Genomic DNA, 55,136 nt, shown 5'->3' on the forward strand with positions numbered 1-55,136 from the left:
ACCGGGGGGGAGGGGGAGACCCCCCCAAACAAAAGAGGAAGCCAGGGCGGACCCACCCCCCCCCCCCCCCCCCCCCCCCGGCCGTCGAACGATCGGTGCCGTCAGGCCACGATCAGAGAGATGCCGTACGCCACCGCCGCCGCGCAGGCCGCGAAGCAGACGTACGCGCCGGTGACCGCGAGGGTCGCCGATCCGCCCTGGGCCGTGGCCCTCTCCTGACGGGAGAGACCCATGATGCCGAGGGTGAACAGGGCCACGAGGCCCACGGTGACCACGAGGCTGACGCCGAAGACGGAGCCGAGCGCTTCCCAGTCGATTGTCATGGTGAGGCTTCCTTAACGCTGGGGTGCGGGCTCAGACGGCGGCCGGCGGGGCGGCCGGTTCCGTGACAGTGGCCGGGGCCGGGATGGTGGCCGTGAGGCCCTCGGGCAGCGTGCCCGTGGGCGGCGGGGTCACGGCGGCGATCGCCGTGGTCACCACGCCGGCCGGCTCGTCGGAGTCGATGACGTTCGACGCGTCCACGACCTCGCGCCGCGAGATCTTCCAGATGGCCGCGCTGGAGGCGATGAGGAAGACCGCCACCAGTGCCGTACCCCAGTCGCCGAGGTTGGTGACCGACTCGGCCAGGGCGCCCACCAGGGCCGCCGCCGGGAGCGTCAGGCCCCAGGCGACGAACATGCGGGTGGCCGTGGACCAGCGGACCACGCCGCCCTTGCGGCCGAGGCCCGCACCCATCACCGAACCGGAGACGGAGTGCGTGGTGGAGAGGGAGAAGCCGAGGTGGGAGGAGGCCAGGATGACGGTGGCCGCGCTGGTCTGGGCGGCGAAGCCCTGCTGCGGCTGGAGGTCGGTCAGGCCCGTGCCCATGGTGCGGATGATGCGCCAGCCGCCCAGGTAGGTGCCGAGCGCGATGGCGAGGCCCGCCGAGAGGATGACCCAGGTGGGCGGGTCGGAGTCGGGTGCGACGACGCCGCCTGCGACCAGGGCGAGGGTGATGATGCCCATCGTCTTCTGCGCGTCGTTGGTGCCGTGGGCGAGCGAGACCAGGCCGGCCGAGGCGATCTGCCCGGTCCGGTAGCCCTTCGCGGCGGCCTTGCCGTCGGCCTTCTTGCCCAGGGTGTACGAGAGGCGGGTGGCCAGCATGGCGGCGACGCCCGCGACGATCGGCGCGGCGACCGCCGGGATCAGGACCTTCGTGACGAGCGCGTCACCGTGGACCGCGCCCGTGCCCGCCGAGGCGATGGTGGCGCCGATCAGACCGCCCATGAGGGCGTGCGAGGAACTGGATGGCAGACCCACCAGCCAGGTCAGCAGGTTCCAGAGGATCGCGCCGACCAGGGCGGCGAAGATGACCTCGGGACGGATGCCGGTCTCGTCGACGAGACCCTTGGAGATCGTGTTGGCGACCTCCACCGAGAGGAAGGCGCCCACAAGGTTCAGCACGGCGGACATGGCCACCGCGACCTTGGGCTTGAGTGCACCGGTCGAGATGGTGGTGGCCATCGCGTTGGCGGTGTCGTGAAAACCGTTCGTGAAATCGAACGCGAGTGCGGTGATAACCACAATCGCGAGGATCAGCGAGAAGTTTTCCATTTACCCAGGCAATCGTTCGAAGTCATTGGTGAGTTGAACGTAAGTAACCTGGGTGAACGGAAGATGAACTGAACAGGGCCGCACGGTGACCGGAGTGGGCGTCTCTTGCTACGCCGTACGCCCCGGACCCCATGCGGCCCATGTGTCTCAGGGCTACGACCCCCGGGCGAACTTCTTCAGCCGGCTCGCGGACCCGTTGAAGAGATTCTGGTCACCCGGCAGGCCGCCCTTGTTGTCGTACTGCCAGAACGTCCAGAACGACCATCCGACAGGCAGGGCACCCGCGTCCGCCGAGTGGTAGCGGGCCACCCACAGCGCGTGGTTCGAGGCGAAGGCGCCACTGCCGCCCGTGCAGGCGTTCCACCAGTGGGCGGTCGTGTAGATCACCGGACGGCGGCCGGTGAGCCGCCGCACCTCGTCGCTGAACGACATGATCCAGGCGACCATGCCTGCCCGGCTCAGGCCGTAGCACTTGTGCTTCCTGTCGTACGGGTTGTATTCGATGTCGAGCGCGGGCGGCAGCGTCCAGCCGTCCCCGGACCAGGAGCCCCCGTTGCGCACGAGGTACGCGGCCTGGGCCCTGCCCGACGACCTGTCCGGCAGCGCGAAGTGATACGCCCCGCGGATGATGCCCGCGGCGCGCGCGCCGTCGTACTGCTCTGCGAAGTGCGGGTTGCGGTAGTCGGTCGACTCGGTCGCCTTGATGTAGACGAACTCGGCGCCTTTGGCCCTGGCCTTCGGCCAGTCGACGTTCTTCTGGTGCGACGAGACGTCGTGCCCCTTGGGCAGGCCCGCCGCCGACGCCGGCGCCCCGGCGAGCGCCATGCCGCCCACGGTGAGAGCGGCCACGGACACGGCCAGAGCGCGGGTTCGATGACGGGCTGGTGTGCGGTCACGGGCCATGTGTCCCCCGGAAATGGCGTCGCGCAGAACAAAGCCCAGACAGTACTGGAAGGAAGTCGTATTACGGGTGATCTGAGCACAAGCACCAAGAGAGACATGCGTATACCGACATGAGGCCTTTCGGAGGCGGGGCATCCGCCCCGAACAGCCCCGGCCCGAGGCGGCCCGGCACCGCGGGCTGGCAGGATCGCGGCATGGCCGAGGAGCAGCAGGAACCGCGGGACGTACGAGGCGCCGAGTCGTGGGGGACCGGCGTGCGCGCCGACGAGGCCGACGCCTGGGAGGAGTTGGTCGCCACGGCCCGCCGTACCGTCTCCGACGGCCTGGTCGTCGGCACCTCCGGCAACGTCTCGGTGCGCGTCGGAGACACGGTCCTGGTCACGCCGTCGGGCGTACCCTACGGCCGCCTCACGCCGGACGACATCACAGGCGTCGACCTCGACGGACGCCAGGTCCTCGGCAGCCTGGTCCCCACGAGTGAACTCCCCATGCATCTGGCCGTCTACCGCAGCACCGACGCCCGCGCGGTCGTCCACACCCACGCGGTGCACGCCACGGCCGTCTCCACCCTGGTCCCCGAACTCCCGGCGATCCACTACATGGCCGGCGCGCTCGGCGGACCCGTCCGCGTCGCCCCGTACGCCACCTACGGCACCGACGAGTTGGCCGAGAACATGCTCCACGCCCTCGCCGACCGCTCGGCCTGCCTCCTCCAGAACCACGGCACGATCGCCTACGGCGCCACCCTCACCCAGGCCTACGACCGCACGGCCCAACTGGAATGGATGTCCCACCTGTGGCTGACGGCCCGCTCCCTACCAAACCTGACCCCCAACCTCCTGACGGAGGAACAGGTGGCGGAGGCGGGGGAGCGGTTGCGGGGGTACGGGCAGCGGGGGTGAAGGGGTGGCCGGTCGCGCAGTTCCCCGCGCCCCTGGGGAGTTGCGGGCACCCGCGTGCGGGGGGACTGCGCCGCATGCTGCCGGTCTGCGGCCGCGGGCCCGTGGTGGCCGGTCGCGCAGTTCCCCGCGCCCCTGGGTGGGGACGGTGTACGGACCTTTGGACGCGTACGGCGTGCAGGGGGCGGGGTGGGGGGTGTCCGCCCGCAGCGGCCGGCGTCCGGAACCGAGCACTGCTCAAGAAACCGAGCCGCCGGACCGAGGACGGACACCCCCCACCCCGTCCCCGACCCACCCACCGAACCCGAAGCGATTAGGGGCGCGGGGAACTGCGCAAAAAACGCCCGCCCCCACCGAACCCGCACAGGCACCCGCACTCGCCCACTGGCCCATCCCCGCCCGCACCGCGACACTGAAAGGCGTGCGCAGTGTCAAAGCGACGGCCGCCGCCGTCACCGCAGCCCTGGCAGCCGGCGCGGCCGGAATCGTCGCCGGGAGGATCGCAGGCGACGCCGGACTGAAGGCACCACCGGGCCGCCCGCTGCCCGGCGAACCCCGGCTCACCGTGCACGCCACGGCGGCCGGCCGCATCGCCCTCACCCGCGACCTCGCCGCCCTGCGCCCCGGCACCTACGGCCTCCTCGGCGACGCCTCCCACGCGACAGTGGGCCCCGTCCTCGCAGAGGAGCACCACTCCGCCGACACGGTCGTCCGCCGCCTGGAACGCGTCACCCACGGCACCCTGAGCCCCGGCGACAAGGTCTGGCTCACCCCGAACGCCTACGTCGGCGACCCGAAATCCGCCCTCGGCATCGACCACACCGACGTCGACCTCCCCGGCGAACTCGGCCCGCTGCCCGCCTGGTTCGTCCCCGGCGCACGGGACACCTGGGTCATCACCGTCCACGGCCTCGGCTCGACCCGCGAACACGCCCTGAACATCCTGGAGTTCCTGCACCACCACCGCTTCCCGGTCCTCGCTCCCGCCTACCGTGGCGACGAAGGCGCCCCCCGCCCGCCAGACGGTCTGAACCACTTCGGTGAGACCGAGTGGCGAGACCTGGACGCGGCGATGCGCTACGCCGTCAGCCACGGCGCTCGCCAACTCGTGCTGCACGGCTGGTCCGTCGGCTCCACGATGGCCCTGCGCGCCGCCGCCCGTTCCGGCCTGCGTGACCGCGTCAAGGGGCTGGTCCTGGACTCCCCGGTCCTCAGCTGGGAGCTGGCCCTGCGCGCACTCGCCGCCGCCCGCCACACCCCCGGCGTCCTCCTCCCGCTCGCGGTACGCGCGGCACAGGGCCGCGCCGGCCTGCCCAGCGACGACACGGGCCTGTACACCGACCCCACGACCACCGACCACACCGCCACCACCACCGCCCCCGCCGACCGGACCGACGCCGGCCTCACTCACGACAGGCCCCCGCCGCCGACGCTGATCTTCCACGGCCCGGACGACACGGTCGCCCCCTGGGACCTGTCCCGTCGTCTCGCCGCCACCTACGCCGACCGGATCACCCTCCACACGGTCCGTCAGGCCCCGCACGCGGCGATGTGGAACGCCGACCCCGGCGCCTATGAAGAGGCACTTCGCCGCTTCCTCACCCCTTTGATGTGACATCCCGGCACCCCAGCGGCACCCCAGCGGCGCCGCAGCGACACCCCGGTTCCGCAGGTTCCGTTTAAGCGCGTACTACTGGCCTGATCTCGGTGTATGCCCCTCCGCGCGGCCCCGGCCCTGGCCCTGCCCGTGGCCCGCGGTGACATTCCGTTTGGGTTTTCGGACCGTCAACCGGAAGACTGCACCCGTGACGTCCCGTATCCCGCGCGACTCCAGGCTCCGACTCGTCCGCCCGCGACCCCTGGCCGCCGCCCCCTCAGCCGTGAACCAGCGGCGCCCACGCCGCCCCGCGCCGCGCCCGCCGGAAGGCACCCCGGCGCCCGCGGTACTGGCCAGAATGGCGCGCTCCGGTCTGGCCGACGCGGCCCGCGTCGCCCACTGGGCCGACGACGCCCTCCGCCCCGGCGGAGACGGCAAGGGCACCCTCTCCGACGAGACAGCCGCGCGCGCGGCGGAGGCCCTCGGCCTGACCGCGGCCAGGATCCGCGCCGCCTGGGACACCGCCCGCCTCGCCGGACTGGTCGAGGTGCACGGCGACACCGCACGCCCCGGCTGGCGGCTGCGCGCCTGGGACCGTGACGACAGCGCCGTACTGCGCGGCTGGGTCGCGCTCTTCGACGCATGGTCGCTCGCCTTCCCCGAACCCACGGACCGCGAGCCCGCCGCCGTCGCCGAGGTCGTCTCGGCCATGCCCCAGGTGCTCTCCTTCCTTCAGCTGTCCGCCGGGCCCGTCCCCGTCGAGCAGCTTCTGGACCTCCTGGAACAGCGCGTCACCGAACTGCGCACTGCCCGCTGCGAGATCCCCTACGGTCCCCAGCCGGAACCGGAGACCGAGGCGGCTGCCCCGCAGGACGCCCCCCTGGCCCCCCTCCTCGACTGGGCCCTGCGCGCCCTCGCCTCCGTCGGCGCCCTGACCTACGGCGACGGCCAGGCCACCCTCACCCCGCTCGGCAGCTGGGCGGTGTGGGTCAAGCTGGAGCAGATCTGCGTCGCCGCGCAGAGCCCCGCCGGCAACATCGAGGTCGCCGCCGACGAGATGCTCCGCGGCTGCGCCCAACTGCGCCCCAACGCGGCCCGCGCCGAGTACCGGGCCTGGCTCGCCGCCCGCCCCGTCGGCAGTGCCGTCACCGAACTGCTCGGCGCGGCCCGCGGCGACGACGCCCTGCTGCGCGGCCTCGCCTTCGAGGCCCTGCGTGTGGTCGGCGCCCCCGCCGAGCCGGACGTCCGCTCCGTGGCCGACGAGCCCACCCTGCGGCCGTACGCCCTGCTGTGGCTGGCCGAGCACGAGGGCGTCGACCCGGAGGACGCCCACGAGGTCCTCACCCGCGAGGAGGCCACCTGGCTGTGGGTCGACACCGCGGCCGCCGTCGCCGACCACGGCGAGGCCCCGATGCTGGTCCGGCACCTGGAGTCCGCGCTCCAGCCCACCGTCCACGCCCTCCTGAACGAGGTCCGGGCCGTGGGCCACCCGCGCACCGTGCAGGTCCTGGTCGCCCTCGCCGCAGCCCACCCCGACCCGGCCCTCGCCAAGGCCGTACGCCGTGCCGCCTTCCAGGTGCACACCGGCGGCAGTTAGAGGCCGCGCTCAGCCCGCCGTCTCTGGGGCGTACGTCCCGAAGCTCCACACGTTGCCCTCGGCGTCCCGGGCCATGTAGTCCCGGGAGCCGTAGTCCTGGTCCGTCGGGGGCATCAGGATCTCCGCGCCGTGCTCCACGGCACGGCGATGATGTGCGTCGACGTCGTCCACGACGACGTAGACCCCGGACGGGCCCGCGTCCTTCATCACCTTGTCGTAGACGCTGCCGGTGCCCTTGGAACCGAGCATCACCGCCCCGTTGCCCTGTACCAGCTCGGCGTGTGCCACCAGGCCGTCCTCGCCCTCGTACACCGCGAGTTCGGTGAATCCGAAGGCCTCCGTGAGCTGCTTGACCGCCGCCCTGGCGTCCGCGTACCGCAGGGTCGGGTAGATGCTGGGGCGCCCACCGCTTGTGCCTGTCATGCCGATCACTCCTTTGTGATCAGAAAACCGGGGAATCCATTCACGGCCCAGTCTGGCAGCGACCACTGACAACCGCCTCTGAGCAGGGCGGACGGTTCAGCGGAAGGTGTCGCACCGAGCCATGTCCCCGGTCCGGTAGCCCTCCCTGAACCACTGCTGGCGCTGCTGCGCCGACCCGTGCGTCCACGTCTCCGGCGTCACCCGCCCCTGGAACCGCTCCTGGATCCGGTCGTCGCCCACGGCCGCCGCCGCGTCCAGGCCGTCGGTGATGTCGGCCTCGGTCAGGCTCGTGATCAGCGGCCGCCCGGTCGACTCGTCCTTCGTCGTGGTGGCGTGGTGGGCCCATACCCCGGCGTAGCAGTCGGCCTGCAGCTCCACCTTCACCGAGCTGCTGTCCGCGCCCGTACCGCCGTCCTGCGACCGGCTCAACGTGCCCGTCAGGTCCTGCACGTGATGGCCGTACTCGTGCGCGACGACATAGGCCTGGGCGAACGGCCCTCCGCTCGCCCCGAACTTCGACCGCAGTTCGTCGAAGAACTCCAGGTCCAGATAGACCTTCCGGTCGCCGGGGCAGTAGAAGGGCCCCACCGCCGAGGTCGCCGACCCGCACGCGGTACCGACCTGCTGACTGAAGAAGACCGTGGGGGAGGCCGTATAGCCGGCGCGGCGGCGCTCGAACTCCTGGTCCCAGTAGTCCTGCACGCTGTTGACCACCGCCACCATCCGGCAGTCGTCCCGGGTGTTCACGTCCTGCCCGGTACGGCAGTTCTGCTCGACCTCGGTCAGGCCCGACGCGGTGGCCGCTGGCTGTGCACTGCCGTCGGTGAGGCCGAGCTGGTCCGGCCCGACCCCGAGGAACAGCCCCAGCACCAGCGCGATCAGTCCGACGACACCGCCGCCGACGGTGGCCCGGCCGCCCGGGATGCGGCTGCCCCGCACGTCCTGCACCTCGGAGGTGTCCAGCCTGGCATCGTCGTCGAACTGCATGCGGACTCCGCCCTCTGCGCGCACCGGCCCCTGCAGGGCATCTTCGCCCGGCCGCCCGTCCCCGGCCTCGGACATACACCCGGACGAGGGACGGCGACCCGGACCGATCGGATGCCCGCAGGGAGACCAACCGAACACCCGAACGCAGAAAAAGTGCTTGCACGGCCCCGTTAGACTTGGCCCATGGCCATTCTCCTCGCGCATTAGACGGCGGGAACGTCCTCAGCCGCCCATCCCGCCACCAACCCGCCCTGGAGTCTGTCCGTGATCTCCGCCTCCGGTATCGAGCTGCGCGCCGGCGCCCGAGTCCTCATCGAGTCCGCCACCTTCCGGGTCGCCAAGGGCGACCGCATCGGCCTGGTCGGCCGCAACGGCGCGGGGAAGACCACCCTGACCAAGTGCCTCGCAGGCGAGGGCATCCCCGCCGCGGGCCAGATCACCCGGTCCGGTGAGGTCGGCTACCTGCCCCAGGACCCCCGCACCGGCGACCTCGACGTGCTCGCCCGGGACCGGATCCTCTCCGCGCGCGGGCTCGACGTCCTGCTGAAGAAGATGCGCGACAACGAACAGCGCATCGCCAACGGCAGCGGCGCCACCCGGGAGAAGGCGATGCGGCAGTACGAGCGCCAGGAGACCGAGTTCCTCACCAAGGGCGGGTACTCCGCCGAGGCCGAGGCCTCCACCATCGCCGCCGCGCTGAACCTCCCCGACCGGGTACTGGGCCAGCCCCTGCACACCCTCTCCGGTGGTCAGCGCCGCCGTATCGAACTGGCCCGGATCCTCTTCTCCGACGCCGACACGCTGCTCCTCGACGAGCCGACCAACCACCTCGACGCCGACTCGATCATCTGGCTGCGCGACTACCTCAAGTCGTACCGCGGCGGCTTCATCGTGATCTCCCACGACGTCGACCTGGTCGAGACGGTCGTCAACAAGGTCTTCTACCTGGACGCCAACCGGGCCCAGATCGACGTCTACAACATGGGCTGGAAGCTCTACCAGCAGCAGCGCGAGGCCGACGAGAAGCGCAGGAAGCGCGAGCGGCAGAACGCCGAGAAGAAGGCCGCCGCCCTGCACTCGCAGGCAGACAAGATGCGCGCCAAGGCCACCAAGACGGTCGCCGCCCAGAACATGGCCAAGCGCGCCGACCGGCTGCTCGCCGGACTCGACGCGGTGCGCCAGCAGGACAAGGTCGCCAAGCTGCGCTTCCCCGAGCCCGCGCCCTGCGGCAAGACCCCGCTGATGGCGGAGGGCCTGTCGAAGTCGTACGGCTCGCTGGAGATCTTCACCGACGTCGACCTGGCCATCGACAAGGGCTCACGCGTGGTCATCCTGGGCCTCAACGGCGCGGGCAAGACCACCCTGCTGCGCCTGCTCGCCGGGACCGAGCAGCCGGACACCGGCGCGGTCGTGCCCGGACACGGTCTCAAGCTCGGCTACTACGCCCAGGAGCACGAGACCCTCGACCCCGAGCGCACGGTCCTGGAGAACATGCGGTCGGCGGCCCCCGACCTCGACCTCGTCGAGGTGCGCAAGACGCTCGGCTCGTTCCTGTTCTCCGGTGACGACGTCGACAAGCCGGCCGGGGTCCTCTCCGGCGGCGAGAAGACCCGTCTTGCGCTCGCCACCCTGGTCGTCTCCTCGGCGAACGTACTGCTCCTCGACGAGCCCACCAACAACCTCGACCCGGCCAGCCGCGAGGAGATCCTCGGCGCGCTGCGCACCTACAAGGGCGCGGTCGTCCTGGTGACCCACGACGAGGGCGCCGTCGAGGCGCTCCAGCCGGAGCGGATCATCCTGCTCCCGGACGGCGTCGAGGACCTGTGGGGCGCCGACTACGCGGATCTGGTCGCCCTGGCCTGATCGAAAGCGTGCCCCAGCAGCACCCCACGACATGATCCAGACGTGCTCCACGACGTGATCCAGGTCGTGATCCACGGCGTATGGATCATTCGGCCGATCCGTGATCCATCATCTGTGTGAGATCTCCTCGTACCGAGGTGTGTCCTACATCCATTTCGCGGCCGGGTCCTTTATCGACAAGGGCCCGGCCGTCGCACGTCTCTGACCTGGTACTTCACAAAAGAACCCGTTCGGCGGTACGAACGCATCTGCGTGGAATCACAGATTCCGTATGTGGGGACTCGCTCCTGTCGTCAAAACCATGTCTTACGGACCTTGCCGAATGGGTGGCCATGAACGCCTGGAGGGGTGATCATGAGGGGACCAGAGCGCACTTCGCATGAGGAGGCACGGGTGGCCGAGACTCTGAAGAAGGGCAGCCGGGTAACCGGCGCCGCGCGCGACAAGCTCGCGGCAGACCTTAAGAAGAAGTACGACTCCGGTGCGAGCATTCGGGCGCTGGCCGAAGAAACCGGCCGCTCGTATGGCTTCGTGCACCGGATGCTCAGCGAATCGGGCGTCACGCTTCGTGGGCGTGGCGGAGCGACGCGGGGCAAGAAGGCCGCATCGTCCTGAACCGGGCGGCCCATCGGCTTCGATGGTGACCACCCGGTCGGTCAACCGACCGGCCGGGTGGTTACTGTGCAGTCACTTAGCAATGCTCTGCTGACCGCACGCATCGGAGGCGCCCCATGGCTACGTCCACTCAGGATGGCCAGGAACTCGTTCCCCTGCTCGACAAGGACGGCGTACGGCTCACCGTCGAGGACTCCCTCGCCACGGTGACGCTGACCAACCCGGCCAAACGCAACGCGCAGAGCCCCGCTCTGTGGCGAGCGCTCGCCGAGGCGGGCCGGCTCGTGCCGGGCTCCGTCCGTGTGGTGGTGCTGCGCGGTGAGGGCAAGTCCTTCTCCGCGGGGCTCGACCGGCAGATGTTCACGCCCGAGGGGATCGAGGGCGAGCCGTCGTTCATCGACCTCGCCCGCAGTGGTGACGCCGAGATCGACGCCGCCATCGCGGAGTTCCAGGAGGGCTTCACCTGGTGGCGGCGCAGTGACGTCGTGTCCATCGCCGCCGTACAGGGGCATGCCATCGGGGCGGGTTTCCAGCTCGCCCTCGCCTGTGACCTGCGCGTCGTCGCCGACGACGTGCAGTTCGCCATGCGCGAGACCAGCCTGGGCCTGGTTCCCGACCTCACCGGCACCCACCCTCTGGTGGGCCTCGTCGGTTACGCCCGGGCGCTGGAGATCTGCGCCACCGGGCGCTTCGTCACGGCCGGGGAGGCGGTGAGCACCGGCCTCGCCAACGTCGCCGTCCCCCTGGACCAGCTCGACGGTGCCGTACGCGAACTGGCGGCGGCGCTCCTGTCCGCCCCCCGCGATGCAGTCATCGAGACCAAGGCGCTGCTGCGGGGTGCCCAGGACCGCACCTACGACGAGCAGCGCGGCGCCGAGCGGGCGGCTCAGACACGCCGGCTGCGGGATCTGGCCGGCGTCGGCGAGTAGGTCCTCAGACCTCCACGGCCGTCACCAGCACCGCCACCGTCGGACGGTCCGACAGCGCCTCACCCACGGCGGCGCGGACGTCCCGGGCCACGTCCAGGGCCCGGCGGCCCGCGCCCGCCGCCAGTTCCACGCGGACATGGCGGCGCGCAAGGGAGCCGTTCCCGGTCTCCCGCTCCCCGATGTGCACCGGGCGCCCCAGCAGCCCGGTCAGCCGGACCGCACCGGGGACCGCCAGCGCGGCCGCGGCGGCGAGGGCCTCATCACCCGGGCCCGCCTGTGCGGGTCGTGGCGGCTCGGGCCGCCATACGGGAGACGGCCCGGCGTCCGCGTCCAGCAGGGCCGTCACCCGCAGGTCCACCGCGCCGAGCTCCAGCCCCAGCAGGTCGGCCGCCGCCCGCGCGAGTGCCGTGCGCAGCAGCTCCGACGTCACCGGCAGCGGCTCGGCGGGCGTCGCCTCGAACTCCGCGGTCAGCCGCAGCGGGCCGGGCGGCAGCGCGCCGGGCGGCGGCGGTACGACGGGCTCATACGTGTCCTGCGGATCGGCGAGACCGGTCCGCAGCACGCCCAGCCGTACGTCCCGCAGGCCTTCCACGGCGACCCGCACCACCGCGTGAGCCGCCTCCTCCGAGATCCACGCCCCCTCGCGCGGCCCGCCCAGGGGCAGCAGCCGCCCCGGTCCGAGGTGATGCCGTACCGCCCGCGTCCACTGATCCGCCGTCATTCCTCCAGCCTGCCGCATCTCCGGCGCGCGATCGCGCAACCGCACTTACGGTGGTCGAAGGACGATGACCGGAAAGGATGGACGGCGATGACCGACATGACGCAAAGCCCCGAGGTGGAGACGTCCGCGCAGCCCCGCAAGGCCATCAAACGCGGCGGCGGCGACCCGGCGACACGAGGGCGGACCACCATCGCCGACGGTGTCGTGGAGAAGATCGCCGGGCTGGCGGCACGCGACGTCCTCGGCGTGCACGCGATGGGCAGCGGGCTGAGCCGCACCTTCGGGGCCGTACGGGACCGGGTGCCCGGCGGTTCGAAGTCCGCCACACGCGGGGTCAAGGTGGAGGTCGGCGAGGTGCAGACCGCGCTCGACCTGGAGATCGTCGTCGACTACGGCGTCTCGATCGCCGACGTGGCCCGCGCGGTGCGGGAGAACGTGGTCGCGGCGGTGGAACGGATGACCGGCCTGGAGGTCGTCGAGGTCAACATCGCGGTGAGCGACGTGAAGCTGCCCGACGAAGAGGACGAGGAGCCGGAGACCCGGCTCCAGTAGCCGGACCATACCTTCGGGGACCTTAAGGAGCGCACGATGAGCATGGCCGTGGTCGGCATGATCGCCGGCATGGCGCTGGGATTCGCCGGGTATTTCGGCGGGTTCGGTGCCTTCCTGCTGGTGGCGGCGCTGGGCGCCATCGGCTTCGTCGTCGGCCGGTTTCTGGAGGGGGACCTGGAGGTCGGCGACATCTTCCGCACTCGTGACGACCGGCGTGACCGGCGGCGATGACGGCCGTGAGCAGTGAGGCCGGTGCGGCGGGTGAACTCCGTGGACCTCTGACTGCCGCCGCCGTCCCACCGGGTGAGCGGGGCGCGACCCGAATCGCCGACCGCGTGGTCGCGAAGGTCGCCGGACAGGCGGCCCGCGAGGCGCTCGGAGACCTTCCGGCCGAGGCCGCGCCCCCTTCCGCCACCGTCACGGTCCACCACGGCACCGCCCGTATCCGCATGCACCTCGAACTGGCCTACCCGTCCGACATCGGAGAGCGTTGCCGCGCGGTGCGTCAGCAAGTGGTCGAGCGGGTAGTCGCGTTGGTGGACATGGAGGTGTCGGAGATCGCCGTCCAGGTGGAGCGGCTGCATCCGGCACAGGCGTACGGCGCGGCACAGGGGAGGACGCGATGAGCGAGCCCCAGGGCTCCGAGGGCACCACACAACGACTGCCGGTCATCGAGCGGGCGGCGGAACCGGACGGGCGCGGCCAGTCCGCGTCGGCCGCCGCGTACGGACCACCACCCCTCCTGGAGGGCGGGGCGGGCGGCGGACGCCGCTTCTGGTCGGCGCGCAGGGTCCCGGCGGGCATCGTCGCCCTGCTGCTCCTGCTCGTCGCCGGTCTCTTCCTGTACGACATCGCGGCCGTCCGGGCCGACCGTCCCGCGATGCACTGGCGCCGCGAACTCTCCCGCCAGCTCGCCGAGCGCCCCCTGGACGACCCCTGGGTCCTGGTGGGTGCGGGCGTCGCCGCCGCTCTGGGCCTGTGGCTGGTCCTGCTGGCCGTCACACCCGGTCTGCGCGCCGTCCTCCCGATGCACCGCACCCACTCCGACGTCCGCGCCGGCCTCCACCGGCACGCGGCCGCCATGGTGCTGCGCGACCGCGCCATGGAGGTCGCCGGAGTCCAGTCCGCCCAGGTACGGATGAGCCGGACGAAGGCCGACGTCCGCGCGGTCTCCCACTTCCGCGAACTGGACGACGTACGCGCCGACTTGGACGTGGCGCTCACCGAGGCGATCAGGGCACTGGGCCTGGCCCGGCCCCCGGCGCTGTCGGTGCACGTGGCACGGACGACCAGGAAGGGCTGAGGCCGATGCTCAGGACCGTCAACCGCGTACTGATCGGCCTGGTGGGCCTGGTACTGCTCGTCGTGGGCGGCTCGGTGCTCGCCGTGGGCCTCGGCCTGAACCCGCCGTCCTGGTGGATCCACGACGGCAGGCACGACGTGCTGCTGAGCGACGCGGAGCGCACCCGCTGGAACGGCGACGCCTGGTGGTGGCCCACGGTCATCGCCGCCCTGGCTCTCGTGGTGCTCCTGACCCTGTGGTGGCTCACCGCGGTGCTCCGCAGGCGACGGCTCACCGAGGTACGCGTCAACACCGGCGACGGCGAGGGCGCGCTCCTGAGGGGCCGCGCCCTGGAAGCCGTACTGGCGGGCGACGCGGGGCAGTTGGACGGCGTCCAACGGGCCCAGGTCGGCCTGACCGGCCGCCCCGACGCCCCGGAGACCCACGTACGCCTCCTGCTGGAACCGCATGTGGACCCGGCGGAGGCCCTGCACCACCTGACGACACAGGCCCTGACCCACGCCCGTGATTCGGCGGGGCTGGAGTCGCTTCCGGCGGAGGTCCGCATGACCGGCGTCAAGCACAAGGCGGAAAGGGTCAGTTAAGGGTATTCAGGGGCGCGGGGCTGTATCGATTTGCGGCTCCGCCGCGTGGGCGCGACAAGCCCCCACCGGCCGGCAGCTAGAACCCATGCCGCATCCCCCCGTCCACGGGCAACATGACCCCGGTCAAATAGGACGCAGCCGGCGACAACAAAAATGCCGCCGCCCGCCCGAACTCCTCGGGCGTCCCGTACCGCCGCAACGGAATCCGGGACTCGTTCGCGGCCCGGGTGGCCTCCGGGTCCGCGGACAGCCCGTCCAGCTCGCGCACGCGATCCGTGTCGATCCGGGACGGCAGCAGCCCCACCACCCGGATGCCCCGCGGCCCCAGCTCGTCGGAGAGGGACTTGGCGAACCCGGCGAGACCGGGCCGCAGCCCGTTCGAGATGGTCAGCCCGGGAATCGGCTCGTGCACCGACGCCGACAGGACGAAGCCGATGACGCCCCCGGCGTCGAGCTCCGCCGCGGCCGCCCGGGCCAGCCGGACCGCTCCCAGGAACACGGACTCGAACGCGGTCTGCCACTGCTCGTCGGTGTTGTCCGCGACGAAACCGGGCGCGGGCCCGCCGACGCTGATCAGCACCCCGTCGAACCGCCCGAAGTGCTCCCGCGCCGCGGCGATCAGCTGCTCCGGCGCCGACGGATCGGCGTTGTCGACGGCCACCCCGACGGCGTTCGGCCCCAGCTCGGCCGCCGCGGCGACCGCCCGCTTCTCCTCCCGGCCGGTCAGCACGACCTTCGCCCCGTCGGCGACCAGCTCGCGCGCGGCCGCGTTGCCGAGCCCGCGGGTCGCTCCGGTGACGACGTACACACGGTCCTTCAGTCCAAGATCCATGGCCCCTATCCTGCCTCCTCGCCCTCGTACAGGGTGAGGGCGGTGTTCACCAGTCCGATATGGCTGAACGCCTGCGGGAAGTTGCCGAGCTGGACGTCGGCCGCCGGGTCGTACTGCTCTGACAGCAGGCCCACGTCGTTGGCCAGGCCCAGCAGCCGTTCGAACAGGTCCCGCGCCTCCTTCGTGCGGCCCGTCATGTGCAGGGCGTCGGCGAGCCAGAACGAGCACACGAGGAACGTGCCCTCGCCCCCCGGCAGCCCGTCCACGGGCGTCTCCTCGGCGCTGTACCGCCGTACGAACCCGCCGTGGTCCAGCTCCGCGCGGACCGCGTCGATGGTGCCCACGACCCGCGGGTCGTCGGGCGGCAGGAAGCCGACGCGGGGGATCAGCAGCAGGGACGCGTCGAGTTCGCGCGAGCCGTAGTACTGGGTGAAGGTGTTGCGTTCGGGGTCGTAGCCCTTCTCGCACACCTCGCGGTGCACCTCGTCGCGCATCGCCCGCCAGCCGTCCGGGTCGCCGCGCAGCTCGGGGTACTCCTCCAGGGTGCGCACGGCCCGGTCGGCGGCGACCCACACCATCACCTTCGAGTGGACGAAGTGCTGCCGGCCGCCGCGCACCTCCCACAGCCCCTCGTCGGGCTGCCGCCACACCTCGCGCAGGAACTCCAGGAGCGCGCACTGCAGGGACCACATGTGCGCCTTGGGCGGCAGACCCGAGCGCCGGGCCAGCGACAGCGAGTCCATGACCTCGCCGTACACGTCCAGTTGGAGCTGGTTGACGGCCTCGTTCCCGATGCGTACGGGCTTCGAGCCGCCGAAGCCCGCCAGCCACGGCAGTTCGGACTCGGGCAGCCGGCGCTCGCCCGCGAGGCCGTACATGATCTGCAGGTCGGCCGGGTCGCCGGCGACCGCGCGCAGCAGCCAGTCGCGCCAGGCCCCGGCCTCCTCCTGGTAGCCGCAGGACAGCAGGGCGCCCAGGGTGAGGGTCGAGTCGCGCAGCCAGCAGTAGCGGTAGTCCCAGTTGCGGACCCCGCCCAGCTCCTCGGGCAGCGAGGTCGTGGGGGCGGCGACGATGCCGCCGGTGGGGGCGTAGGTGAGGGCCTTGAGGGTGATCAGGGAGCGGACGACGGCGTCCCGGTGGGGGCCGTCGTAACGGCACCGGGCCGCCCAGGCCTGCCAGTCGGCGACGCTGGCCCGCAAGGTCTCGTACGGGTCGATCAGCGGCGGGCGGGGTTCGTGCGAGGGGTGCCAGGTGAGGACGAAGGCGACCTTCTCGCCCGCCTCCACCGTGAACTCCGAGTGCGTACCGAAGTCCTCGCCCCAGGTGCGCACGGCGGGCTCGCTGCGCAGCCACACCGAGTCGGGCCCCGCGATCGCCACCCGGTGGCCGTCGGAGCGGCGCATCCACGGCATGACCGAACCGTGGTCGAAGCGGAGCCGGAGGGTGCTGCGGACGGTCACCTTCCCGCGCAGCCCCTCGACGACGCGTACGAGGTCGGGGGCGAGGTCGCGCTGCGGCATCAGGTCGGTGACCCGCACCGCGCCCTCGTCGGTCTCCCACTCGGTGTCCAGCACGAGAGTGTCGGGGCGGTAGCCGCGCCTCGTGCACCGGTCGGCGTTGGCGGGAGCGATCCGCCAGTGGCCGTTCTCCTCGTCGCCGAGCAGCCTGGCGAAGCAGGCCGCCGAGTCGAAGCGGGGCAGGCACAGCCAGTCCACGGAACCGTCCATGCCGACCAGGGCCGCGGTCTGTTCGTCGCCGATGAGGGCGTAGTCCTCGATACGGGGGTGCACGCAGTGCGGGTTCCCGGCTGGTCACGGGGCCAATCAGGGGTGCGGCCGGGGGAGTGACGCCGTGGTGCCGGAGAAGATCACCCCCCCCCGGGCGCGCCGGGGTCTGGTTCAGCACCCACAGGCCGATCAGTGTCGCCGGCGCCCGTCGCCGATCTCGACCTCCTGGCCCTTCGCCCTGGTCCGCACCCGCCGTCCGGCCGACGCGCCACAGGTCTTCCGGCGCCCGGGCCGCCATGTGACCCGGTATCCGTGGGAGCTGCTGCCCGAGCCGGAGCGCACGTTCGTCTACTGGCGGGACCGTCCGGGAAAGTGAGCGCCGCCGAGGGGGCCGGCCGCAACGGCGAGGTTCACACCGAGGCCGGTTCCGCCGCCGTGGCGCTGTCCTGCTCCGCCTTCTCCCGGCGCTCGCGAAGCTCACGCCGCACCAGGATCACCCAGCCGATCGGCACGCCCACGGAGAACAGCCACCACTGGATGGCGTAGGCGTAGTTCAGTGCGGCGTCCTCCATGCCGGGGTCGCTGCCCATCAGTTCCGGGCTGTCGCCCTTCGGCGCGGGCGCGGTCTGGGCGATGTAGCCGCCGAGCACCGTCGCGCCCAGCCGCTTCGCCTCCTGCTCGCTGTTGATCAGCATGACCTGCCGGTCCGGCAGGCCCTTGAGGTTCTTGATGCCGCTCGCCGCGGTCGTCTCGTCGGGCATCAGCCGCCCGGTGACGGTGACCTCCCCCGCGGGCGGCGCCGGGATCTTCGGGAACGCGGTCTGGCTCGGACCGTCCGAAGGGATCCACCCCCGGTTGACCAGCAGCACCTTGCCGTCGTCGAGGACGAACGGGGTCAGTACGTGGTAGCCGACCTCGTCGTCGGAGTTGGTGCGGCGCCGCACGACGACCTCGTCCTGGGTGTCGAAGTGCCCCTTCGCGGTCACGCGGCGATACCGGTCGTGGGTGGTCACCGTGTGTCCGGGCGAGGTCATCCGCTCCACGGGCACCGCCTTCGCGGACAGCGAGTCGGAGACCAGCTCGTTGCGGGCGGTGCGCTCCTCGTAGCGGTGCATCTGCCAGATACCCAGCCTGATCATCGTGGGGATGAGAAGGAGGGCGACCAGTGTGAGGATCACCCACTGCCGGGACAACAGGAAGCGGTACACCCCACGACCGTACAACTCGGACCTTGCGGTGCTCGCACAGGGGTGTGGCAGGACGCGGCGGCCGGTGCCGACCCTCCGCTGTGCGCGAGGCGCAGCGACTGCCGCCGTTGCGGGCGGCGGCGCTGTCGACTTGCGGGTGCCCGATCCGCCCTTGACGATGCGGTTTATGACACGTTGCGAAGTGTGCGGCAATGACTACGAGCTGGCGTTCACCGTCGAGACACGGGACGGGGCACGCCACGTCTTCGACTCGTTCGCCTGCGCGATCCATCGCATGGCCCCGATCTGTGAGCACTGCAGGGTCCAGATCATCGGCCAGGGTGTCGAGGTGGACGGCCACTGGTTCTGCGGCGCGCACTGTGCCCGTGCGGAGGGCAAGGCCGGCATCGTGGACAAGGTCGGCTCCGCGGTGTAGGCCGACGGGTCCCTTGGCGTACGGGGCCGGGTGGGCAGCGGATCGACGCCCGGGGAGCCTCCGACGCCGGCCGGTGAGCCGTGGCCGCCGCGCGGGCGAGAGGGCGCCGGGCGAGTCGTACGGCAACCACCCGCCCGTCGCCTACCACCCGCCCGTCGGCAGTCCCTTCCCGGCGACCGGTCACCCCTCGCGACCGGTGCTCCCGCCCGTCCGGTGGCCCCTCGCGCACGGTCGCCCCGCACGTCCGGTCAACCCTCCGACGCCGGCTCCACATCCCTGAGGAGCTGCCCGAAGGCCGCCTCGTCGACGACCGGGGTCCCGAACTGCCGGGCCTTGACGACCTTGGAGGTGCCCGAGTCCGGGTCGTTGGTGACGAGGAGGCTGGTCAGCCGGGAGATGCTCCCGGCGACGTGCAGCCCCGCCTCGACCGCCCGGTCCTCAAGCAGTTCGCGCTCGGTCGAGGTGTCCCCGGAGAACGCGACCCGCATGCCCTGTTTGAGAGGCTTGCTGTCCTCGTACCGCCCCGGGTTCGGGTACGGGCAGGCGGGCCGCTTGCGGGCGGGGCGCCAACTGGTCGGCCGGTAGCTGCTGTAGCCCGATTGCTGCCGGGGCACCGCGTGGTCCGTCCACTCGGTCAGCGGCCGGCACTCGTGCAGCGGCAGCCGTACGCTGCGGGCGGCCGCGGCGTGCAGGCTCGGCCGGAACGCCTCCGCGAGCACGCGCGCGTCGTCGAGGGCGTGGTGCGCCCGCTGTTGGACGACGCCGAAGTGGGCCGCGAGCGACTCCAGCTTGTGGTTGGGCAACGGGAGCCCGAGCTCCTTGGACAGCACGATGGTGCACAGCCGTTGACGTACCGGCGCCTCACGCTTGGCGCGCGCGTACTCACGGGCGATCATCTGCCAGTCGAAGACCGCGTTGTGCGCGACCAGCACCCGGTTCTCCAGGCGGGTCGAGAACTCCTCGGCGATGTCCTGGAAGAGGGGCGCGTCGCGCAGGGTGTCACTTGTCAGACCGTGGATCCACACGGGTCCGGGATCGCGCTGCGGATTGACCAGCGTGTACCAGTGGTCCTCGACCTCACCGCGAGCGTCCAGCCGGTACACGGCCGCGGAGATTATCCGGTCGTCCCGGGCCAGACCGGTGGTCTCCACGTCAACGACCGCGTACCCCTGGGGATATGCGGTCGGCCACGCCGTGGGGGAGGGCGCTGCGGTCGTGTGGTCTTCGAGCATGGTTCCTGAGGATACGGGCCGCGACTGACAGTCCCTCACGGTGGCGTCGGTACCGGACCCGATGCGGCGAGGGTGCGATCCTCCGGAGGTGACCGACGAGGGTGTGAGTGAACCGGCGCACGGCGAGGCGCACGGCGGAGCGCTCGGCGCCCGCCTCAACTGGCTGCGGGCGGCCGTCCTGGGGGCGAACGACGGCATCGTCTCCACGGCGGGGCTGGTGGTGGGCGTGGCGGGTGCGACGAGCGACCGCGAGACGTTGCTGACGGCGGGTCTGGCGGGGCTGCTGGCCGGGTCCCTGTCCATGGCGGCGGGCGAGTACGTGTCCGTGTCGACCCAGCGCGACTCCGAGCAGGCCGCGTTGGCCGTGGAGAAGCGGGAGTTGAGGGAACAGCCGGAGGCGGAACTGGAGGAGCTGACGGAGCTTCTGGAGGAACGCGGCCTGTCGCGTGACGTGGCCCTTGAGGCGGCCCGGCAGTTGACAGAACGAGACGCACTGCGCGCCCACGCACGCGTGGAACTCGGCATCGATCCGGACGACCTGACGAACCCCTGGCATGCGGCCTGGGCGAGCTTCCTGGCGTTCACGGCGGGAGCAGCACTGCCGCTGTCGGCGATCGTGCTGCCGGGGGCGGGGTGGCGGGTGCCGGTGACTGTGGTGTCGGTACTGGGGGCGCTGGTGCTCACCGGATGGAGCAGCGCACGGTTGGGGGCGGCGGCTCCGGGGCGGGCGGTACTGCGGAATGTGGTGGGCGGGGCGTTGGCGATGGGGGTCACGTACGGAGTGGGAGCGTTGTTGGGGGCGGCGGGGGTCGGTTGACGTGGAGGCGAACCCTGGGGCTGCTGGCCGGAGCCGACGGGGGCCGGGCCACGGCCAAGTGGGTTGCCGGGCACCGTAGTTGATCCGTGAGCTCCGGCAGCGGCCGCACCCGAAGCCGGGGCGGGCCCCGCAGGCGGCCGCGCCGACCCTTGGCGGAGATCACCAAGAAGCAAGCGCGTGCCACCGGCAATACTTGTAAGTAACAACGTCTAGCCGTGCCCGACCGGCGGTTCTACGGTGCACGCATGCCCAACCTCCCCGACGTCGTTGTCTGGTCCATACCGGCCTTCGTGCTGCTCACCGTGATCGAGATGATCAGCGTCCGACTCCATCCCGACGCCGATGGTGCCGCGGCCGGTTACGAGACGAAGGACGCCGCCACCAGCATCGGCATGGGACTCGGCAGCCTCGCCTTCGACTTCCTCTGGAAGATCCCGATCGTCGCGATCTACACGGCCCTCTACGAGCTCACCCCGCTCCGCGTCCCCGTCCTGTGGTGGACGGTCCCCCTGATGCTGCTCGCGCAGGACTTCTTCTACTACTGGTCCCACCGCGGCCACCACGTCGTCCGCATCCTGTGGGCCTGTCACGTCGTCCACCACTCCAGCCGGAAGTTCAACCTCACCACCGCGCTGCGCCAGCCCTGGACGACCCTGACCGTCTGGCCGTTCTACGTCCCTCTCATCGCCCTCGGCGTCCACCCGGCCGCGCTCGCGTTCTGCTCCTCCGCGAACCTCGTCTACCAGTTCTGGATCCACACCGAACGCATCGACAAGATGCCCCGCTGGTTCGAGTTCGTCTTCAACACCCCGTCCCACCACCGCGTCCACCACGCCTCCCAGGGCGGCTATCTGGACCGCAACTTCGGCGGGATCCTCATCGTCTGGGACCGGCTCTTCGGCTCGTTCGTCGCCGAGACCGAACGGCCCGTCTATGGGTTGACCAAGAACATCAACACGTTCAACCCGATCAAGGTGGCCACCCACGAGTACGTCGCGATCATCAAGGACGTCAAGAAGGCGCGCAGTTGGCGGGAGCGGGCAGGCCGGATCTTCAGGGGTCCGGGCTGGGCCCCGGCACCGGTGCCGGAAACGACCGGGGAAACCGTGTCCGCGTGAGCCCGGCGAGGACCCACCGCACCCGCCCCGCACTCCTCGCGGCCTTCGCCCTCGCCGCCGCCGTCGACCTGGTCTCCCTGGCCGTCGGCCTCGACCCCGGGCACACCGTCGCCAAGCCCCTGCTGATGCCGCTCCTGGCCGCATACGCCCTCGCGTCCGGCGCACCCCGGCTTCTCGTCGCCGCGCTCCTGTGCGGCTGGGGCGGTGACGTCCTGCTGTTGTCCGACGCCGACCCCGCCTTCCTCGTGGGCATGGCCTGCTTCGCGGCCGGCCACGTCTGCTACCTCGCGCTCTTCAAGGGGCACGGCAAGGGGTACGGCGGCCCACGCGCGCGCGTGGGCGTCATCGCGCCCGCCTACGCCACCGCCCTTGTCGTCACCGTCGTAGCACTGTGGCCGGACCTGCCCGCCGAACTGCGGGTGCCCGTCGCGGGCTACAGCGTGCTGCTGACGGCGATGGCGTGCGCGTCGGCCGTGCGGTGCGGACCCGTCGCCGGGCTCGGCGGCGCGCTCTTCCTGCTCTCGGACACCCTCATCGCGACCGGCGTCGCCGACTGGCCGCAGCTGCCGCGGCCCGACCTCTGGATCATGCTCACGTACATCGCCGCACAGTTCCTGCTGGTCACCGGCGTAGTGCGAGCCCTCGAAGCACGTCCGGGACCGGTGACGACGTACGGTGAGGTGCGCTCGACCACCCCCTGAGCGCCGTCACACCCCCCCCGCACGAGAGGGATCCTCGCCATGCGCGCCACCACCATCCACGCCCCGTTCGACATGCGCGTGGAGGACGTGCCCGAGCCTGTGGTGCAGTTGCCCACCGACGCCGTGCTCCGGGTGCTGCGCGCCTGTATCTGCGGCAGCGACCTGTGGGCCTACCGCGGTGAGGCCGCCCGGCAGCCGGGTCAGCGGATCGGGCACGAGTTCCTCGGGGTCGTCGAGGAGATCGGCAGCGAAGTGTCGGACATCAGGCGCGGTGACCTCGTCGTCGCGCCCTTCATGTGGTCCGACGGCGTCTGCGACTACTGCCGTGAGGGTCTGACGACCTCGTGCGAGCACGGCGGCTTCTGGGGGGCCGTCGGCCACGACGGCGGCCAGGGTGAGGCCGTGCGCGTCCCCTTCGCCGACGGCACCCTCGTACGGCTGCCCAAGGAGGCGGCCTCCGACAGCCGTCTGCTGTCGTCCCTGCTGACCCTGTCCGATGTCCTCGGTACCGGTCACCACGCGGCCCTCGGCGCGGGAGCCCGCCCGGGTGCCACGGTCGCCGTCGTCGGTGACGGCGCCGTCGGCCTGTGCGCGGTGCTCGCCGCCAAGCGGCTCGGCGCGGAGCGCGTCATCACGCTGGGCCGGCACCAGGTCCGCACCGACATCGCGCGCCGCTTCGGCGCCACCGACGTCGTCGCCGAGCGCGGGGACGCGGCCGTCGAGGCGGTACTCGAACTCACCCGCGGCCAGGGCGCGCACGCCGTCGTCGAGGCCGTCGGCACCGAACAGTCCATGCGTACGGCGATCGGCATCAGCCGCGACGGCGGCGCCGTCGGCTTCGTCGGAGTGCCGCACGGCAGCGGCACCGGCGTCGACCTCGGTGTCATGTTCGACCGGAACATCGCCTTGCGCGGCGGTGTCGCTCCGGTACGTGCCTACATCCCTGAGCTGCTGCCCGACGTCCTGGACGGCACGGTCGACGCCTCACCGGTCTTCGACATGACCGTCGACCTGGAGGGCGTCCCCGCCGGCTACAGGGCGATGCATGAGCGCACCGCCCTCAAGGTGCTCGTCACGGCCTGAAGGCGCCGCGGCATCACCAGCGGATCGGGTGCGGCAACGCCGTCAGCAACCCCGAGACCACGACCACCAGCGCCAGTGCGACGACCTCCACCCGCGCGGGGACGCAGGCGGTCAGCGGATCGTGGGCGCGGCGCAGCCGGGTGCGGGCCCACAGGGCGAGCGCGGCGACGACCGCCACGAGCAGCATCTTGGCCAGCAGCACGCGGCCGTAGGCCGTGTCCGTCAGCTGTTCCAGGATCGTCCCCGGAGGCATCCGGCGGAGCGAACTCCAGACACCCGTCGCGGTGATGGCGGCGAGCAGAACGGCCGCCAAGCGCGCGTAGAGCCCGATCAGCGCCGCGCCCCACACGGCGGCGTCCGACTCCGGGCGCGACACCAGAGGGCTCGACTCCACAGAGCTCGACTCAGTGGCACTCCAGCGGCGCAGTGTCCGCAGAACATGCAGCAGTCCGCCCGCCCACAGCGCCGCACAGGTCAGATGGACCAGCGTCAGCCCGGAGCCGATCAGCGGGCTGTGCTCGGCCGGGGGATGGGCGCGCAGGGCTTCCGCCACGACCACGGCGGCCAGGGGCCACACCTGGACGGCCGGTCGGCCCGAGCGGGCGCACAGAGCGGCCACCAGGAACGCGTTGACCTCCAGCAGGGCCAACCTGCCGTCCCGCGACTGGTACAGGCCGCCGACGTCGATCGCGGAGAGGCTGCGGGGCACCAGGTTGCCGGTCGCCACGACCGATGCGAGGCCGAGTGCGGCGACGAGACCGGCGGCAGCCGCGTAGGGGGCCCAGGAACGTGGCGCGTCCGGCGGGGCACCGGGCACCGCGCGGGCCAGCCGGGCCGCGAACAACTCGCCCAGGGGCACGCACAGCGCCGCGAACAGCACCGTCCGCAGCAGGGCCACGCCACCCGCACCGGGTGCTGCGGCCTCCCCGGTGCCGTGCAGCGCGGCGGTTGGGCCGAACAGGGGTATCAGTACGGCCAGGACCACCAGGACGAGGACGGCGATCGCCCGGCCGGGGCCGGGGCGCCGCGCGGGTCCGCCCGCGTCGGTCACCTCGGCTGTGGGTCTTATCAAGGTCATCTCACGATCTTGACCAGAACGGACAGAACCGGGCAACTGCAGGGAATCCAGCGTCCGTATGACATTCCGTGCACGAGTGTGCTCCCGCTCCGGCCGTCGCTCACGCCCAGCGCGCGGCCTCGGATCCCCAGGGCGCCGGTGACCGGGCCCAGTACGCCGGGCCGCCTTCGAACGAGACAGGCGACAGGGCGTACCGCAGTCGCCCGAGCGCACTGTCCGCCTCCGACAACCACGACTCAGGGCCGTCGTACGGGTCGTGCCCAACGTCCCCCGTGTCCATGCCGTCCATGCCGTGCGCGTCGGCCATCCCGTCCGTCAGCCACTGGGCCGTCCGTGTCAGGGCCAGCCGCACGAACCGGCTCCCGCCCTCCCGTGACTGCTCGGTCAGCGCCCGCAGCACGGCCGCCGCCAGCAGATAGCCCGTCCCGTGGTCGAGGGCCTGCGCGGGCAGCGCGCCCGGCCGTTGCGCCGAACCCTCCAGAACAGCGATCCCGCTGGCCGCCTGCACGAGGCTGTCGAAGCCCCGCCGTTCACACCACGGCCCGTACGCGCCCCACGCCGACAACTGCGCCACGACCACCCCCGGCCGTCGCTCCGCCAGCGCCTCGGGTGACAGCCCGAACCGGTCCAGTGCGCCCGGCCGGTACCCGGTGACCACCACGTCCGCCGCCGCGAGGAGCTCCTCGAAGGTCTGCCGGTCGGCGGCCAGATCGAGGGTCGCCGACCGCTTCCCGAAGCCCGTGTCGGCGTGCTGGTCGGGCAGTTCCGGGAGCCTGGGCGCGTCCAGGCGCAGTACGTCCGCGCCGAGCAGGGCGAGGGTGCGCGTCGCGACCGGGCCGGCGAGGACCCGCGTCAGATCCAGAACCCGCAGTCCGGCGGCCGGAAGCAGGGCGGTGGCGTCGATCGGCGCGAACACGCGTATGCGTGCCGAGTCCAGCCGCCCCCGCTCGACCAGGGGCCGCTTCGCCACCTCGGCCGCCTGTGGGTGCGCGGCCCACTCCGCGGGAGAACGCAGCGCCACGGCGAGGCCTCCGGCCGCGTACACGGCTTCCTCGACGTCCAGGGCGGACCGCTCGGCGAGTGCCGCCCCGACGGCCGCCACGTCCTCCGGCACTCCCAGCACGTCGAGCAGACGCGCACGATGGTGCGGATAGTTCGCGTGTGTCCGCACCCACCCGTCCGCCGTCCGCCAGAACCGTGACAGCGGTGCGAAGGCGACGGGCGCGCGACCGTTGATCAACAGATGACGCTCGCTCAGGAAAGCCGTGGCGACCGCCCCGTCGTCCACCCGGACCGTCGGCACCTCGGCGAGCCCGGCCCTCAGCGCCCCCAGTTCGACGGCGGCCGACGCGCACTCGGCCACGCAGACGCGCGCGAGCGCCTGCACGGGAAGGCGCCCCTGAAGAGCGCCCTCCCGCATCACCAGCTCGATATCAGTCATGACTGCACTATGCAGTATTGATCACAGTATTGACTGAATCAATGAATATGCCGGTCTTGATCCACCCGTCCGGTTACTTCGTCACCGCGTCCAGGGCGTCCACAGTGCCCCAGCCGTAGAAGCCGTTGCGGTTCTTCGACCCCTCGCACACCGCGTCGACCTTGCCGTCGCCGTTGATGTCGTACGGGTCCGTGCACGGTGTGGCGTCCGCCTCCGCGTACAGCAGCGCCTTCACCAGGGCCGGCGGGGCGTACGGGTGCGTCGACTTGATCAGGGCTGCCACGGCCGCGACATGCGGCGAGGCCATCGACGTACCGGCCATGTAGCCCCACTTGCCGCCGGGCAGCGTGCCCAGGATCAGACCGCTGGTCGCGGGCGGCTGAGGCGTCTGGTAGGCCGTCGAGTCACCGCCGGGCGCGGCGACGTCGATGACGCCCAGGCCGTAGTTGGAGAAGGACGACTTGATGCCCTTCGCGCCGGTCGCCGCGACCGTCACGACACCCGGCAGCTGGGTCGGTATGTCGAAGCACTCGGAGGGGTCGATGACCCGGTCCGAGGGGGTGCCGTCGTTGGGCGAGACCGGGTCGGTGATCTCGTCGGCCGCGAGGTCGTAGTTCTCGTTGCCGGCCGCGGCCACGTTGACCACGCCCTTCTTCTCCGCGTACCGCGAGGCCCGGGTGATGGCGTCGACGAGCGCCTTCTGGTCCGGGTCGTCGGTGCAGTTGAAGTACCAGGGGTCCGTGTAATAGCTGTTGTTGGTGACGTCGACACCATGGGTGGCCGCCCACATGAAGCCGCAGACCACGGCCTCCGTGTAGAAGTAGCCGGCGGTGGTCGACACCTTGATGCCCGCCACCTTCACGCCCGGCGCCACGCCCGTCATGCCGACGCCGTTCTTGGCGGCCGCGATCTCACCGGCCACGTGCGTGCCGTGCGGGCTCTCCGCCGCGCTCGGCCGCCACGCCCCGTCCGTCGTGTCCGGCTTGCCCGTCACGCAGTTGACCGACGCGGCCCGGTCGAAGTTCGGCGCGAGGTCCGGGTGGGTGTCGTCCACACCGGTGTCGATCACCGCGACGGTCACCTTGCTGCTGCCGAGCGACTTCTCGTGCGCCTTGTCCGCCTTGATGGCGGGCAGGTCCCACTGCAGGGACTCCAGCGGGTCCTGACCGGCCGCCGCGGCGGTCTTCGCCGCGGAGATCTCCGTCGCGCTGAGGGTCTTCGGCGTCCCCAGGTCGTCCGTCGACTGCGCGGGCAGCGGCGCGTTGCGCGTGTTGCCCGCCGACTCGACGCCGCGGACCTTGCGGATCGCCTTGGCGAAGTCGGGGTTCGACGAGTGGACGACGATCACGCCGATCCGGTCGTACGACGTCACGATCGTGCCGCCCGCCTGGGCGATGGCCTTCTTCACCTGAGCGGAAGGAGCGTGCCCGGAACGGACGTTGACGACATAGCTGAGCGCCGTCCCGTCCGCGTCGGCGGAGCCGAGGATGTCGTTCACGGCGCCGGTGACACCGGCCACGGTGCCGGGAACGTCGGCTGCGGACGCCGTGGCGCCGGGCAGGAGGGCCATGGCCGTCGCCATGGTCATGCCCAGCGGGATCGCGATCGCGCGCCGATAGCGCGGGTGGGGCCCTGTCATGATGAAGATCTCTCCAGTTCGTTCTCGGTACAAGCGGTCCGTGCGGGTGGTTCCGTGGTTCCTGACCGGCGGGTCACTTGACCGCGCGCAGCGCGTTGACGATGCCGAAGCCGTAGAAGCCGTTGACCCGGGTGCCGCCCTCGCACACCGCGTCCTGCGTCCCGTCACCGTTCTGGTCGTACGACGCCGGGCAGCTCGTGGCGTTCGCCTGCGCCTTGAGCAGTGCCTGCAGCTGGGCCGGGTTCGCCTTGGGGTGCGTCGACTTCAGCAGCGCGGCGACGCCCGCGGCGTGCGGCGAGGCCATCGAGGTGCCCTGAAGGAAGCCGTACGCGCCGTTCGGGAGGGTGGACAGGATGCGGCCGTTCTGCGAGGGCGTGTCCGGTATCTGGTAGAGCCGGTCGCCGCCGGGCGCCGCGATGTCGATGACACCCTTGCCGTACGAGGAGTAGTACGACTTGAGGTTCTTGACGCCCGTCGCGCTGACCGTGACGACACCCGGCAGCTGCGTCGGCACGTCGAAGCACTCGTGCGGGTCGACGGTCCGCTCCACCGCAGTGGAGTCGTCGGGGCTCGACGCGTCGACGATCGCGTCGGAGTCCAGGTCGTGATTGGAGTTGCCCGCCGACGCCAGGCTGAGCGTGCCCTTCTTCTGGGCGTACAGCTGCGCCCTGTTGACCGCGTCGACAATGGCCCGCTGATCTGGATCGTCCATGCAGTTGTACAGCCATGGATCAACGTAGTAGCTGTTGTTGGTGATCTCGACGCCGTGGTCGGCGGCGAACACGAACGCGCACACGACGCTCTCGGGGTAGAAGAGGCCGTTGTTCCGGTCGGTCACATTGATGGCCGAGACCTTCACGCCGGGAGCGACCCCGGCCACGCCGATGCCGTTGCGGGCCGCGGCGATCTCACCGGCCACATGCGTGCCGTGGTAGTCGTCCGCGGTGTACGGCCGCCATGCACCCTCGCTGGTGTCCGGGACACCGCCGTCGCAGTTGGCCGACTGGGAGGCGGAGAAGTTCGGCGCGATGTCGGGGTGGGTGTCGTCGACGCCGGTGTCGATCACGGCGACGGTCACCTTGCGGCTGCCCGGGTTGATCTTGGCCGCCTTGTCGGCGCCTATCGCACGCAGGTCCCACTGGTCGGCCTCGAGGGGCTCACTGTCCGGCGTGGCGGCCGAGGTCTTCGCGACCTTCGCGGCCTGTGCGTCCGACAGCACCTGGACCGCGCCCTCGTCCGTCGTGCCCGCCGGGGTCAGCGGCGAGGTGCGGGTGGCACCGGCCGACTGCACTCCGCGCACCTTGCGGATCCGCTGGGCGAAGTCCGCGTCGGACGAGTGGACGACGATCACACCGATCTTCTCGTACGTGATCACGACGGTGCCGCCGGCCGCCGTGATCGCCCGCTTCACCGACGCGATGGTGCGGTGGTCCACCTTGGTGTTGACGACGTACGACAGGTTCGTCGCGTCCGCGGCCCGTGCCGTGGACTGTGCGGCGGGAGCCGCCGAGGCCATCGAGGGCAGGAAGCCGAGCGATGCCGTGAGGGACAGCACGACGGGCACGGCGAGCGCGAGACGGTGTCGCGAACGTCTGGAACGCGGCTGGGACATGGGGTCTCCACATCATCCGGAAACGAAACCGGCCCGAGACACAGGTGGCGTTCGGGCAGGTACATGACGGGTGGTTCCAGCCGAAGCTATCTCCCGAAGTCGCTGGCCAGCAATGACTTCCCCAAGCTGAGTTCGGAAAGAAGCAAAGTGAGTTGAACCGGGCCCAGCGCGGCGCCGTGACCTTGAACAGGGAACGCGAGGACACTCGCCCCCGATCCCCGTCACAACCGGCACCCGCAACGCGAGGAGAGATCGTGTCCACCGACGCACCGCCCCCCTCGAAAGAGCAGCACAAACTCCCCACCACCGCGGAGTTCACCGAGGTTCAGGAGAGCGCGGAGTTCGGTGAACTGCGCCGCTCCTACCGCTCCTTCGCCTTCCCGCTGACCGTCGGCTTCATCGCCTGGTACCTGCTGTACGTCCTGCTGTCCAACTACGCGGGCGACTTCATGGGCACCAAGGTCGTCGGCAACGTCAACGTGGCCCTCGTCCTGGGCCTCGCACAGTTCCTCACCACCTTCCTCATCGCCTGGTGGTACTCACGCGTCGCCGCCTCCAAGTTCGACCCGAAGGCCGACGCCATCAAGTCCCGGATGGAGGGCGGCGCATGAGCCCCGCGATCACCCTGGCGGCCGGAGAGGCCAGCGAGCACCGGCCGCTGATCATCAGCCTGTTCGCCGTGTTCGTCCTCGCGACCCTCGTCATCACCGTCTGGGCCGGCCGCCAGACCAAGGACGCGGCCGACTTCTACGCGGGCGGACGCCAGTTCACCGGTTTCCAGAACGGACTCGCCGTCTCCGGCGACTACATGTCCGCCGCTTCCTTCCTCGGCATCGCGGGCGCCATCGCCCTCTTCGGCTACGACGGCTTCCTGTACTCCGTCGGCTTCCTGGTCGCCTGGCTCGTCGCCCTGCTCCTGGTCGCCGAACCGCTGCGCAACTCCGGCCGCTACACGATGGGCGACGTCCTCGCCTACCGGATGCGCCAGCGCCCGGTCCGTACGGCGGCAGGCACCTCCACCATCGTGGTCTCGATCTTCTACCTGCTGGCCCAGATGGCGGGCGCCGGCGTTCTGGTCTCCCTGCTCCTCGGCATCACCAGCGACGCAGGCAAGATCGGCGTCGTCGCCCTGGTCGGCGTCCTCATGATTGTTTACGTCACCATCGGTGGCATGAAGGGCACCACCTGGGTGCAGATGGTCAAGGCCGTCCTGCTGATCGCGGGCGCCCTGCTGCTGACCTTCCTGGTGCTGCTGAAGTTCGACTTCAACGTCTCCGACCTGCTCGGCTCCGCCGCCGACAACAGCGGCAAGGGCGCGGCCTTCCTGGAGCCGGGCCTGAAGTACGGCGCCACGGGCACCACCAAGCTGGACTTCATCTCGCTCGGCATCGCCCTCGTCCTCGGCACTGCCGGTCTGCCGCACATCCTGATCCGCTTCTACACGGTGCCCACCGCCAAGGCCGCCCGTAAGTCGGTCATCTGGGCCATCGGCCTCATCGGCGCCTTCTACCTGATGACCCTCGCCCTCGGCTTCGGCGCCGCCGCGCTCATCAAGCCGGACGAGATCATCGCCTCCAACAAGGCGGGCAACACCGCGGCACCCCTGCTGGCACTGCATCTGGGCGGCGTCGACTCCAACTGGGGCGCGATCCTGCTGGCCACCATCTCGGCGGTTGCCTTCGCCACCATCCTCGCGGTCGTCGCCGGCCTCACCCTGGCCTCGTCCTCCTCGTTCGCGCACGACATCTACGCCAACGTCATCAAGCGGGGGCAGGCCACCGAGAAGCAGGAGATGAGCGCGGCCCGCTGGGCGACCGTCGGCATCGGCGCGGTCTCCATCCTGCTGGGCGCCCTGGCCCGCGACCTGAACGTCGCCGGCCTCGTCGCCCTCGCCTTCGCGGTCGCCGCCTCCGCGAACCTGCCGACGATCATCTACAGCCTCTTCTGGAAGCGGTTCACCACCTCCGGAGCCCTGTGGTCGATCTACGGCGGCCTCGTCACGGCGGTCGGTCTGGTGCTGTTCTCGCCGGTCGTCTCCGGCAAGCCCAGCTCGATGTTCCCGGACGTCGACTTCCACTGGTTCCCGCTGGAGAACCCGGGGATCATCTCGATCCCGGTCGGCTTCCTGCTCGGCATCATCGGCACCTACCTGTCCAAGGAGGAGCCCGACAAGGGCAAGTACGCGGAGCTGGAGGTCCGGTCCCTGACCGGCACCGGCGCCCACTGACACGCCCCCCGAGCGGCCGCGTCGTAGGTCTCTACGACGCGGCCGCCTCGTACGTCGTGGGATCGGGCCCTGTCGATGTCAGTGACGTCACGTAGGCTCGCAAGTGACGGAAAACGATGGATCCCGCACTGATCCGCGACAAGGGAGGGGGCCCACGTGCTCATCGACACCTTTGGCCGGGTGGCCACCGACCTGCGCGTCTCGCTGACCGACCGGTGCAATCTGCGGTGCACCTACTGCATGCCGGAAGAGGGCCTGCAGTGGCTGGCCAAGCCCGATCTGCTCACCGACGACGAGATCGTCCGCCTGATCGACATCGCCGTCACCTCCCTCGGTATCGAGGAGGTCCGCTTCACCGGCGGTGAGCCCCTGCTGCGTCCTGGTCTGGTCGGCATCGTTGAGCGGGTCGCGGCCCTGGAGCCGCGCCCCCAGATGTCCCTGACGACGAACGGCATCGGCCTCAAGCGCACCGCGACCGCCCTGAAGGCCGCGGGCCTGGACCGGGTCAACGTCTCCCTCGACACCCTCCGCCCGGACGTCTTCAAGACGCTCACCCGCCGCAACCGCCACCAGGACGTCCTGGAAGGCCTCGACGCCGCCCGCGAGGCGGGCCTGACCCCCGTCAAGGTGAACTCGGTCCTGATGCCGGGGCTCAACGAGGACGAGGCCCCCGACCTCCTGGCATGGGCGGTGGAGCACGACTACGAACTGCGCTTCATCGAGCAGATGCCCCTGGACGCCCAGCACGGCTGGAAGCGCGACGGCATGATCACCGCCGGGGACATCCTGACCTCCCTGCGCACCCGCTTCGACCTCACGGAAGAGGGCTCGCAGGCGCGGGGCTCGGCGCCCGCGGAGCGCTGGCTGGTCGACGGCGGGCCGCACCGCGTGGGTGTCATCGCCTCGGTCACCCGCCCGTTCTGCGCGGCCTGCGACCGCACCCGCCTCACGGCCGACGGCCAGATACGCACCTGCCTGTTCGCCCGCGAGGAGACGGACCTCCGTGCGGCGCTGCGCTCCGACGCCGGCGATGAGGAGATCGCCCGCATCTGGCGCGAGGCGATGTGGGGCAAGAAGGCGGGAGCGGGCCTGGACGACCCGACGTTCGTCCAGCCGGACCGTCCCATGTCGGCGATCGGCGGCTAGCCGGGGCTAGGCCCCTTCGGGGGCCTGCCACTCCCCGAACTTCACGACGTCCTTGAGGAACCCGCGCACCCCGAGGAACTGCGACAGATGCTCCCGGTGCTCCTCACACGCGAGCCACGTCTTGCGCCGCTCCGGCGTGTGAATCTTCGGGTTGTTCCATGCGAGCACCCAGACCGCGTCGGCACGACAGCCCTTGGCGGAACAGATCGGGGTTTCGTCACTCACGGATTCGTCTCACAAGCGGGGAAAAAGGCGACGCCGAGCAGCCACGGGGGGAGCTGCCCGGCGTCGGTCTGTCGCTCCGACGGGGGATGCGGAGCGCGTACGAAGTATGTCACGGGTAACCCTTGGCCCGGCACTGGAACAACATGATTGATCTGAGCTTTTCTTGAGCTTGATGCCGAGGAAACCTCTCACGTCCGCTCGTGCGGTTCGCCCCGCGCACCTGACACCGGCCCGCCCGCACTGCCTTCCGGCGCGGGTTCCGCGGCGTCGCCCTCCGCTCGCGGCGGCGTGATCATCGGCCGGATCGGGACGGTCACGAACGTCGACGGCAGAGAGGGCGCGTTCTCCCGCCCCGCGTTGGCGATGACGACGGCGATATAGGGCAGAACCGCCCCGAGCACCAGCGCGACGATCGCGACGTGCCGTTCCACGTTCCAGAGCGTGGCCGCGAGCACGACGGAAATCGTACGGACCGTCATCGAGATGATGTACCGGCGCTGACGCCCGCGCACGTCGTCCTGCAGGCTCGTCCGGGCTCCGGTGATCCGGAACACCTGGGCGCTGCCGCCGCCATGCTGCTTCCGCATCACATTCCACCATCCGCCCGCATCGGACTCTCCCCACAATGCAACCGCTCCGTGCCCGCCAAAGACACCGGGCCCGGGCACCTTCCACGGTACGCCGCGCCTGCGCCGCCTACGAGACCGGGGCATCTCGCGCCGGGCGAACGACCTCACCCGCGGCACGTACGGACGTACCCGACATGCGCCGTACCGCGAACGGGCCGACACTGGCCGTAATGCTCACGTCGAGCCGTACGAGGAGGCAGCCATGGGCTGGTTGTGGGCGATCATCGTGGGATTCGTGCTGGGTCTGATCGCGAAGGCGATCATCCCCGGGAAACAGCACAGTCCCCTCTGGCTGACCACCATCTTCGGCATGCTGGGAGCCATCGCCGGCAACGCGATCGCGCGTTGGGCGGGCGTCGACGAGACCTCCGGCATCGACTGGAGCCGCCACGCGTTCCAGCTGATCGCCGCGATCATCATCGTCGGCGTCGGCGACATGCTCTACATGGCGACGCTGGGCAAGCGGAAACAGCGGACCTGAGAGCCGGTACGACGAAGGGGTCCCCTCCATCCGGAGGGGACCCCTTCGTCGTACCGGGATCTAAGCGGAGGTGACCTCGACCGCCGCCAGGTTCTTTTTGCCCCGGCGCAGCACCAGCCAGCGACCGTGCAGCAGGTCCTCCTTCGCCGGGACGGCGTCCTCGGCGGTGACCTTGACGTTGTTCACGTAGGCCCCGCCCTCCTTCACCGTCCGCCGGGCCGCCGACTTGCTGGCCACCAGACCGACCTCGGCGAACAGGTCCGCGACGGCACCGAGCTCGGCGACCCGGATGTGCGGTACCTCCGAGAGCGCCGCGGTCAGCGTCTTCTCGTCCAGCTCCGCCAGCTCGCCCTGCCCGAAGAGCGCCTTCGAAGCGGCGATCACGGCAGCCGTCTGGTCGGCGCCGTGCACCAGCGTCGTCAGCTCCTCGGCCAGCGCGCGCTGCGCGGCCCTGGCCTGCGGACGCTCCTCGGTCTGCTGCTCCAACTCCTCCAGTTCCGCACGGGACTTGAAGGACAGGATGCGCATGTACGTCGAGACGTCCCGGTCGTCCACGTTCAGCCAGAACTGGTAGAAGGCGTACGGCGTCGTCATCTCGGCGTCGAGCCAGACGGCGCCGCCCTCGGTCTTGCCGAACTTGGTGCCGTCCGCCTTGACCATCAGCGGCGTCGCCAGACAGTGCGCCTCGGCCTCGGGCTCCAGCTTGTGGATCAGGTCGAGACCCGCGGTGAGGTTGCCCCACTGGTCGCTGCCGCCCTGCTGGAGCGTGCAGCCGTACCGCCGGTACAGCTCCAGGAAGTCCATGCCCTGGAGCAGCTGGTAGCTGAACTCCGTGTAGCTGATGCCCTCCTGGGACTCCAGCCGGCGCGCGACCGAGTCCTTGGTCAGCATCTTGTTGACCCGGAAGTGCTTGCCGATGTCCCGCAGGAACTCGATGGCCGACATGCCGGCCGTCCAGTCCAGGTTGTTCACCATGACCGCGGCGTTGTCGCCCTCGAAGGACAGGAACGGCTCGATCTGCCCGCGCAGCCGGTTCACCCAGGCCGCGATGGTCTCCGGGTCGTTCAGCGTGCGCTCCGCCGTGGGGCGCGGGTCGCCGATCTGGCCGGTCGCCCCACCCACCAGGGCCAGCGGGCGCAGACCCGCCTGCTGGAGCCGGCGCATGGTGAGGACCTGGACCAGGTGACCGACGTGCAGGCTGGCCGCGGTGGGGTCGAAACCGCAATAGAACGTGACGGGACCGTCCGCGAGCGCCTTGCGCAAAGCGTCCTCGTCAGTGGACAGGGCCCACAGGCCTCGCCACTTCAGCTCGTCGACGATGTCCGTCACGGTTCTCGCATCTCCTCGAAAGATCCTCGGGCAGTCGAGTGACTACCGGTTACGAGGTTATACGCCCTGACTGACAGAACTCATATTGAAATCCGGCACCCGCAGCGCCGGCATCGCGGCCCTGGTGAAGTAGTCGCTCCACTCCCTCGGCAGCGTCTTCTCCGTCCGCCCCGCCTCCGTCACCCGCCCCAGCAGGCCGACCGGCGACTCGTTGAACCGGAAGTTGTTGACCTCGCCGGTCACCTCGCCGTTCTCGACGAGGTACACGCCGTCCCGGGTCAGCCCGGTGAGCAGCAGCGTCGCCGGGTCGACCTCGCGGATGTACCAGAGGCACGTCAGCAGCAGCCCACGCGTGGTGTTCGCGACCATCTCCTCCAGGGAGAGGTCCGAGCCCCCGTCGAGGACGAGGCTCCCGGCTGCCGGGGCGACGGGCAGCCCCGTCAGGCCCGCACTGTGCCGGGTGGTCATCAGGTGCGCCAGTTCGCCCTCGCGGATCCAGTCGGTGGCCGCGACCGGCAGACCGTTGTCGAACACCGACTGGTCGCCCCCGGAGGAGTGCGCGACCACGAAGGGAGCGGACTCCAGACCGGGCTCGTTCGGGTCGCTGCGCAGGGTCAGCGGCAGCTCGGTCAGCCTCTCGCCGACCCGGGTGCCGCCGCCGGGCTTGGAGAACACCGTCCGCCCCTCGGCCGCGTCCCGCCCCGACGCCGACCACAGCTGGTAGATCAGCAGGTCCGCGACCGCGGTCGGCGGCAGCAGCGTCTCGTACCGCCCGGCGGGCAGCTGGTGGCGCCGCTCGGCCCATCCCAGGCGTACGGCGAGTTCGGCGTCCAGCGCCGCCGGGTCGACGTCCTTGAAGTCCCGCGTGGAGCGTCCCGCCCAGGCCGAGCGCGTACGGTCCGGCGACTTGGCGTTCAGCTCCAGCGTGCCGTTGGGCTGGTCGTGCCGCAGCCGCAGCCCCGTGGACGTGCCCACGTACGTCGACACGAGCTCGTGGTTGGCGAAGCCGTACAGCTCGCGGCCGCCCGCACGCGCGCGTGCGAAGGACTCGCCGAGCGCCGGGGCGAAGTCGGCGAAGGCGGCCGAGGACGTCTCGGCGGGCGCGTCGGTGAAGTCGGGGGACTCCGGCACGCCCGAGACCAGCGGCTGGGCGTCCTCGGCGGGCGCGGCGCCGCGCGCGGCGGCCTCGGCGGCCCGCACCAGCGGCTCCAGCTCGTCGGCGGTGACGGCCGACCGTGAGACGACCCCGGAGGCGGTGCCCTCCTTGCCGTCGACGGTCGCGACGACCGTGAGCGTGCGCCCGCGCGTGACGCCGTTCGTGGTGAGCGCGTTGCCCGCCCAGCGCAGGTTGGCGGTCGACTGCTCGTCGGCGATCACGACACAGCCGTCGGCCCGGGACAGCGCGAGCGCCCGTTCGACGATCTCGTGCGGCTTGTTGGTACGCGGGCTCATCGACCGGCCTCCTGCGTGGTGTTCAGAATGTTGACGCCCTTGAAGAGGGCTGACGGGCAGCCGTGCGACACCGCCGCGACCTGGCCCGGCTGGGCCTTGCCGCAGTTGAAGGCGCCGCCGAGGACGTAGGTCTGCGGGCCGCCCACCGCGGCCATCGAGCCCCAGAAGTCGGTGGTGGTCGCCTGGTAGGCGACGTCCCGCAACTGCCCGGTGATGCGCCCGTTCTCGATCCTGAAGAACCGCTGGCCGGTGAACTGGAAGTTGTAGCGCTGCATGTCGATCGACCAGGACCGGTCGCCGACGACGTAGATCCCGCGGTCCACGCTCCCGATCAGGTCCTCCGTCGACATCCCGGCCGGATCCGGCTGCAACGACACGTTGGCCATGCGCTGCACGGGCACATGCCCGGGGGAGTCGGCGTACGCGCACCCGTTGGACCGCTCGAACCCGGTCAGCTTCGCGATCCGCCGGTCCAGCTGGTACCCGACCAGTGTGCCGTCCTTCACCAGGTCCCAGGACTGGCCCGCGACGCCCTCGTCGTCGTAGCCGACGGTGGCGAGGCCGTGCTCGGCGGTGCGGTCACCGGTGACGTTCATCAGCTCGGAGCCGTACCTGAGTTTGCCGAGCTGGTCGAAGGTGGCGAAGGAGGTGCCGGCGTAGGCGGCCTCGTAGCCGAGCGCGCGGTCCAGCTCGGTGGCGTGGCCGATGGACTCGTGGATGGTCAGCCACAGGTTCGACGGGTCGACGACGAGGTCGTACAGGCCCGACTCGACGCTCGGCGCGCGCATCTTCTCGGCGAGCAGTTCCGGAATCTGTTCGAGCTCGCTCTCCCAGTCCCAGCCGGTGCCCGTGAGGTACTCCCAGCCGCGTCCGACGGGCGGTGCGATGGTCCGCATGGAGTCGAACTCGCCGCTGGACTCGTCGACCGACACGGCCGTCAGCTGCGGGTGCAGCCGGACCCGCTGCTGCGTGGTCACCGTGCCCGCGGTGTCGGCGTAGAACTTGTTCTCGTGCACGGTGAGCAGCGAGGCGTCGACGTGGTTGACCCCGTCCGCCGCCAGCAGCCGCGCGCTCCAGTCCGCGAGCAGCGCCGCCTTCTCCTCGTCGGGCACGGTGAAGGGATCGATCTCGTACGACGAGATCCACGTCCGGTCGGCGTGCACGGGCTCGTCGGCGAGCTCCACCCGCTCGTCGGACCCGGCCGCGCGGATCACCTGGGCGGAGAGCTTCGCCATGGCCACGGCCTGCGAGGCGACCTTGGCGGCGGCATCCAGTGTCAGGTCCACGCCGGACGCGAAGCCCCAGGTCCCGCCGTGCACGACCCGCACCGCGTACCCGAGGTCGGTGGTGTCCGAGGAACCGGACGGCTTGGCGTCCCTGAGCCGCCAGGACGCGCTGCGCACCCGCTCGAACCGGAAGTCCGCGTGCGCGGCGCCAAGCGCACGCGCGCGTGCCAGCGCGGCGTCGGCGAGGGCACGTAGGGGAAGCGCAGTGAAGGCTTCGTCGATGGTATGAGGCACCTGGGTCTCTTCCTGTCGAACGTGAGGGTGGGCGACGGTTGCTCCGATCATGTCGCGACGGACGGCCCGTGGACCACACGTTTGGGACCGCGCTCGACAACGCGTCGTCGAAGTGCCGGTAGGAAAGGAGCGGTTGAAGGCTGTCCGACATCTTGTCGACCTGTCCCGTCCCTGGCGGGAGTCGGCCGCAGCCGCAGAGGCTCTCGCGGAGGCCGTCGATAGGCGCGCACGGCGGGGCCGCCTGAACCGGGTGATCGCGCCCGATTCCCCGGCGACGCGGACTCCGGCCGCTCTACGGTGCGTTCACGGCCGGTGAGCACCGGTTGTCCGGCAGGAACAAGAAGACCGCCGTAAGAGGGCAGCCTCGGTCTCTCGCGGTTCGGGCACCCGGTTCATCAGCGCCGCCGAGGCCCGGCGCGAGACCGGCGAGAACGAGCGCACGCTGATGGCCTACGAGCGGCTGCTCGACCCGGAGCCCGGTGGCTGCGGCGAATCCGATGCGGTCGACGCGTGGCGCATCAATACGCTCAGGTGACGGAAATTCTCCTCAGCCGCGAGGTCCGTGACCTGGCCACCCGCCTTGATCCCGGACTGCGTGCCCTGGACGCCCTTCATGGGGCGAGTGCTCTTTCGGTGGAGGGGGAGCTGACCGCGTTCGTGACGTACGACCGTCGGATGCCCGACACGGCTCGCAAGGAGGGCCTGTCCGCCCGCGCCCCCGGAATGGCGGACTGACCTGGCGCCGACTGTAGAAACCCGACAGGGAGTCCCGTAAGCCACTGTCGGTGCCCGAATGTCCTCGGGAGGGAGCGGCCCGATAGGTTTTCGGAGAAGCCGCCTGCCATCCAGGGTGTTCGGGCGGGTGTGTCAGACCCCTATGGAAAGGGTGATCCGTTGAGCCGCTCGGTTCTCGTCACCGGAGGCAACCGAGGCATCGGCCTCGCCATCGCCCGCGCATTCGCCGAGGCCGGCGACAAGGTCGCCATCACATACCGCTCGGGTGAGCCGCCGGCCGGCTTCCTTGCGGTGAAGTGCGACATCACCGACTCCGAGCAGGTGGAGCAGGCCTACAAGGAGATCGAGGCCGAGCACGGCCCCGTCGAGGTCCTGATCGCCAACGCCGGCATCACCAAGGACCAGCTCCTGATGCGCATGTCCGAGGAGGACTTCACCTCGGTCATCGACACCAACCTCACCGGCACCTTCCGGGTGGTCAAGCGCGCCAACCGCGGGATGCTGCGCGCCAAGAAGGGCCGCGTCGTCCTGGTCTCCTCGGTCGTCGGCCTCTACGGCGGCCCCGGCCAGTCCAACTACGCGGCCTCCAAGGCCGCCCTGGTCGGCTTCGCGCGTTCCCTCGCCCGTGAGCTGGGCTCGCGCAACCTCACCTTCAACGTCGTCGCGCCCGGCTTCGTCGACACCGACATGACCAAGGCCCTCACCGACGAGCAGCGTGAGGCCATCGTCAAGCAGGTGCCGCTCGGCCGCTACGCGCAGCCGGAGGAGATCGCCGCGACGGTGCGGTTCCTCGCCTCGGACGACGCCTCGTACATCACTGGAGCCGTCATCCCCGTTGACGGCGGACTGGGAATGGGTCACTGACAACCATGAGCGGAATTCTCGAGGGCAAGCGCGTCCTGATCACCGGTGTGCTGATGGAGTCCTCCATCGCCTTCCATGCCGCCAAGCAGGCCCAGGAGCAGGGCGCCGAGATCATCCTGACCGCGTTCCCGCGGCCCACGCTGACCGAGCGCATCGCCAAGAAGCTCCCCAAGCCCACCAAGGTCATCGAGCTCGACGTCACCAACGACGAGCACATGGGCCGCCTGGCCGACGTCGTCGGCCAGGAGCTCGGCGGCCTCGACGGCGTCGTGCACTCCATCGGCTTCGCGCCGCAGGACGCGCTCGGCGGCAACTTCCTGAACACGCCCTTCGAGTCCGTGGCCACCGCCATGCACGTCTCGGCGTACTCCCTGAAGTCGCTCACCATGGCCTGCCTGCCGCTGATGCAGAACGGCGGCTCCGTCGTCGGCCTCACCTTCGACGCGCAGTACGCCTGGCCGCAGTACGACTGGATGGGCCCGGCCAAGGCCGCCCTGGAGGCCACCAGCCGCTACATCGCGCGCGATCTGGGCAAGCAGAACATCCGCTGCAACCTCATCTCCGCGGGCCCGCTCGCCTCGATGGCCGCCAAGTCCATCCCGGGCTTCAGCGACCTGGCCGCCGTGTGGGACAACCGCTCTCCGCTGGAGTGGGACCTCAAGGACCCGGAGCCGGCCGGCAAGGGCATCGTCGCCCTGCTGAGCGACTGGTTCCCGAAGACCACCGGCGAGATCATCCACGTCGACGGCGGGCTGCACGCCATCGGCGCGTGACGCTGCCGCCGATGCCCGGCCGAGCCTGAGGGCCCGCACCCTTCGAGGGTGCGGGCCCTCGGCGCTCGGGCCGCGGGCCGGTGCGGGACCGGAGCGACACAGACCAGCGGGGTGTCACCCGTTCAGCCCACCGGCCGCGCGCGGACGCCGCACAACTGGGCACTCTGGATTACGCGTTCACCCGCGCTTCCCTCCCCAGCCCGGCCGAGGAGGTCCCCTTGTGCGCCTGTCCCGCAGCCTGGCCTCAGCGATCGCAGCCGTCTGCCTCGTGATGTCCCTGCCGTACGACGCGGTCCCGTACGGCGCGGCCTCGAACGACGCGATTCCTCACCACGCCATCCCTCACGACGCGCTGCCGCACGCACGCGTGGACGCGCGGGGCGCCGTCGCGCCGGAGCTGTTCGGCGCCTCCTGCCGCAGCAGGATCACCGGCTCCCGTGTGACCGCCTACTGCCACAACCCGTATCCGCGCACCGACGGCGTCACCCTGCACATCGAGTGCGAGCGCTGGTGGGACCTGGACAGCGACGGCGCCCAGGTCGAGGCCGGACCCGCGCAGACCGTACGGCTGACCGGCCGGTGCTGGAAGGAGATCCGCTCGGTGTGGGTCAGCCACCGGAAGATGGCGCGCTGAACCGGCCCGGACGGCACAGGAACGGATAGCCGGCCGCCTCCGCCGCCGCGGCCGCCGCGTCACCCGCGCGGATCGCGTCGACCAGCCGGGTGTGGTCCATATAGGTCTCCGGCGTCAGCTCCTCGCCGACGTCCTCACGCAGCCAGTCCCGCAGCACCGCGCCGAGGTCCGCGTACATCTCGGTCATCACGTCGTTGTGCGAGGCGGCGACCACGGCCAGGTGGAAGGTGGCGTCGGCCGTCACGAAGGCCTCCGTGTCGCCCGACTCCCAGGCCTCCTCGCGTCGCACCAGGAGCGCGTCGAGCTGCTTGAGGTCCCTCTCGGTGCGCCGCTCGGCGGCCAGCCGCGCCGCCGAGGACTCCAGGGTGGAACGCAGTTCGGCGACGTGCCGCGGCTCCGCGTCGGCGAACCGGCGGTGCATCACGCCCGCCAGCTCACTCGTCGCCACTACGTACGTCCCCGAGCCCTGGCGGATGTCCAGCAGGCCGTTGTGCGCGAGCGCGCGGACCGCCTCACGGACGGTGTTGCGCGCGACGCCCAGCTGTCCGACCAGTTCGGGCTCCGTCGGGATCCGGGAGCCGACCGGCCACTCGCCCGAGGTGATCTGGTTGCGCAGCGCGGCGATGACCTGCTCGGACAGTGCCGAGCGGCGGGGATGGCTCAGGGGCATGGCACACCTTCGCACGGGAGGGACGGAAGAAGGCGCCCCGGGGATGGACAACCAATCATCCCATGATTCTATGATGGGTGTCATGGCACGTGAGGAAGCCCGGACAGTGAAGTCCACGACCGCACCCCCTTCCGCGACTGCTCGCAGCTCCGCGGCCGCACCGGAGGAGGGTGCCGCGGTACCCGCCCCGCGCGCGTGGACGGTGCGCCTGGTCGTCGTCGGCATCGTGCTGTCCGCCCTCAACCTGCGCCCCGCCATCACCAGCTTCGGTGCCCTCCTCGAAGAGGTGCGCGACGGCCTCGGCATGAGCGGCAGCCTGGCCGGCCTCCTCACCTCGGTGCCCCCGCTGTGCTTCGCCGTCTTCGGCGTCACGGCCCCCCGCCTGGCCCGCCGTTTCGGCGCGGGCGCGGTGGTGTGCGCGGGGATGGTCGCCATCACGGCGGGCCTGCTCATACGGCCCTACACCGGCTCCGCGGCGGGCTTCCTGGCCGCCAGCGCCCTCGCGCTCATGGGGATCGCCGTCAGCAACGTCCTGATGCCGGTCATCGTCAAGCGCTGGTTCCCGGACCGGGTGGGCTCCATGACCGGCCTGTACTCGATGGCCCTCGCCCTCGGCACTGCGGCGGCGGCCGCCGTGACGGTGCCGGTGACCGAGGCACTGGGCGGGAACTGGCAGTCCGGGCTCGCGGTGTGGGCGGCTCTGGCCGCGGCGGCCGTACTGCCGTGGATCCCGCTCGTACGGGACCGGGGAGCGACGCCTGCCGGAAAGGGCGTGTCCTGGCAGGCGTCCGCGCGCGTGGAGGGCGCGGGGGAGGTCCGGCACATGCACACACGCGTGGAGCGGCCCACCCTGCGGATCACCCGGAGCCGTACCGCCTGGGCGCTCGCCGTCTTCTTCGGGCTCCAGGCCACCGCCGCCTACATCACCATGGGCTGGATGGCGCAGATCTTCCGGGACGCGGGCGTGCCCGCGGGTACCGCGGGACTGCTGCTGGCCGTCACGATGGTGATGGGGGTTCCGCTGGCCTTCGTCATCCCGCGCGTGGCCACCCGGTTGCCGCACCAGGGCCCGATCGTGATCGTGCTCGGCGTCTGCGGTCTCGTCGGCTACGCGGGCCTGTATCTCGCCCCCGCTTCCGGCGCCTGGGCCTGGGCCGTGCTGCTCGGCGTTTCCAACTGTGCGTTCCCGCTGGCCCTCACCATGGTCGGGATGCGGGCCCGAACCGGCGCGGGCGTCGCTCAGCTGTCCGCCTTCGCGCAGAGCACCGGCTACCTGATCTCCATCCCCGGGCCGCTCCTGGTCGGCGTGCTCTACCAGCACAGCGGGGGCTGGGGCCTGCCGATCGGGCTCATGACCGGCCTGATGATCCCGCAGATGGCGGTCGGGGTGCTCGCGGGCCGCGACCGCACGGTGGAGGACGAGGCGGCCCGCTGAGGCCCCCGGCGGCCTCGGTAAGAGACCGGGGTGCGAGACTTGCCGTATGCCAGTGCTCGACCCGAACCCCCAGAACGGCCAGAAGAAGATGTTGCTGGTCTTCGGCTCGTTCCTCGCCATCTTCGTGGTCATCGCCATCATCGCGACGATCGCCTCGCCCTGATCCGACCACCCGTTCCCCGGCCCGACGGTGGGGTTAGCCCCCTGTCCCCTAGGGGGCGAGTGTCAGGGTCAACTGGGTGGATCACCGGATGGGTTGAGAGCCCCCGGTTCCGTACCTTCGAGTTGTGACCGCGATCCGCGGCTCACCGCCCACCGGCCACTCGAAGACAGCGGAGGCACTCATGTCGGCCCCTACGCAGACCCCGCCCCTCCCGGCGTCCAGGGGCGGCGTCGACATCCGGCTGCCCTGGTGGGCCCTGGCCCTCCCGACGCTCGCCTTCGTCGTGCTGCTGGCGCTCATCCTCAACCCCTCCGACGCGCACGCGGCCTCCGGCAGCCCCGCCGTCACCCAGTTCCTGGAGCGCGTACAGCAGCTCATAGCGCGCTGAGCACGCACGAAGCCGCTCGTCAACTCCCTGCGCCCCATGGCCTGTTTCATGCGAAGCTGGATCCCATGAGCGTCGCAGAACCCCGCAGGATCGTCCTTTTCCGGCATGCGAAAGCCGACTGGCCCGAGGTGACCGACCATGAGCGGCCGCTCGCCGACCGGGGCCGAAAAGATGCAGCTGAAGCCGGACGGCGACTGGTCGACTCAGGCATCCCCTTCGACCTGGCCCTCTGCTCCACCGCGACCCGGACCCGTGAGACCTGGAAGCTAGCCGTGCAGGAGTTTCCGCACCGGCCGAAAACGGTCTACGAGGAGCGGATCTACGAGGCATCTCCCGGCGAGCTGATCGCCGTACTCAACGAGACCCCGGACGACGTGCGCAACGCCGTCATGGTCGGACACAACCCGGGTGTGCAGGGCCTCGCGGACGTCCTCGCCGGCGCCGCCGAGGGCGACACCCGACGGCGGATGGAGGGCCGCGGGTTCCCGGCCGCCGCCTTCGCCGTCCTGACGTTCAGCGGCCCCTGGAAGGCCCTGGAGCCGGGCGCGGCCACCCTCGTCGACTACTGGGCGCCCTCCGACTGACGGACCCGCCCCGACCCGCGGCGAGACGATGACGTGACAGGGCCCGGCACCGCGCGGGTGCCGGGCCCTGTCGATCCGTCCGTCAGTCCTCCTCGTGCGCGTCCGCCGCCTCGACCTCTTCGCGGGTGACGCCCAGCAGATAGAGCACCGTGTCCAGGAAGGGCACGTTCACCGCGGTGTGCGCGGCCTCCCGCACCACCGGCTTGGCGTTGAAGGCGACCCCGAGTCCGGCCGCGTTCAGCATGTCCAGGTCGTTGGCACCGTCCCCGATCGCGACCGTCTGGGACAGCGGCACCCCCACCTCGGCGGCGAACCGGCGCAGCAGCCGTGCCTTGCCCGCGCGGTCCACGATCTCCCCGGTGACCTTGCCGGTGAGCTTCCCGTCGACGATCTCCAGCGTGTTGGCCTGGGCGAAGTCCAGCCCGAGACGCTCCTTCAGATCATCGGTGACCTGGGTGAACCCGCCCGAGACGACACCGACTTGGAAGCCGAGCCGCTTCAGCGTACGGATGAGGGTGCGCGCGCCCGGCGTCAGCCTGACCTCGCTGCGCACCTTGTCCACGACCGAGGCGTCCAGCCCCTCCAGAAGCGCCACACGCGCGTGCAGCGACTGCTCGAAGTCCAGCTCGCCCCGCATCGCGGCGGCCGTCACCTCGGCGACCTCGTCCTCGCAGCCGGCGTGCGCGGCGAAGAGCTCGATCACCTCGTCCTGGATGAGCGTGGAGTCCACGTCCATGACCACGAGCCGCTGGGCCCTGCGGTGCAGACCGGCGGCGACCACGGCCACGTCGACGCCGAGCTTGGCGGCGTCCGTCACGAGGGCGGTGCGCAGCGGCCCGGTCTCCACGCCGGACACCGCGAACTCGACCGCCGTGACCGGGTACTTGGCCAGCCGGAAGATACGGTCGATGTTGCCGCCCGCCTTGGCGATCTTGGCGGCGATCGCCGCGGTCGCCTCCGCGGTGAGGGGGTGACCGAGCACGGTGACCAGTGAACGCCCCAGCCCTCGCGGCCGGTTGTCGCCGAGGCCGGAGATGATCTCCGCCTGCATCTTGATCGAATCCGCCCAGCTGTGGACGGTCGCCCGCAGGTCACCCTCCAGCGCGCGGGGCGGCGCGGTCACGAGCGCGCACAGCACCATTCGGCCACGCGTGACGACCTGCTCGATGTCGACCACGTCGACCGAGTAGGCGGCGAGGGTGTCGAACAGACCGGCCGTGATGCCCGGCCTGTCCTTCCCGAAGATCTTGACGAGAAGGGTGGGGTCGTCGGGAGACGGGTTCTGTGAAGCGCTCATGGTGTTCCCACCGTATCCGGCACCCAGTGCCTTCTGCTCCCGCGGTCCGTCTGACGGACACGGAACACTCGGTGTCGAAAAGGTGGCGTGATCCTTATCCGCGGGTCACGACTCGGCTGCTGCGGGCGCCGCACCCGGCGTCGCGCTCGGTGGGCGCTCCGTGCTGCCCTTCCGTCTCGGCCGTGCGCGCAGTTGCGTGGGCGCGGTGGCGCGGTCGGTGTGCGCGGCGGCGGGCTTCACCCCGGACATTCGGCCCGCGGTGAACGACTGGGGTGCGCTGGCGGCGCTGGTCGAGGCGGGGCAGGGGGTGGCGCTGATGCCAGGCCTGTCTCAGCGCCGTCCCTTCGGCTTCCCCGGTGGTGGCGGCGGGGGCGGCGGGGGAGGAGGCGGTGCCTGCCGGCCCTCCTCCCCGGAGGACGGTCGTCGGCCACCGGGCCGCTGCCTGGGGGGCCGTTGCGGTGAGGGCTGATCGACCGGCCGGGCCATGGTGGGGGCGCCGTAGACGTTGTCGGGCGGTGCGGCGTCGTCGGTCCGGCGCGGCTCCTCAGGAGACCGACCCGCCTCCCGTGGCCGGCCGCTGTCCCCTTCCGAGCCCTCCCGTCCGGGCTCTCCCCGACGATCCTCACGGCGCGGCCCTGCCTCGCTGCCCGCACCGCCCGGTTCGTGCCGACGGTCCTCGGAACCCGGCGTCCACCCGACACCGGGCCGGGCATCCTCCGGCTCCAGCAACTCGTCCGGCACCCGCAGATACGGGTTCGTCACCGGATTCGGAGGCCGATACGACGTACCGGGCGCGTAGGGCCCCGCCCCCGCCCCCGCCTCACTGCCGTGGGGCCCTGCCTCACCGCTGTACGGCCCTGTCCCACCGGCGTACGGCGGCCCCACCGCACCGCTGTTCGACTCCGGACCACTGTCATACGGCCCTGCCGTGCCCCCGCCATAAGCTCCCGGCGCACCCCCGCCATACGGTCCCGCCGCACCGCGGTTCGGCACGGGCCCCCCGCCGTACGGCTCCGCCGCACCACCGCTGTTGGTTCCGGCCCCACTCTCCTCGTACGGCCTCGCTCCGCCACCGTCGTACGAACTGGCCTCACCCTCGTACGACCCGGAACCTCCGACTTCGTACCCCCTGACTCCCCCCGCGGACGCCCCCGCCCCGCCGACGTAAGCCCCACCCTCGCCCGCGTAGCGCGGCCCGCCGGCAAGCCCAGCACCCCGGTCCCCAGCCGTCCCCTCAAAGTCACGCCGTGCCAACTCCGCGGCCCGCGACCCCGCCGCCCCCGTCGCGCGGGCCAGCAACGCCCCGGCGGCCCCCGCCCCCGCACCCCACAGCGCCCCGAGCAGCACCGCCATCCCGAGCTGCCCCCGCAGCGTGATCCCGGCGCCGAAGGCGTCGAATCCCAGGACCGACAGCGAGGCGTCCACCGACACCTCCGTCAGCCAGGCGAGCAACGGCAACGCCAACGCGGTCGCGACCCCCAACCGCACCGCACACCGCCCGGCGAAACCAAGGGCCCCCGGATCCCGGCCGCCCCCGGAACTCATCCCGCCGGAACCCGAGTTCCACCCCTGCCCGGCACCGCCCCGCCCTGCCCGGCCGACTGCCCCCGCGCCGCCCGGGACCCCCACCGGCGTCCGCGCCGCGGTGAGCACCCCCGCCAGCAGCATCATCAGAGCTGCCCCCACCCCCAGCAGCCACACCCGTCCGTCCAGGTCCGCCAGCCGTGCCAGCGTCGCCGACTGGTCGGAGTCGGAGTTGAGCAGTCGGTCCAGCGGGTCCGGCAGGAAGTTCGTCAGGACGCCCGTCGCCCGGCCGTCGAAGGGGACGAACAGGCCGATGGGGATGCCCAGCCACACCCCATTGGGCGCCCCGAGCATCGCCGCTCCCGCGATCCGCTTGGGGTGGTCGTCGCCGATCGCCGCGTACACCGCCGCCGAGAGCCCCGCGGCCACCGCGACCAGCAGGACCGTCACGAGGGCCGACACGGCCGGCCGTACGACCCGGTGCACGGCCTCCCAGCCGCGCGGCAGCGGTGCACGGCGGGACGCCAGCAGCGCGATCAGCAGGATCCCCGCCGACCAGCCGAGTCCGCCGAGCAGGGTCGGCGCGGTGTCCACCGTGAAGCCGACCGCGGCCTTCGCGTCGACGAGGTTGCCGATCTGGTCGGGCAGCAGCCCGCCGATGTCCCCGACGTCACCCAGCCCGGGGATGTCGAGGCCGCCGCCGCCCGCGCCGGGCAGCTTGTCGAGGCCCAGGGAGGCCCCGTCGATCGTGATGACGTCGTGCCCCGCCCAGGCCAGCCCGCCGAGCATCGCCACGAACAACGCGATCACCGAGCCCGCGCGCGCGAGGAGTTCCGACGGTGCGATCACCGCTCCGGCGCCCCGCAGGGACCGTAGGAAGAACCAGGACAAAAGCACCGCACCGACCAGGCTGACGCCCAATGGCGTGATCTCGATGGCGGTGGCCGCCTCCGCACCCGTCAACCCGAACGCGGACACATCACCGGAAGGCGTCACGGAACCGCCTGCCGCAAGGGCCACGACAGCCGCGGTCATCGGCCCCAGGGAGGCGGCGGAATCAGCCTCCAGCAGATGCAGACCGAGTGCCGCCGTTCCCGCCATCCCGATCAACGCCCAGCTCACGGAGGCGATCGCGGACAGCAGGATGTCGCCCCACGGCAGCCTCACGCCGCCGTGTCGCGCGGTCTCGTGACTCATGGACGCACTCATGGCAGACCCCCCGATCCGCGGCGCGGCCGAGACCGCGCTTGTCCCCCTCGCGTGGATTACCCACTCTCCGGGTCGGTTTCAACCCCGTCAACGGAACCGGCCGAAGCGTGCGAACGTGGTCTTCTCGGGGCTCGGGTTTCGGTCAGGGGACGGATCCTGAAATGGTTCCCGACGATGTTCGACATCCCTACACTCCCTGTGACGGGGGCGATTCGGGGGGACTACTCAGTGGGGCTTGGAGTGCCGGAACTCGTACTGGAAGCGAACGGACGCACCTGGACGCTCGATCCGTCCAGGCCATACAGTCTTGGGCGCGATCCGCAGGGGGACATCGTGTTCGACGACGCCAGGGTTTCCTGGCGTCACGCCACGATCAGCTGGAGCGGGCGCGGCTGGGTCATCGAGGACCACGGCAGCACCAACGGCACGTTCGTGCACGGGCAGCGGATCCACCAGACGGAGATCGGCCCCGGCTCTGCCGTACACCTGGGCAACGCGAGCGACGGCCCGCTGCTGGACTTCACCGGCGCCGCGGCCCCGGCCGCGCAGCCCCAAGCCCGGCAACAGCCGTACGCCGCGCAGGGAGTCCAGGGCGCGAGCCCCGGCTGGGCCCAGCAGACACCGCAGCAGGCGGCCCCGGAACCGGCCTCGCAACAGTCCCCGCAGTCCGGCTGGCCGCAGGCACAGCGGCCGTCGCACCCGCATTCGCAGGCGCCGCAGCAAGGTCACCAGCCTCAGCCGGGTCACCAACCGCAGCAGGGGCACCAGCCGCCGCAGAAGTTCCCGCAACAGCAGGGCCCCGACGGGGGCGTCGGCGCGAGCGCGCCGCCGGTCTACGGCGACCGCAGCCCGACCACGTTCCACCAGTTCACCATCGGTCGCATCATGCGCATCGGCCGTGCCCTGGAGAACGACCTGGTCGTCTCCGACCTCCAGGTCTCCCGCAACCACGCCGAGTTCCACTCGACGCCCGACGGCCGCATGGAGATCCGCGACCTCGGCTCGCACAACGGCACGTACGTCAACGGCCAGCCGATCACCAAGGGCGGTTCCGCGCTGCTCGGCCCGAGCGACATCGTCGGCGTCGGCCACTCCACGTTCCGGATCGTCGGCGACCGCCTCGAGGAGTTCGTCGACACCGGTGAGGTCTCCTTCTCGGCCCGCCACCTCACCGTCACCGTCGACGGCGGCAAGCAGATCCTCAAGGACGTCTCCTTCGGCGTCCCGGAGAAGTCCCTGATCGCGGTCATCGGACCGTCCGGTTCCGGCAAGTCGACCCTGCTCAAGGCGCTCACCGGCTACCGGCCCGCCAACCAGGGCGACGTCCTCTACGACAACCGCAACCTCTACAAGCAGTTCGCCGAGCTGCGCCAGCGCATCGGTCTGGTCCCGCAGGACGACATCCTGCACAAGGAGCTGACCGTCAAGAAGGCGCTCAAGTACGCGGCCAAGCTCCGCTTCCCCGCCGACACCACGGGCGAGGAGCGCGACCACCGCATAGGTGAGGTGCTCCGCGAACTGAAGCTGGACGTCCACAAGGAGAAGAAGGTCACCGCCCTCTCCGGCGGCCAGCGCAAGCGCGTCTCCGTGGCCCTGGAACTGCTCACCAAGCCGTCCCTGATCTTCCTGGACGAGCCGACCTCCGGCCTCGACCCGGGTATGGACCGCGATGTCATGCAGCTGCTGCGCGGCCTCGCCGACGACGGCCGGACGGTCCTTGTCGTCACCCACTCGGTGGCCGAGCTGGCGCTGTGCGACAAGCTCCTGGTGATGGCCCCGGGCGGCTCCGTCGCCTACTTCGGCCCGCCCGAGGAGGCCTTGAACTTCTTCGGCTACGACACCTGGGCCGACGTCTTCTCCGCCTTCGAGAACTATCGCGACTACGACTGGGCCGGACGCTGGAAGGGCTCGCAGCACTATCAGATGTACGCCGCGGACATCGACGCCGTTGCGCCGCAATCCGTACAGACGCCGCCGATGCACGGCATGAAGCCGCCGAAGCCACAGGGCTGGTTCGGTCAGTTCGGGACACTCGTGCGCCGCTATGTCTCGGTGATCGCGTCCGACAAGGGCTTCCTGGCCCTGACGGTGATCCTGCCGCTCGTCCTCGGCGCGGTGAGCCTGCTCATCGACTTCGGCGACCCGCTGCTGCCCAAGCCGATCGACCCCAGGACCAAACTCCCCGAGCCGAACAGCACGGCCACCACCGTGCTGCTCATCCTCGCGGTCGGCGCCTGCTTCGCCGGCGCCGCCAACTCCGTCCGTGAACTGATCAAGGAACGGGTCATCTACGAGCGGGAGCGGGCCACCGGCCTGTCCCGCTCGGCGTACCTGATGTCCAAGGTGTTCGTGCTCGGCGTGATCACCGTGCTGCAGGGGCTGCTGGTCGGCGTCATCGGCTTCGCCAGCCGCGGCCTCCCGACAGAGGGCCTGGTCCTCGGCAACCTGACGCTCGCGGAGCTGTGCCTGCCGATCATGGGCCTCGGGTTCACCTCGATGATGTTCGGCCTGATCATCTCCTCGCTGGTGAAGACGTCCGAGAAGACCATGCCGCTGCTGGTCATGTTCGCGATCGTCCAGGTCGTCTTCACCGGCTGTCTGTTCACCCTGAACGGCAAGATCGGCGTCAACGAGCTCTCGTACCTCATGCCGTCCCGCTGGGCGGTCGCCGCGGCGGGCGCCACCCTGGACTTCAACAAGGTCAACCCGCCCGTCAAGCCGGGCGACTCGACCGACCCGCTGTGGGACCACACGATCAGCGCCTGGGGCCTCGACATGATCGCGCTCGTCGCCATCGGCGTGGTCTGCGGCTTCTTCGTGGCCCGCTTCCTGCGCCGCCACGAACCCGAGGTCATGCGGAAGTAGCCCGGTCCGTCACGACAGCGAAGGGCGGCACCCCGGCAGGGGTGCCGCCCTTTTCCGCCTTTTCGCGTACGAGAGGTCCGCGCGGCCTCAGTAAGCGCTGTTCACGTTGTCGATCGAGCCGTACCGGTGGAACGCGTAGTTCGCGGAGGCGGTGATGTTGGCGACCGGGTTGTACTGGCTCCAGGACGTGCCGGGGACGTGGTAGGCGTCGAAGGTCGGCTTGATGATCTGCAGCAGACCGATCGACGGCGTGCCGTTGATCGCGTTGATGTCCCAGCCGTTGATGGCGCTCGGGTTGCCCGAGGACTCCCGCATGATGTTGCGGTACAGGCCGTTGTAGCTGCCCGGGATGCCCTTGGACTTCATGATGTCCAGGGACTGCTTGATCCAGCCGTCCAGGTTGTTGGCGTAGCTCTTGGGCGCCGCGGCCTTCAGCTTGGCACGCTGCGCGGACCGGCTCGCGGCCTCCTTGGCCTTGCGCGCCTTCGCGGCCTTCTTGGCGGCGGCCGCGGCGGCAGCCTTCTTCTTCGCGGCGGCGGCGGCCTTGGCCTTCGCTTCGGCCTTGGCCTTCGTCTCGGCGGCCTTGCCCTGGAAGGTCTTGGCGGCGAGCTGCTCGCTGACGTCCGCGTGGAGGCCCTTGAGCTGCTCGGAGGTGTAGGTCACCGGGACCGAGGAGGTGGCCGCCTCGGACGTGGTGGTCTCCGCGTTGCCCGGCACCGCGCTGAACGCGACGGCGGCGGCGCCGAGCGTGGCGACACCTGCGATGGCGATCCTGTGGCGCTTCGTCAGCGCACGACTACGACCACGGATGAAAGTGTTCTTGGGCATGCGGATGGACCTCTTCGAATAGCGCGGAGGTCGCTCGCTGTCCGGCGGGGGACACGGGTGCTTCCTGCACAAACGCCGCGGGCGGGACCCACGGCGTTGAGCGACGAGAGCCATTCTTAGCGGCCGCAAAATGCCACGGCAAAGGTGTGACGTACGATCCGGGGTAGTGGACCGGGGGATGGCAAATCGGGACAGACTGGAACGTCTGCCCCGTTCACGACGGAAGCCTGTGTCTCCTATCTGCCTTCGTACGTGATCTGCGCCCTATGTGCGGGCTCACACCGAGCGGAAGGCGGTCTCACCGCTAGTTGCTGCAGCAATGCTCTGTGTGAGGGCCCTCGTCCGGAAGGAGGAGATGCACGTCCCCGAACTCGTGCCAGAGGTAGTGCCCGCGCAGCGCCTCCTCGTAGCCGCGGTCGACCGCCGCCCGCCCCGCGACCGCCTCCAGCATCAGCAGATGCGAGGCCTCGGGCTCGTGCAGTCCGGTCAGCAGCCCGTCCACCACCCGTACCCCGCGCTCCGGGGTCACCACGAGATCCGTCCACCCCGCACGCGCGCGTACGACCCCGTCGGCCCCGGCCGCGGACTCCACGGCCCGCACGGCGGTCGTCCCGACGGCGACGACCCTGCCGTCCCCGGCCCTCACCGCGTTGATCAGCCGCGCGGAGGCCGCCGGCACCGCGTACCGCTCCGGATACGGCGGCTCGTGCGCCTCCGCCGAGGCCACCCCGGTGTGCAGCGTGACCGGTGCGAACTGCACACCGAGGCTCACCAGCTCCGTCACCAGCCGCGCGGTGAAGGGCCGGGCGGCACTGGGCATCTCGGCGCTGCCGGTGCCGTCGGGGGAGGGGAGGGCGAAGACCGTCTGGTAGACGGACAGCGGCTGGTCCCGTTCCGTATAGGAATAGCGAATGGGCCGCCCGTACTCACGGAGCAGGCGGTGCATCGCCGGACCGGCCCGAAAACCCGTCGCCCCCGTCACCCGGGCCCACCACAACCGCCCGCTCGCCTCACTCAGACTCTCCTCCAGGACCAGCCGGACGTCCCCGGGCAGCCGTATCTCCGTGCCCGCGGGACCGCCCGCACGCGCGCGCGTGGTGCCCGTGCCGTCCGGCTCCCGCAGCTCGACGGCCCACCGCCCGTCGTCCCCGAGGACCGAGAAGTGCACCACCACGCGTGCGTGCCCGCTCCACGCGTCCACGGCGGCGGCCCGCGTGGGCGAGGTGTTCACGACGAGCAGATCCCCGGCCCGCAGCAGACACGGCAACTCCCGGAACCCGTGGTGCGACACCTCTGTCCCACGCGACACCAGGAGCCGTACGGCATCCCGGTCCAGCCCGGGGCCGCGCTGTTCGGCCGGTACGCGCGCCGACAGCTCCTCCGGCACCTGCACCGTCAGCGTCATCGCCGGCCCTCCAGCAGCGCCGGCGCCCCGTACCGCCCGCTCACCGGCCGCTCGTCCAGCAGCCGCAGGAAGGCGGGCACCACACTGGCCGGCTCGGGCCGCGGGTCCCGGTCGTCCGGTACGGCCGCCGCGTACAGGTCCGTCGCCATGTCCCCGGGGTCGACGGCCCACACCCGCAGCTGAGGCTCCTCCTCGCCCAACACCGCCATGAGGTGGTCCAGGGCGGCCTTCGACGCCCCGTAACCGCCCCACGTCTCGTACGCCTCGGCCGCCGCGTCCGAGCTGACGGCGATCACCGACCCGGCCGCCGCGGTCCGCAACAGCGGCAGCGCTTCCTGGACCAGGCCCAGCGCGGCCACGACGTTCACCTCCAGTGCGCGGCGCAGCCCGTCCGGAGCCAGCCTCTCCAGGCGCACCAGCGGCTCGGCGCCCAGCGCGCTCGCGTTGTTCACCAGCAGATCGACGCCGCCGAGCTTCCAGGCCGCGGCCACCAGCTCGGAGCGGTGCGCCGGGTCCGTGACGTCCCCGGGCAGGGCCGTCACCCGGGCCCCCTGCTCGCTCATCGCGGCCGCGGTCGCCCGCAGCACCTCCGCGTTCCTGGCGTCGAGCACCAGATCCCAGCCCCGCGCGGCCAGGGCCTCGGCGAGCGCCCGCCCCAGCCCCTTCGAGGCCCCCGTGATGATCGCAACCGGCATGGCACGCCCTCTCGTCTCCCACCGCCACCACCGGGCGGTGACCTCACCGTAGGAAGACCACCCCGGGCCCCGCCTCGGACGCGGGTCCCGAAACAGCGGGTCCCTTCGTCCTACGCCGCCGACCCACCCACCACGGGCCGGGGACCGTCCGGCTGCACCGAGCAGTGCGGCCCGGCCGAGCCGAAGCCCGGTGACCGACGACAACGCCGCAGATGCGCGGGCCACGACCCGCGCCCAGGCACGCCCCACCGGGCAGGTCCTAGGTCCCGCGCCCCAGCCGACTGCCGTCACCGGCCCGATCCCCGCTGTCACACCCCGCCGGTACCGTGAGGTCATGAGTCAAGGCCCCCGGTCCGGCCTCGCCGCGGTGAGTTCCGCGCTGCTGGCCATGAGCAGGCACCTGGAGGTGCGGGACGTCCTCAAGACGATCGTGGCCTCCGCCCGCGAGCTGCTCGACGCGCAGTACGCCGCCCTCGGCGTCCCGGACGACCACGGCGGCTTCGCCCAGTTCGTGGTCGACGGCGTCAGCGACGAGCAGTGGAAGGCCATCGGCCCGCTCCCGCGGCAGCACGGCATCCTCGCCGCGATG

At 71.1% G+C, this 55,136-nt stretch carries 55 protein-coding genes and 1 pseudogene (1 of these 56 cut by a window edge); 31 read left to right on the top strand and 25 right to left on the bottom strand.

The window, feature by feature from the left end; genetic code table 11:
- Positions 1-101: 101 nt before the first annotated feature.
- From ACZ48Z_RS32285 to ACZ48Z_RS32295, 3 genes are all read right to left on the bottom strand, one after another.
- Positions 102-323 (bottom strand): hypothetical protein, encoded by a 222-nt coding sequence (locus tag ACZ48Z_RS32285; protein WP_468739432.1) that lies wholly within the window; start codon positions 321-323, stop codon positions 102-104.
- 31 nt (positions 324-354) lie between these two features.
- Positions 355-1,593 carry an inorganic phosphate transporter gene (locus ACZ48Z_RS32290; RefSeq protein ID WP_468739433.1) on the bottom strand — a complete coding sequence of 413 codons (1,239 nt, stop codon included), beginning with the start codon at positions 1,591-1,593 and terminating at the stop codon, positions 355-357.
- A gap of 153 nt (positions 1,594-1,746) precedes the next feature.
- Entirely contained in the window at positions 1,747-2,496 is a 750-nt protein-coding gene (locus tag ACZ48Z_RS32295) for a lysozyme (protein WP_468739434.1), read from the bottom strand.
- Between the two features lie 194 nt (positions 2,497-2,690).
- Here ACZ48Z_RS32295 and ACZ48Z_RS32300 point away from each other — a divergent pair, with 194 nt between their 5' ends.
- The 3 genes from ACZ48Z_RS32300 (at position 2,691) to ACZ48Z_RS32310 (ending at position 6,589) form a co-directional block, all read left to right on the top strand.
- Positions 2,691-3,398 (top strand): class II aldolase/adducin family protein, encoded by a 708-nt coding sequence (locus tag ACZ48Z_RS32300; RefSeq protein WP_468739435.1) that lies wholly within the window; start codon positions 2,691-2,693, stop codon positions 3,396-3,398.
- Between the two features lie 418 nt (positions 3,399-3,816).
- A complete protein-coding gene (locus ACZ48Z_RS32305; protein WP_468739436.1) occupies positions 3,817-5,010 on the top strand; it encodes an alpha/beta hydrolase in 1,194 nt (397 codons plus the stop codon).
- 190 nt (positions 5,011-5,200) lie between these two features.
- On the top strand, positions 5,201-6,589 hold the full coding sequence (locus tag ACZ48Z_RS32310; protein ID WP_468739437.1) for a hypothetical protein: 1,389 nt from the start codon (positions 5,201-5,203) through the stop codon (positions 6,587-6,589).
- Between the two features lie 9 nt (positions 6,590-6,598).
- On the opposite strand, the gene ACZ48Z_RS32315 is transcribed toward ACZ48Z_RS32310, so the two are convergent.
- Complete coding sequence (locus ACZ48Z_RS32315) at positions 6,599-7,012, bottom strand: VOC family protein (RefSeq protein ID WP_468739438.1); 414 nt, start codon at positions 7,010-7,012, stop codon at positions 6,599-6,601.
- A 96-nt stretch (positions 7,013-7,108) separates the two neighbouring features.
- Positions 7,109-7,999, bottom strand: a complete 891-nt coding sequence (ypfJ, locus tag ACZ48Z_RS32320; RefSeq protein WP_468739439.1) for a KPN_02809 family neutral zinc metallopeptidase — start codon at positions 7,997-7,999, stop codon at positions 7,109-7,111.
- A gap of 264 nt (positions 8,000-8,263) precedes the next feature.
- Here ypfJ and ACZ48Z_RS32325 point away from each other — a divergent pair, with 264 nt between their 5' ends.
- The 3 genes from ACZ48Z_RS32325 to ACZ48Z_RS32335 all read left to right on the top strand — a co-directional run bounded on the left by ACZ48Z_RS32325 (position 8,264) and on the right by ACZ48Z_RS32335 (position 11,406).
- Positions 8,264-9,862 (top strand): ABC-F family ATP-binding cassette domain-containing protein, encoded by a 1,599-nt coding sequence (locus ACZ48Z_RS32325; RefSeq protein ID WP_468739440.1) that lies wholly within the window; start codon positions 8,264-8,266, stop codon positions 9,860-9,862.
- 393 nt (positions 9,863-10,255) lie between these two features.
- Positions 10,256-10,477 (top strand): helix-turn-helix domain-containing protein, encoded by a 222-nt coding sequence (locus ACZ48Z_RS32330; RefSeq protein WP_004002281.1) that lies wholly within the window; start codon positions 10,256-10,258, stop codon positions 10,475-10,477.
- A 116-nt stretch (positions 10,478-10,593) separates the two neighbouring features.
- Positions 10,594-11,406: an enoyl-CoA hydratase/isomerase family protein gene (locus ACZ48Z_RS32335; protein WP_468739441.1), complete on the top strand. Its 813-nt coding sequence runs from the start codon at positions 10,594-10,596 to the stop codon at positions 11,404-11,406.
- 4 nt (positions 11,407-11,410) lie between these two features.
- Here ACZ48Z_RS32335 and ACZ48Z_RS32340 read toward each other — a convergent pair whose 3' ends face one another.
- A complete protein-coding gene (locus tag ACZ48Z_RS32340; protein ID WP_468739442.1) occupies positions 11,411-12,127 on the bottom strand; it encodes a nucleopolyhedrovirus P10 family protein in 717 nt (238 codons plus the stop codon).
- Between the two features lie 87 nt (positions 12,128-12,214).
- Here ACZ48Z_RS32340 and ACZ48Z_RS32345 point away from each other — a divergent pair, with 87 nt between their 5' ends.
- Genes ACZ48Z_RS32345 through amaP form a run of 5 tightly spaced genes read left to right on the top strand, consistent with a single transcriptional unit; the run spans position 12,215 to position 14,566 of the window.
- The gene (locus tag ACZ48Z_RS32345) at positions 12,215-12,679 is read left to right on the top strand and encodes an Asp23/Gls24 family envelope stress response protein (RefSeq protein WP_468739443.1); all 465 of its coding nucleotides are present in this window, start codon (positions 12,215-12,217) and stop codon (positions 12,677-12,679) included.
- A 36-nt stretch (positions 12,680-12,715) separates the two neighbouring features.
- Positions 12,716-12,910 (top strand): hypothetical protein, encoded by a 195-nt coding sequence (locus tag ACZ48Z_RS32350; protein WP_468739444.1) that lies wholly within the window; start codon positions 12,716-12,718, stop codon positions 12,908-12,910.
- Positions 12,907-13,305, top strand: a complete 399-nt coding sequence (locus tag ACZ48Z_RS32355) for an Asp23/Gls24 family envelope stress response protein (protein WP_468739445.1) — start codon at positions 12,907-12,909, stop codon at positions 13,303-13,305. The genes ACZ48Z_RS32350 and ACZ48Z_RS32355 overlap by 4 nt, the downstream gene beginning before the upstream one ends.
- On the top strand, positions 13,302-13,982 hold the full coding sequence (locus tag ACZ48Z_RS32360; protein WP_468739446.1) for a DUF6286 domain-containing protein: 681 nt from the start codon (positions 13,302-13,304) through the stop codon (positions 13,980-13,982). The genes ACZ48Z_RS32355 and ACZ48Z_RS32360 overlap by 4 nt, the downstream gene beginning before the upstream one ends.
- A 5-nt stretch (positions 13,983-13,987) precedes the next feature.
- Complete coding sequence (amaP, locus tag ACZ48Z_RS32365) at positions 13,988-14,566, top strand: alkaline shock response membrane anchor protein AmaP (RefSeq protein WP_468739447.1); 579 nt, start codon at positions 13,988-13,990, stop codon at positions 14,564-14,566.
- Between the two features lie 76 nt (positions 14,567-14,642).
- Here the strand turns inward: amaP and ACZ48Z_RS32370 are convergent, their stop codons facing one another.
- The 3 genes from ACZ48Z_RS32370 to ACZ48Z_RS32380 all read right to left on the bottom strand — a co-directional run bounded on the left by ACZ48Z_RS32370 (position 14,643) and on the right by ACZ48Z_RS32380 (position 18,333).
- Positions 14,643-15,398, bottom strand: coding sequence for an SDR family oxidoreductase (locus ACZ48Z_RS32370; protein WP_468739448.1), 756 nt, complete (start codon positions 15,396-15,398; stop codon positions 14,643-14,645).
- A gap of 5 nt (positions 15,399-15,403) precedes the next feature.
- A complete protein-coding gene (locus tag ACZ48Z_RS32375; protein WP_468739449.1) occupies positions 15,404-17,188 on the bottom strand; it encodes a glycoside hydrolase family 15 protein in 1,785 nt (594 codons plus the stop codon).
- A gap of 347 nt (positions 17,189-17,535) precedes the next feature.
- Positions 17,536-18,333 (bottom strand): SURF1 family cytochrome oxidase biogenesis protein, encoded by a 798-nt coding sequence (locus ACZ48Z_RS32380; protein WP_468739450.1) that lies wholly within the window; start codon positions 18,331-18,333, stop codon positions 17,536-17,538.
- Between the two features lie 166 nt (positions 18,334-18,499).
- On the opposite strand from ACZ48Z_RS32380, the gene ACZ48Z_RS32385 reads away from it, so the two are divergent.
- The gene (locus ACZ48Z_RS32385; protein ID WP_031046215.1) at positions 18,500-18,748 is read left to right on the top strand and encodes a hypothetical protein; all 249 of its coding nucleotides are present in this window, start codon (positions 18,500-18,502) and stop codon (positions 18,746-18,748) included.
- A gap of 248 nt (positions 18,749-18,996) precedes the next feature.
- On the opposite strand, the gene ACZ48Z_RS32390 is transcribed toward ACZ48Z_RS32385, so the two are convergent.
- On the bottom strand, positions 18,997-19,980 hold the full coding sequence (locus tag ACZ48Z_RS32390; RefSeq protein ID WP_468739451.1) for a DEDDh family exonuclease: 984 nt from the start codon (positions 19,978-19,980) through the stop codon (positions 18,997-18,999).
- Between the two features lie 103 nt (positions 19,981-20,083).
- On the opposite strand from ACZ48Z_RS32390, the gene ACZ48Z_RS32395 reads away from it, so the two are divergent.
- The 4 genes from ACZ48Z_RS32395 (at position 20,084) to ACZ48Z_RS32410 (ending at position 23,699) form a co-directional block, all read left to right on the top strand.
- Positions 20,084-20,797, top strand: coding sequence for a VIT1/CCC1 transporter family protein (locus ACZ48Z_RS32395; RefSeq protein WP_468739493.1), 714 nt, complete (start codon positions 20,084-20,086; stop codon positions 20,795-20,797).
- A gap of 245 nt (positions 20,798-21,042) precedes the next feature.
- Positions 21,043-21,915 carry a sterol desaturase family protein gene (locus ACZ48Z_RS32400; RefSeq protein WP_468739452.1) on the top strand — a complete coding sequence of 291 codons (873 nt, stop codon included), beginning with the start codon at positions 21,043-21,045 and terminating at the stop codon, positions 21,913-21,915.
- Positions 21,912-22,616, top strand: a complete 705-nt coding sequence (locus tag ACZ48Z_RS32405; RefSeq protein WP_468739453.1) for a lysoplasmalogenase — start codon at positions 21,912-21,914, stop codon at positions 22,614-22,616. Before ACZ48Z_RS32400 ends, ACZ48Z_RS32405 begins: the two co-directional genes overlap by 4 nt.
- A 39-nt stretch (positions 22,617-22,655) precedes the next feature.
- Complete coding sequence (locus ACZ48Z_RS32410; protein WP_468739454.1) at positions 22,656-23,699, top strand: zinc-dependent alcohol dehydrogenase family protein; 1,044 nt, start codon at positions 22,656-22,658, stop codon at positions 23,697-23,699.
- A gap of 13 nt (positions 23,700-23,712) precedes the next feature.
- Here ACZ48Z_RS32410 and ACZ48Z_RS32415 read toward each other — a convergent pair whose 3' ends face one another.
- From ACZ48Z_RS32415 to ACZ48Z_RS32430, 4 genes are all read right to left on the bottom strand, one after another.
- On the bottom strand, positions 23,713-24,777 hold the full coding sequence (locus tag ACZ48Z_RS32415) for a CopD family protein (protein ID WP_468739455.1): 1,065 nt from the start codon (positions 24,775-24,777) through the stop codon (positions 23,713-23,715).
- Positions 24,778-24,877: 100 nt separating this feature from the next.
- Positions 24,878-26,218, bottom strand: a complete 1,341-nt coding sequence (locus ACZ48Z_RS32420) for a CoA transferase (RefSeq protein ID WP_468739456.1) — start codon at positions 26,216-26,218, stop codon at positions 24,878-24,880.
- A 73-nt stretch (positions 26,219-26,291) separates the two neighbouring features.
- Positions 26,292-27,857 carry a S8 family peptidase gene (locus ACZ48Z_RS32425; protein WP_468739457.1) on the bottom strand — a complete coding sequence of 522 codons (1,566 nt, stop codon included), beginning with the start codon at positions 27,855-27,857 and terminating at the stop codon, positions 26,292-26,294.
- 73 nt (positions 27,858-27,930) lie between these two features.
- A complete protein-coding gene (locus ACZ48Z_RS32430; RefSeq protein ID WP_468739458.1) occupies positions 27,931-29,469 on the bottom strand; it encodes a S8 family peptidase in 1,539 nt (512 codons plus the stop codon).
- Positions 29,470-29,723: 254 nt separating this feature from the next.
- On the opposite strand from ACZ48Z_RS32430, the gene ACZ48Z_RS32435 reads away from it, so the two are divergent.
- The 3 genes from ACZ48Z_RS32435 to moaA all read left to right on the top strand — a co-directional run bounded on the left by ACZ48Z_RS32435 (position 29,724) and on the right by moaA (position 32,842).
- Entirely contained in the window at positions 29,724-30,080 is a 357-nt protein-coding gene (locus ACZ48Z_RS32435; protein ID WP_468739459.1) for a DUF485 domain-containing protein, read from the top strand.
- Positions 30,077-31,696, top strand: a complete 1,620-nt coding sequence (locus tag ACZ48Z_RS32440; RefSeq protein ID WP_389113115.1) for a solute symporter family protein — start codon at positions 30,077-30,079, stop codon at positions 31,694-31,696. Before ACZ48Z_RS32435 ends, ACZ48Z_RS32440 begins: the two co-directional genes overlap by 4 nt.
- A gap of 156 nt (positions 31,697-31,852) precedes the next feature.
- A complete protein-coding gene (moaA, locus tag ACZ48Z_RS32445; RefSeq protein WP_468739460.1) occupies positions 31,853-32,842 on the top strand; it encodes a GTP 3',8-cyclase MoaA in 990 nt (329 codons plus the stop codon).
- A gap of 6 nt (positions 32,843-32,848) precedes the next feature.
- Here the strand turns inward: moaA and ACZ48Z_RS32450 are convergent, their stop codons facing one another.
- Both ACZ48Z_RS32450 and ACZ48Z_RS32455 read right to left on the bottom strand, forming a co-directional pair.
- On the bottom strand, positions 32,849-33,067 hold the full coding sequence (locus ACZ48Z_RS32450; protein ID WP_468739461.1) for a hypothetical protein: 219 nt from the start codon (positions 33,065-33,067) through the stop codon (positions 32,849-32,851).
- Between the two features lie 188 nt (positions 33,068-33,255).
- A complete protein-coding gene (locus ACZ48Z_RS32455; protein ID WP_468739494.1) occupies positions 33,256-33,654 on the bottom strand; it encodes a DUF3099 domain-containing protein in 399 nt (132 codons plus the stop codon).
- Between the two features lie 244 nt (positions 33,655-33,898).
- On the opposite strand from ACZ48Z_RS32455, the gene ACZ48Z_RS32460 reads away from it, so the two are divergent.
- Complete coding sequence (locus ACZ48Z_RS32460) at positions 33,899-34,177, top strand: GlsB/YeaQ/YmgE family stress response membrane protein (RefSeq protein ID WP_468739462.1); 279 nt, start codon at positions 33,899-33,901, stop codon at positions 34,175-34,177.
- A 60-nt stretch (positions 34,178-34,237) separates the two neighbouring features.
- Here ACZ48Z_RS32460 and tyrS read toward each other — a convergent pair whose 3' ends face one another.
- The 3 genes from tyrS to ACZ48Z_RS32475 are packed head-to-tail and all read right to left on the bottom strand — an operon-like array spanning position 34,238 to position 38,478.
- Positions 34,238-35,506, bottom strand: coding sequence for a tyrosine--tRNA ligase (gene tyrS / locus ACZ48Z_RS32465; RefSeq protein ID WP_468739463.1), 1,269 nt, complete (start codon positions 35,504-35,506; stop codon positions 34,238-34,240).
- 57 nt (positions 35,507-35,563) lie between these two features.
- On the bottom strand, positions 35,564-36,958 hold the full coding sequence (locus ACZ48Z_RS32470; protein ID WP_468739464.1) for a metallopeptidase TldD-related protein: 1,395 nt from the start codon (positions 36,956-36,958) through the stop codon (positions 35,564-35,566).
- Positions 36,955-38,478 carry a TldD/PmbA family protein gene (locus ACZ48Z_RS32475; protein ID WP_468739465.1) on the bottom strand — a complete coding sequence of 508 codons (1,524 nt, stop codon included), beginning with the start codon at positions 38,476-38,478 and terminating at the stop codon, positions 36,955-36,957. Before ACZ48Z_RS32475 ends, ACZ48Z_RS32470 begins: the two co-directional genes overlap by 4 nt.
- 531 nt (positions 38,479-39,009) lie before the next feature.
- On the opposite strand from ACZ48Z_RS32475, the gene ACZ48Z_RS32480 reads away from it, so the two are divergent.
- From ACZ48Z_RS32480 to ACZ48Z_RS32495, 4 genes are all read left to right on the top strand, one after another.
- A complete protein-coding gene (locus tag ACZ48Z_RS32480; protein ID WP_468739466.1) occupies positions 39,010-39,213 on the top strand; it encodes a PIN domain-containing protein in 204 nt (67 codons plus the stop codon).
- A gap of 159 nt (positions 39,214-39,372) precedes the next feature.
- On the top strand, positions 39,373-40,077 hold the full coding sequence (fabG, locus tag ACZ48Z_RS32485; protein ID WP_468739467.1) for a 3-oxoacyl-[acyl-carrier-protein] reductase: 705 nt from the start codon (positions 39,373-39,375) through the stop codon (positions 40,075-40,077).
- A 5-nt stretch (positions 40,078-40,082) separates the two neighbouring features.
- Positions 40,083-40,850, top strand: coding sequence for an enoyl-ACP reductase FabI (fabI, locus tag ACZ48Z_RS32490; protein WP_468739468.1), 768 nt, complete (start codon positions 40,083-40,085; stop codon positions 40,848-40,850).
- Between the two features lie 220 nt (positions 40,851-41,070).
- A complete protein-coding gene (locus ACZ48Z_RS32495; protein WP_468739469.1) occupies positions 41,071-41,484 on the top strand; it encodes a hypothetical protein in 414 nt (137 codons plus the stop codon).
- On the opposite strand, the gene ACZ48Z_RS32500 is transcribed toward ACZ48Z_RS32495, so the two are convergent.
- Positions 41,459-42,154 carry a FadR/GntR family transcriptional regulator gene (locus tag ACZ48Z_RS32500; protein WP_468739470.1) on the bottom strand — a complete coding sequence of 232 codons (696 nt, stop codon included), beginning with the start codon at positions 42,152-42,154 and terminating at the stop codon, positions 41,459-41,461. The two genes, ACZ48Z_RS32495 and ACZ48Z_RS32500, sit on opposite strands and share 26 nt — an antisense overlap.
- 82 nt (positions 42,155-42,236) lie before the next feature.
- On the opposite strand from ACZ48Z_RS32500, the gene ACZ48Z_RS32505 reads away from it, so the two are divergent.
- The 4 genes from ACZ48Z_RS32505 (at position 42,237) to ACZ48Z_RS32520 (ending at position 44,724) form a co-directional block, all read left to right on the top strand.
- A complete protein-coding gene (locus tag ACZ48Z_RS32505; RefSeq protein WP_468739471.1) occupies positions 42,237-43,589 on the top strand; it encodes a CynX/NimT family MFS transporter in 1,353 nt (450 codons plus the stop codon).
- A gap of 46 nt (positions 43,590-43,635) precedes the next feature.
- Positions 43,636-43,752: an SGM_5486 family transporter-associated protein gene (locus ACZ48Z_RS32510; protein WP_123759839.1), complete on the top strand. Its 117-nt coding sequence runs from the start codon at positions 43,636-43,638 to the stop codon at positions 43,750-43,752.
- 181 nt (positions 43,753-43,933) lie between these two features.
- Positions 43,934-44,140, top strand: a complete 207-nt coding sequence (locus ACZ48Z_RS32515) for a hypothetical protein (RefSeq protein ID WP_468739495.1) — start codon at positions 43,934-43,936, stop codon at positions 44,138-44,140.
- 65 nt (positions 44,141-44,205) lie between these two features.
- Positions 44,206-44,724: a SixA phosphatase family protein gene (locus tag ACZ48Z_RS32520; RefSeq protein WP_468739472.1), complete on the top strand. Its 519-nt coding sequence runs from the start codon at positions 44,206-44,208 to the stop codon at positions 44,722-44,724.
- A gap of 82 nt (positions 44,725-44,806) precedes the next feature.
- Here ACZ48Z_RS32520 and serB read toward each other — a convergent pair whose 3' ends face one another.
- On the bottom strand, positions 44,807-46,021 hold the full coding sequence (gene serB / locus ACZ48Z_RS32525) for a phosphoserine phosphatase SerB (RefSeq protein WP_468739473.1): 1,215 nt from the start codon (positions 46,019-46,021) through the stop codon (positions 44,807-44,809).
- Positions 46,022-46,217: 196 nt separating this feature from the next.
- Between serB and ACZ48Z_RS32530 the strand changes: the two are divergent.
- Positions 46,218-46,340 (top strand): annotated as a pseudogene (locus ACZ48Z_RS32530) (LysR substrate-binding domain-containing protein); the annotation flags it as partial.
- 11 nt (positions 46,341-46,351) lie between these two features.
- Here ACZ48Z_RS32530 and ACZ48Z_RS32535 read toward each other — a convergent pair.
- On the bottom strand, positions 46,352-48,742 hold the full coding sequence (locus ACZ48Z_RS32535) for a streptophobe family protein (protein ID WP_468739474.1): 2,391 nt from the start codon (positions 48,740-48,742) through the stop codon (positions 46,352-46,354).
- Between the two features lie 252 nt (positions 48,743-48,994).
- Between ACZ48Z_RS32535 and ACZ48Z_RS32540 the strand changes: the two genes are divergently transcribed.
- Positions 48,995-51,619, top strand: coding sequence for an ABC transporter ATP-binding protein/permease (locus ACZ48Z_RS32540; RefSeq protein ID WP_468739475.1), 2,625 nt, complete (start codon positions 48,995-48,997; stop codon positions 51,617-51,619).
- 87 nt (positions 51,620-51,706) lie between these two features.
- On the opposite strand, the gene ACZ48Z_RS32545 is transcribed toward ACZ48Z_RS32540, so the two are convergent.
- The 3 genes from ACZ48Z_RS32545 to ACZ48Z_RS32555 form a co-directional block, all read right to left on the bottom strand.
- Entirely contained in the window at positions 51,707-52,447 is a 741-nt protein-coding gene (locus ACZ48Z_RS32545; RefSeq protein ID WP_468739476.1) for a transglycosylase SLT domain-containing protein, read from the bottom strand.
- A gap of 304 nt (positions 52,448-52,751) precedes the next feature.
- Entirely contained in the window at positions 52,752-53,852 is a 1,101-nt protein-coding gene (locus ACZ48Z_RS32550) for an S-adenosylmethionine:tRNA ribosyltransferase-isomerase (protein WP_468739477.1), read from the bottom strand.
- On the bottom strand, positions 53,849-54,547 hold the full coding sequence (locus ACZ48Z_RS32555; RefSeq protein ID WP_468739478.1) for an SDR family NAD(P)-dependent oxidoreductase: 699 nt from the start codon (positions 54,545-54,547) through the stop codon (positions 53,849-53,851). The genes ACZ48Z_RS32550 and ACZ48Z_RS32555 overlap by 4 nt, the downstream gene beginning before the upstream one ends.
- Positions 54,548-54,881: 334 nt before the next feature.
- On the opposite strand from ACZ48Z_RS32555, the gene ACZ48Z_RS32560 reads away from it, so the two are divergent.
- Positions 54,882-55,136 carry the start of a GAF domain-containing sensor histidine kinase gene (locus tag ACZ48Z_RS32560; RefSeq protein ID WP_468739479.1) on the top strand. Its footprint extends 891 nt past the window's final position, so only the first 255 of its 1,146 coding nucleotides appear in the window; the start codon lies at positions 54,882-54,884; its stop codon lies beyond the right edge, outside the window.

It is taken from the genome of Streptomyces sp. NPDC031225 (genome assembly GCF_055570355.1).

Coding starts and splice junctions, on each gene's coding strand:
- ACZ48Z_RS32335 (WP_468739441.1), top strand. CDS start 10,594: ATGGCTACGTCCACTCAGGATGGCCAGGAACTCGTTCCCCTGCTCGAC.
- ACZ48Z_RS32295 (WP_468739434.1), bottom strand. CDS start 2,496: ATGGCCCGTGACCGCACACCAGCCCGTCATCGAACCCGCGCTCTGGCC.
- ACZ48Z_RS32510 (WP_123759839.1), top strand. CDS start 43,636: ATGCCAGTGCTCGACCCGAACCCCCAGAACGGCCAGAAGAAGATGTTG.
- ACZ48Z_RS32550 (WP_468739477.1), bottom strand. CDS start 53,852: ATGACGCTGACGGTGCAGGTGCCGGAGGAGCTGTCGGCGCGCGTACCG.
- ACZ48Z_RS32470 (WP_468739464.1), bottom strand. CDS start 36,958: ATGAGCCCGCGTACCAACAAGCCGCACGAGATCGTCGAACGGGCGCTC.
- ACZ48Z_RS32345 (WP_468739443.1), top strand. CDS start 12,215: ATGACCGACATGACGCAAAGCCCCGAGGTGGAGACGTCCGCGCAGCCC.
- ACZ48Z_RS32290 (WP_468739433.1), bottom strand. CDS start 1,593: ATGGAAAACTTCTCGCTGATCCTCGCGATTGTGGTTATCACCGCACTC.
- ACZ48Z_RS32315 (WP_468739438.1), bottom strand. CDS start 7,012: ATGACAGGCACAAGCGGTGGGCGCCCCAGCATCTACCCGACCCTGCGG.
- ACZ48Z_RS32515 (WP_468739495.1), top strand. CDS start 43,934: ATGTCGGCCCCTACGCAGACCCCGCCCCTCCCGGCGTCCAGGGGCGGC.
- ACZ48Z_RS32350 (WP_468739444.1), top strand. CDS start 12,716: ATGAGCATGGCCGTGGTCGGCATGATCGCCGGCATGGCGCTGGGATTC.
- ACZ48Z_RS32520 (WP_468739472.1), top strand. CDS start 44,206: ATGAGCGTCGCAGAACCCCGCAGGATCGTCCTTTTCCGGCATGCGAAA.
- ACZ48Z_RS32460 (WP_468739462.1), top strand. CDS start 33,899: ATGGGCTGGTTGTGGGCGATCATCGTGGGATTCGTGCTGGGTCTGATC.
- ACZ48Z_RS32425 (WP_468739457.1), bottom strand. CDS start 27,857: ATGACAGGGCCCCACCCGCGCTATCGGCGCGCGATCGCGATCCCGCTG.
- fabI (WP_468739468.1), top strand. CDS start 40,083: ATGAGCGGAATTCTCGAGGGCAAGCGCGTCCTGATCACCGGTGTGCTG.
- ACZ48Z_RS32355 (WP_468739445.1), top strand. CDS start 12,907: ATGACGGCCGTGAGCAGTGAGGCCGGTGCGGCGGGTGAACTCCGTGGA.
- ACZ48Z_RS32455 (WP_468739494.1), bottom strand. CDS start 33,654: ATGCGGAAGCAGCATGGCGGCGGCAGCGCCCAGGTGTTCCGGATCACC.
- ypfJ (WP_468739439.1), bottom strand. CDS start 7,999: ATGCAGTTCGACGACGATGCCAGGCTGGACACCTCCGAGGTGCAGGAC.
- ACZ48Z_RS32390 (WP_468739451.1), bottom strand. CDS start 19,980: ATGCTCGAAGACCACACGACCGCAGCGCCCTCCCCCACGGCGTGGCCG.
- ACZ48Z_RS32500 (WP_468739470.1), bottom strand. CDS start 42,154: ATGCCCCTGAGCCATCCCCGCCGCTCGGCACTGTCCGAGCAGGTCATC.
- ACZ48Z_RS32535 (WP_468739474.1), bottom strand. CDS start 48,742: ATGAGTCACGAGACCGCGCGACACGGCGGCGTGAGGCTGCCGTGGGGC.
- ACZ48Z_RS32385 (WP_031046215.1), top strand. CDS start 18,500: ATGACACGTTGCGAAGTGTGCGGCAATGACTACGAGCTGGCGTTCACC.
- ACZ48Z_RS32415 (WP_468739455.1), bottom strand. CDS start 24,777: ATGACCTTGATAAGACCCACAGCCGAGGTGACCGACGCGGGCGGACCC.
- serB (WP_468739473.1), bottom strand. CDS start 46,021: ATGAGCGCTTCACAGAACCCGTCTCCCGACGACCCCACCCTTCTCGTC.
- ACZ48Z_RS32300 (WP_468739435.1), top strand. CDS start 2,691: ATGGCCGAGGAGCAGCAGGAACCGCGGGACGTACGAGGCGCCGAGTCG.
- ACZ48Z_RS32420 (WP_468739456.1), bottom strand. CDS start 26,218: ATGACTGATATCGAGCTGGTGATGCGGGAGGGCGCTCTTCAGGGGCGC.
- ACZ48Z_RS32430 (WP_468739458.1), bottom strand. CDS start 29,469: ATGTCCCAGCCGCGTTCCAGACGTTCGCGACACCGTCTCGCGCTCGCC.
- ACZ48Z_RS32555 (WP_468739478.1), bottom strand. CDS start 54,547: ATGCCGGTTGCGATCATCACGGGGGCCTCGAAGGGGCTGGGGCGGGCG.
- ACZ48Z_RS32285 (WP_468739432.1), bottom strand. CDS start 323: ATGACAATCGACTGGGAAGCGCTCGGCTCCGTCTTCGGCGTCAGCCTC.
- amaP (WP_468739447.1), top strand. CDS start 13,988: ATGCTCAGGACCGTCAACCGCGTACTGATCGGCCTGGTGGGCCTGGTA.
- ACZ48Z_RS32360 (WP_468739446.1), top strand. CDS start 13,302: ATGAGCGAGCCCCAGGGCTCCGAGGGCACCACACAACGACTGCCGGTC.
- ACZ48Z_RS32505 (WP_468739471.1), top strand. CDS start 42,237: ATGGCACGTGAGGAAGCCCGGACAGTGAAGTCCACGACCGCACCCCCT.
- ACZ48Z_RS32400 (WP_468739452.1), top strand. CDS start 21,043: ATGCCCAACCTCCCCGACGTCGTTGTCTGGTCCATACCGGCCTTCGTG.
- ACZ48Z_RS32440 (WP_389113115.1), top strand. CDS start 30,077: ATGAGCCCCGCGATCACCCTGGCGGCCGGAGAGGCCAGCGAGCACCGG.
- ACZ48Z_RS32545 (WP_468739476.1), bottom strand. CDS start 52,447: ATGCCCAAGAACACTTTCATCCGTGGTCGTAGTCGTGCGCTGACGAAG.
- ACZ48Z_RS32410 (WP_468739454.1), top strand. CDS start 22,656: ATGCGCGCCACCACCATCCACGCCCCGTTCGACATGCGCGTGGAGGAC.
- ACZ48Z_RS32370 (WP_468739448.1), bottom strand. CDS start 15,398: ATGGATCTTGGACTGAAGGACCGTGTGTACGTCGTCACCGGAGCGACC.
- ACZ48Z_RS32340 (WP_468739442.1), bottom strand. CDS start 12,127: ATGACGGCGGATCAGTGGACGCGGGCGGTACGGCATCACCTCGGACCG.